The following is a 57,554-nucleotide window of genomic DNA, read 5'->3' on the forward strand; positions in this document are numbered from 1 at the left end:
TTGCCTCGAGCTTCCTTCAGATTCCACGTCACCGTGGACACCCTTGCTTTCAGCTATGTACTTACCGCTACTTGGTCATACTCGGGACTTTCACCCGTTAGAGTTCGCCCATGCTGGGCGAACATAAAAACCGGATACTTAATCGCATCCGGTTTCTAATCATTAGTTTTCTTTTCTAGGAAGAAAGACGATGAGTACGAAGCTTATAATCGCAAAAATGAGTACAGCGATATATACAGATTGTAGTGATACCGTTAATCCATCCTGTAACACGTCTTTAATTCCTTCTGGGAGTGCAGCTCTTTGTTCTTCATTTAGCAGGATATTAGCAGAATCAAGGGTTAAATCCTCTGGTACCTCTTCCCCTTTACTCTGTATGTAAGACTTAATTTGACTATTAAGAATTCCTCCTAATAGCGCAGCACCGATGGTACTACCAAGATTACGCATAAACATATTTGCAGCGGTAGCAACCCCTCTTTGCTGCCAACTAACGGTACTCTGAATAGAAACGATAAAGGATGTTGTGGTTAACCCCATTCCAATTCCAACAAAGAAAGAGGCGACCGCAGCCCAAATGGGACCTGCTTCAGGAGATAGAGTTACAAATAAAATACTACCTACTATCAAGGAGACACCGCCAATTAGAGAAGTTGTTCTATAACCGACTCTTAGTAAAAGCTTACCCGCTACAGTCGCTGCAATTGGCCAGCCAATAGACATGGTCGTTAATGTAAAGCCTGCTACAATAGGTGATCGTTCCATAACCCCTTGAACAAATGCAGGTAAAAAGCTTGAAATCCCAATCAACATAACTCCTGTTGTTAACGAAGTCATATTAGCAATAAAAATGGAGCGCTCTTTCCATATCGTGAAGGGCATCATTGGTTCGGCAGCTTTTCTTTCCTGGAGGACAAAGAACACAAGAGCAATCATGCTTACTAAAAATAAACTAATCGTTGGTAACGAGGTCCATGCCCAATTTACTCCTCCTTCAACGAGAACAACCATTAACGTTGCAATTGAAATGGTTAGTAAAATAGCACCTGGGTAATCAATCTCGTGCTTCTTCTTTTCTACATCTTCATGAAGGTACATCCACAATACAATAATGGCTAGTATTCCTAGCGGGATATTAATCCAGAAGACATACCTCCAGCTAACAAATTCAACTAGTAGCCCACCTAATGCTGGTCCCATTACCGCAGAGATTCCCCAAACGCTAGACAAGTAGCCCTGTATTTTAGCCCTTTCTTCTTTCGTATAAATGTCCCCTACAATGGTACTCGCAATTGGCATAACAGCTCCGGCCCCGAAACCTTGTATAAATCTGAAAATAATTAGCATCGTCATGCTTTCTGCGAAACCACAAAGAATGGAGCCAACTAAAAAGATAATAATTCCAAATGTAATAATTGGTTTTCTTCCAAATAAATCAGATAATTTTCCATATATTAATACAGTCACAGCATTCATTAATAAATAGGCTGAAAACACCCAGCTATATTGCGAAAAGCCTCCGAGATCACCGACAATTGCGGGCATTGCAGTCGCAACAATGGTAGCTTCAATGGCTGCCATAAACATAGCAAGCATGACCGCAGCAAGGACAAATGGTCTTTTCGTCTTTTTTTGTTGTTCTCTTTGTATTTGTTTATGTATAGCCTCTCCCATTTTTGTCACACCTTTGTTTCAAAAATATTCGTAATGCCATTTTTTTGCGTAAAAAAAGGTAGCCCCCGAATGGAGGCATCTTTAGATTTAGATTTTAAAGACAATTACTTATTAAGTCGTCTAATATGCTTATTTAATTGATTTAATACCGTTCTTCTCGTTAGAATACCTTCAAAGACTTTGTCTTCACTTTCAATACAAAGGAATGGATGATCGACAAGTAGTTCTAGACATGCTTTTATGGTAGATTGGATCCCTAACCTAGGAACGTTATGATTCATAACTTCTTCAACCCGTTTTTCCTCTAACTGTTCAAATTCAATTCTTTCTAATCCCAAAATTGAATCCATAATAATGGGTGTGCTTATCAAACCGTGTAACTTATAATGAGGATCTAAAACAGGTATAGCTGTATAACCACTCTTCGTAAGAACTAATAATGCATGTTCTAAGTTATTTTTCACCTGTACATGAGCCACTCTCTCTGAAGGTATCATTAAATCTCGAATATCTATTTCTAAAAATTCGCCACTGTGTAGACTAATCATTGCAGAAAACTCCCCATAAAAATGTTTTCACTCTATCCTATTCTAACACAGTTTTGGAATTGATAAGTTCATTAAAGCTTTATAAAGTTTAGACCAATTATTCCATGGCGAATGCATCATGCTAAGTTTTATCCTTTGCTTGTGTGAATATCTTTGACTTCATAATGACATTTCGAACACAAATAAATGACATTTTGATTTGATTGTGCTGTTAGTACATGGTCCATTCTATCCTCGTACAAACAATTTGGGCACTTAACCGTTGGAATCATACTCTTCACCTCTTATATATATTTATCCAATAAAAGAGTTTCAATGTATGAGGTTGTTTAAGCCTACTTATCCTTCTTTAAGATATCCCGAATTTCCTCTATCGCTTTTCTAGTTTCAATTAATTCTTTCTTAGTATTGATTAAATCGGCTAACATCAACAACATCGTGAAAAACATAATCACCAAAAACAAGTAAAGCATCCAAACACCGCCTCGAAAAGTTCCAATTTTCTTTCCATACAAAAAGTAAAATTAAGGTTATTATACCATTCCCTTCATTTCCCATAAATGGATTAATCCAAAATAAAAAGGAACCGCTAAGGTCCCTATGTAAAAAACTATTGAATTAAATCAAAAATTTCAATGGTTATCATATCAATATTATCAAATTGATATCTTTTTGGTTTTTCCTTTTCATTGTAAACTTCTAACTCGAATGTTTCTGTCTTTGGGTGAAATGTAACCTGACACTTTCTTTCGCCGTTAACTTCAAAAAAGCGTTGAGCTGGCTCGCCCCCACTCCCTTGCTCTTGAAGGTTCTTTAATCTTGTAATAATACCTTGAAGTTGTGACATACTCTCTCTCCTTTCGAAAACAAACCTAAAAGATTACTCATAGGTTTCTCTTTTGACATTTTTCTATCCACACAGAATAAATTCAGAAAATTCAACCCTTTTTCTTTACATGTCAATATTAACAGCATAAAATAATGTCAGGTGTTTATACAAGTAAAAGCTGTAAAAAGGAGTGATTTTTTTTGAAAAAACCTACAAAGCTTGCCGAAAATTTATTTTTAATTGATGGATTTGACTTAAAGCTTGAAGAGCGAACTGGTACATACGTATTGACTGAGAAGGATCTAACCATCATTGAGACAAGTGCAAGCCCGTCAATCCCCTATGTTTTGGAAGGATTAGATCAACTAGGATACTCTCCTGATGATATCAAATATATTATCGTTACACATATTCATTTAGATCATGCGGGTGGAGCTGGGCTACTTCTTGAGAAATGTCCAAACGCCACGGTTATTGTTCACCCTAAAGGAAAACGACATCTTGAAGACCCATCAAGATTAATTGCTGGAGCACGTGCAGTGTACGGCGAGAAATTCGACCTGCTTTTTGATCCAATTCTTCCAATTCCTGAAGATCGTTTATTGGAAAAAATGGATAAAGAACAACTTTCCATTGGTGATAACTGTACATTGACTTTTTATGACAGTCCAGGCCATGCTAATCACCACTTTAGTATTCATCACTCTAGTTTAAATGGTATCTTTACTGGAGATACAGCGGGAATATCTTATCCACAGTTGTATAGAGATGGAATTGAACTCTATTTACCATCAACGTCCCCAAACCAATTTGATCCACAAAAGATGCTAACATCAATTGAATTATTTAAGAGCTTAAATCCCGATTTAATATTCTTTGGCCACTACGGGATGTCGGCGAACCCTCAAGAAGTATTTAAGCAAGTATCGGCTTGGTTGGATGAATTTTTAGAGGCAGCAAAGAAAGGATATGAAGAGGGAGAAACCATTGAACAGAAGGTTAAAAAGACGAATGATTTGCTCGTAAATAGATTAACGGAATACTTATCAACGAAAGGTGTTCCAAAGAATCATGAAGTAAATACCATCCTTGCTCTCGACATGGAAGTAAGTTCTATGGGATTGATTGATTATTTGTACAAGCTAACTAAGAAGTAACATTTACGGAGGAAGAAACATCGTGCAAAAGATTACGATTTTTACTCAACCAGATTGCCCACCATGTGAATTCGCGAAGCGCTTTTTAACTGAAAGTGGGTTTGAATATACTCTAAAGGATATCAAGCAGGATAAAGAGGCAAGAGATGAACTTGTTAATCGCTATCAGTCCTTTTCAACCCCAACTTTTGTCATAAACGATGTAATTATAACAGGGTTTGATATGGATAAGCTTAAAGAAGCTTTAAATATTGATTAAGCAAACAAAAAGGTAGGTGGACTCACCTACCTTAAATATTTATTTATAAGCTATCTTATTCTGAGGAAAGAGTGCGTATAGCCCGTCTACTTCATGTGTAGAAAAGTGGGCTCCTAAGCTAATAAACCCCTCTAATGGACTCATGAATAATTTCAACTGGGAATATGGACTAACAATGTCCTTTACACTAGAAGGTTGGTTAAATTCTATTTTTGCTGTTTGTTCGTTTTGAATGATGGTTTCAGGAATATTGTCGTATAAGTATTCTTGAACTTTCCATTCATCATCTATTTTCTTTAAGAGTAACCCTTCATAGTGATCTTTGTAAGTTACTGGACCCTCTCCATTGGCAGGAAAAAATTCATAAACATATATCTCATTCTCTTGAAAGACGACATTTGTATGATCGGAAAATTTAAAGAAAGGGATATAGTACAAAGCAAAATCGGTTCCAAAAGTTATGAACTTCCCGTCCATTTCAACTAAATTCTCCTCCAAGAAAAGTCCTCTATAATCCTCTGAAAAAAAAGGAGAAAGTATATCATTTATTTCTTCAAGGGTTCTTTCATGCTCGTTAAGTGAAACTTGTGCTTCAAAAGCGTACTCTAAAAATTCGAGTACATCCTCTCTCTTTTCTAAATTCATTTGTGCTTGGGATATAGAAGGAAAAATAAACAAGATTCCGAGAAAAGTTATCAAAATTGCCCTTAGTTTTTGCAATGTATCACTCTCCTTACCTTTTATAAGTACTTACCATTTTATCAACAAATATTTCTTAATATTCACATAATCGTTCGTAAAATAGCGGGACATTATGACATAAAAAATATATTCTTTCTTGTATAACTACCCTTTCTGACAAAGTATGTAACATAAAGTCAGATTTTCGATGAAAAGTCCAACTAAAGTGCTATTAAGAATCCCCTTAAAAATGCTCAAAATAAATAGGCCCTCTGAAAGAGCCTATTACCATGCAATAGCTGCAAAAGTTATGATTAAAGCTACTAGAGCAACCATAATTGCGTAAGTTAAAAATATTGGATTTCTTATATAAGCGTGCTCCTGAACTTTTTCTGGAATACTTGAATCTAATACACCCTTTAAAGCTTTTTGGTTTCTTGCAACAGCAAGAGTGTAGCCCAATGAAAAAACAAGTACACCAATTGAAATAACCATCAATATAAACATATATTGACTCAAAAATATCCTCTCCTTAGGAAAGTTTTATTTATAGTGTTCACCTAAAGGAGAGTTAGATACCTACTTTATTCAACCATTTCTACCAATTAGAGTAATCCTTCTTGATTAAAGAGGAACTCATAAGATAGATCAATGAATAAATAATGTGTTGAATTTAAAGGATAGGAAAAAGTTCGAATGGTGGCACCTGTTTCAATGTCACTGTATAGATCAGACAATATTCCTTTTCTTTCATTCCGCATTCTTACAATATTCTCTAAGAAGTAAGGGCGCCAACTCCAATTTTTCCGAATATATTCAGGCTGCATCATCCATAAGTCTTTGCTTTTAAAGATGTTAGCTGATTCTTGAAAACCATCCTCGTCACATACATACATTCTAAAAGCAATATGATCCATTTCCCTTGCAAGGTTTTGAAGAAGTTCATTATAACCTTGATATTTCTTATATTTGTTTAAAAGTTCTTGTGTTTTCACTTGAAATGTTTCTGTGATTGCATATAGTTTCTCTAGTCTTTTCTTTTCATAATTAATAAATTGATGACACTCTTGTTTTAACTTTTCCTTTAATATATCCCTATCTACAAAGGAAGAACAGGGTCGGTGTAGATAGAACCCTTGATAATACCTCCCGCCGTTTTTCCATGCAAATTGAAGCTGGTAAACCATTTCAATGTTCTCAAATAATAAAGTCGCCCCAATTTTTCTTGCCAACATAGAAAGTGAATACAAAATATCTGTAAAAGAAGAAGCAGTTTGTGTGGATCGCAATGCCTGAAGATCAACTTTTAAGATATCAGGGGAAAGTTGCCCGATTCGATCTAAATGACTACTATCATTCCCTAATTTATCTATAGCTATTTTAATTCCATACGTCCTAAAATAATTCAAGAGATGATCAAGATGTTCAATATCTCCATTGTAATTTCTTTCTGAAATTTCCAAAACTAGTCGATTAAGCGGAATCCCTTGTTCTGAAAACTGTAATAGAAGGTGTAGAAATTCTTCCTCATCATCGTGCATGAGGAGATCCGCATCTCTGTTAATAAATATGAGAACATCTTGCTCAAGTTCCAAACTAAGTTTCAACGCTTTTGTTAAAACAATATTGTCAATTTCAAGTCGGTATTCTTCCGGAATTGCTTGATCTAAAAAGATTGGTCCTAAACTTAAATAGGTGTCACCCTGTTTATATCTACCCAAAATTTCATACCCAATGATACGATGCTCATCGGCGCTGAATATCGGCTGAAAAAAAGGGTGTACATTGTCTAAATCTGTTAAGACATCCAACGCATCCATTTACATCCCCCCTTATGTATGAATTATAATTATACTATATATTCAATATTTATTTATGATAAAAATGTTACCTTTGGCAACATGATACCATCATAAACCCCTTTTGAATACGGGAAAATAACACTAAAGCTAAGGTAGAAAGAAGGTTTTCAACTTGAAAAAACTATCCTTTCTTTTAGCATTTTTTTTATTGTTGGGTTGCAGCCAAAATGAAACGGTTGCTGACGAGCAGAATGAAAGAAGTATAGCCCCTAGCAAGGAAACACAAAACAACAAAGACAGCAATAGCTTTAGTATAAAAAGGAAACCTTTAAATAAAGGTAAAAGTTTAACAAAACAGAGTCTGGGTTCTAAACCAAAATCAACAAGTAAAGCAATCAACAGTCAGAAAGAAAGCACTAAAAGCAAATTACCTCAGAAAAAAGAAAAAGTCCTATTAGATGTGCCTTTAATCAAACAGAATCCTGAGTTAAAATATGGTTGTGAAGTAACTAGCCTTACGATGGTTCTTCAGTACGCTGGAGTTCAAACGGATAAAATGGATTTGTTCGAGGGTGTCAAAAAGGATCGTGACCCCCTTGTAAAATCGAATGGAGACATTTTGAAATGGGGAGATCCTGGTGATGGGTTTGTAGGCGATATGACAGGTAATAACCCAGGTTATGCAGTATTTGATAAACCTATCACAGATTTAGTGAATGAATTTTTACCAGGAAGAGCTATAAATTTAACAAATAGAAGCTTTGATGAAATTTTAAATCACGTTTCTTCAGGATACCCAGTAGTTGTTTGGACCACCGGAGATTACCGGCTACCAGACAGATGGGAATCATGGAAACATGGGAATAAAGTGATTAAAACTCCGCTTGATTTACATGCTGTTGTGTTAGTAGGTTATGACACGGATTATGTTTATTTAAATGATCCTCTTTCAGGAAAAAAACAAGTTAAAGTTTCTAAAGAAAGATTTATCTCCTCTTGGGAAGCCTTAAAGTGTAGAGCAGTTAGTTATATATAATAAAATAACGGCTGAAAATAAATTAAATCAGCCGTTATTTTTCTAGGCTGTTTTCGCTTAGATTGTTGCTATTCTAATATGGTCTCCAGCACGGCTTCTATGCTGCTTTGTGGCATCTTTTCTGCCCAAAATAAAGAAAACAGCACCATAATCCGTTTAAGAGCAGTTCAAAGCACTTAAATAGCAACAAATTTTATGAAAAGAGCCTTTATCAAAAGGAACTACTAGAACGGATTCTGATTTAGCCACTGTCCTCCATCCATAGTAATACAGTCACCATTAATATATGCTGCACCATCCGAGAATAAGAAGAAGGCAAGCTCAGCAATTTCTTCTGGAGTTCCTAGTCGGCCAAGTGGAACACTATCTAATGTTCTTTTTGCTGCTTCATCGGATTCCCATAAACGATCTGCGCCTCCTGTTCTCTCAATTGGCCCTGGTGCGATAGCATTTACACGTATGCCATATTTTCTCCCCCACTCCACAGCAAGAGTTCTAGTCATAGATAATACTCCTGCTTTTGCGGCTGCAGAATGAATAACACCCGCACCTGCATTCCATGCATATGTAGCCACCATATTTATGATGCTTCCCTTAACCCCATTGTCAATCCAGTACTTACCTACTTCACTACTACAGTAGAAAGTTCCATTTAGCACAATGTTAATAACGGAGTTCCACCCGTTTGCTGACAACTTCTCAGCAGGACAAATGAAATTTCCTGCAGCATTATTAACTAGATAATCAATTCTTCCAAAGTGTTGAACCGTCTCATTTACCATATGCTTAACATGTTCTATTTCCCTAACATCCATTTGAACAGTTAATACTTGACCTTCTGCAGTTTCTATTTCGCTTTTCGCTTCCTGAAGTCTTTCTAAATTTCTTCCAGTGATGACTACTTTTGCTCCACCTTCAGCAAAGCGTTTCGCCATGTACTTTCCCATACCACTGGAACCACCAGTGACAATCACAACTTTATCTTTCATAGTAAATGCCCCCTTTTAAAAAATGAATGTTCATTCATATTAATTTTACCACTATTTAGAGAATTTTCGTACAATTTTTCTTTTTCTATCAAACAATCAGGGTTCATAGTCTTTTTACACGATAACTTATCGGTTGGTGGGATATAAAAGATATCTTATAATTAGCTTAGAACTTGCTTTACGATCTATAATAACCTCTAATGAACACCATCTCTGCTAAGCTGAATTCCACATCAGACATTATTCAAAATAAAGGAGTTATAAATAGTGCTTGAGAACTTAAAACACCATTTTAAGGACAAAATGATATATAGTTACGAAACATCGAATCAAGCAACACATTACCGCTGGTTTACAAGCAAGGAAGGTCAGACTTTTGCCATAGATACAACAAGAGTAACATCTCAAGAACTCGAACTTCTATCAAGTCTCTTTCAGGTCACTAGTGAAATTAAATTACTAATGAATGAATCGGAACAGTTTTGGTATTCTTACTTATTTGAACAAAAGGAAGTTAATCAAAACAGCTACGCTGTAGGACATTGGTATAGATGCGTCTTTTTTAGATTTGATAAAGAATTACCAGATCTACATAGCTTTATCGATGTACTAAAAGAAGGGTTCTTTGCAGAAGTAAGTGTCATCTGGAAGAGCTTAAAAGAAGGCATTATTTTAATGGAAAACCCAATAGATAACAAAATAGAAGATACTGTATTTACAGACTTAGTAGAGGCAATTGCTAGCGATTTTTATACGAACCTCTACTTATATATTGGATCGCCTGTACAAGGAACAAACTTAAAGAGGCAATTTACATGGGAATCTAAAGCTGCTGAAACGATAAAAACCTTTCTACCTTCACAAAAGGTTAGCCATTTGCCTGAAGCTATCCCCTTTATCATGATAGAAAATGTACCAGATGTATTAAGAAGGGATTTATCAGTGTCTGTTCAAAACTTGTTAGTTGAGGATAGAGAACTAATTCAAACCATTAGGGTTTATTTAGAATGTGGCCTTAATGCCAGCACTGCATCCAAAAAGCTTTATATACACAGAAATACTCTACAATACCGATTGGAAAAATTCCACGAAAAAACAGGGATTGATGTACGTACTTTTAAAGGCTCTGTTGCAGCATATTTGAGTATTTTAGTGTCTGAGTACTTAAATAATTGATTAATTGTAACAACTGCATAATTATTGATGAGCTTATTTGTGCATGTTAACGTTTACACACTCTGCCCAGAATTTTATGATTAAGAAGAGAAAAACACGATAAATTTAATTGAGGTGTTAACAATGGCAGAACTTAAACTAGAACATATATACAAAATTTATGATAAAAAGGTAACAGCCGTAGAAGACTTTAATCTTCATATCCAAGATAGAGAGTTTATTGTTTTTGTTGGTCCGTCTGGCTGTGGAAAATCGACTACGTTACGTATGATTGCTGGCCTTGAAGAAATTTCTAAAGGTGATTTCTATATTGATGGGACAAGAGTAAATGACGTAGCTCCAAAAGATCGTGATATTGCGATGGTATTCCAAAACTATGCCTTATATCCACACATGAACGTATATGACAACATGGCATTCGGACTTAAGCTTCGAAAATTCAAAAAAGATGAGATTGACCGTCGTGTTCGTGAAGCTGCAAAAATTCTTGGCTTGGAAGAATATTTGACTCGTAAACCAAAAGCTCTTTCTGGCGGGCAGCGTCAACGTGTTGCTTTAGGACGTGCAATCGTACGTGATGCAAAAGTCTTCTTAATGGATGAGCCTTTATCAAACTTAGATGCAAAGCTCCGTGTTCAAATGAGAGCAGAGATTATTAAGCTTCACCAAAGACTAAATACAACGACTATCTATGTAACACATGACCAAACAGAAGCAATGACGATGGCTACAAGAATCGTTGTTATGAAAGATGGCGTCATCCAACAAGTAGGTACACCTAAAGAGGTTTATGATAAGCCGGACAATGTATTCGTAGGTGGATTTATTGGAGCACCTGCAATGAACTTTATTAACGGGAAGCTTGGTGACGGTGTTTTCCAAACAGGAGACATTAAAGTAAAAGTTCCTGAAGGTAAAATGAAGGTTCTTAAGGACTACCTTAACAAAGATATTATTCTCGGAATTCGCCCAGAGGATATTCATGATGAGCCATTGTTCTTAGAATCTTCACCGGACACAAAAGTTACTGTAAAGATTGATGTAGCTGAATTAATGGGTGCTGAAACCATTCTTTATACAGCACTTAACAATCAGAATCTAATTGCTAGAATTGACTCTCGTTCTGACATTAAAAACGGCGAACAATTAGATCTTGCTTTTGATATGAACAAATGCCACTTCTTTGATGCTCAAACTGAATTAAGAATTAAATAAAATAGCAAAAAGAACTAACCCCTCCAGGTTAGTTCTTTTTCGTTTAATTATCCAATAACCGACTAGTAGTCGATTTCCTTACTACTAGACGATGAGGTACAATGACAGATCTTGATACTGATTCTTCTTGTTTGATTTGTCTGATTAATAATTGTGCAGCTGTATAACCTAGCTGATAAATTCCTATATCAATAGTAGTCAATGGTGGAGTAGCTAGTTCAGACATGGAAATATTATTAAACCCTACAATCGAAATTTCTTCTGGAACTTTACATCCTAACTCATATAGTCCCTTTAACACACCTAGGCCAATAATATCGTCCGTAACGATTATAGCTGTAGGACGTTCTGGAAGGCTTAACATAAATGAAATGGCATTATAACCACTCTCTTGTAAGAATTTAGCCTCTGTAATCCAATCAGGGCGACTTTCAATTCCATATTCTTGCAGCGCTTTTTTATAACCATCCTCACGGTCCCGTGATACTAACAAATCCCTTGGTCCACTTACAAAGCCAATTCTCTTATGACCTTGTTCAATTAGATGTACGGTTGCATCATATGAAGCCTTGACATTATCGTTATCTACATAGAAAATGTCCTTTTCCTCTTTTGGTCTACCAATAATAACAAAAGGAAAATTACGTTCCATCAATAGTGGAGTCATTGGCTCTTTCTCTCTTGAAGTTAATAGTATTACTCCATCTACCTTTCCACCAAATACTAGACGGTTAAAAGCTTCCTTTTCTTCGGTTTCTGTACTTCCTGCTGACATCAATAAATCAAACCCTACATAATTTAAATATGCATTTATACCTCTTAATACCTCTGAGAAAAAGGGGTTAAGGAAAACCTCTTCTGCTGATAGTGGTAAAATAAGGCCAATTGTTTTTGTACTCCTGGAAACTAGACTCTTTGCCATTAAGTTAGGGTGGTAACCAAGAGTTTCCATGGCTTGTTCCACCTTCTTAGTTGTTTCTAAACTTATCTTTTGATTTTTAGATATTACTCTAGAAACTGTAGAAGGAGATACCCCAGCTAATTTAGCAACATCCTTTATTGTTATCGCCATGTGATCCTCCGTTTAATTTTACTTTTATATGCTAACGATTGCATTATTCTTTATCATATACAAATATGCCTTCTAAAATAATATTGTACTAAATATTGAATAGTGATGGATAGAGGAAATTAATAAATAAATGAATAAGTTCCAATAAAACCATAAGAATTGCTCATTTGCACCTAATTAGGCAAACGTTTGCAAAAATGACAAGTGTTAACTGTACATCAACAGAAAAATAAACTATTGTAATAGTTTATAATCCTACATTTTAAAAACCCCCTTCATTTTCATCATTTAGTTTGGTAGTATTAATAAGATATTTAATGATAGGTTGGGTCTTAACATGCCAAAAAAGGTTTCAAGAAGGTCATTCCTAAAAAAAGCAGTAGGCAGTGTGATTGCCACCATTGGGCTTAGCTCTGGTGGATATTACTACGCTAGAGAAATTGAACCAAATTTGCTAGACATCGTATTTGAGATGATCAGTCACAACGATATTCCTGAGGGATTCAATGGTTTTAAGATTGTTCAATTCAGTGATACACATTTAGGCTTTCAATATGATCTAACACAACTTGAGAGTTTAGTAGAGAAAATCAATTCTTTAAAACCAGACGTTATCTTTTTTACTGGAGATTTAATTGATGAACCCAATCGTTTCTTAGATGGCGAAAGAATTATTCCGATTCTACAAAGACTTGAAGCTCCATTTGGAAAGTTTGCCGTATATGGAAATCATGATCACGGAGGATACGGATCAGACATTTATCGAAACATTATAGAATTATCTGGTATGAACCTACTGTTAAATGAAGCTGAAGAAATCAAGTTAATTGATAATAGTAGTATTTATGTAGCTGGAATAGACGATGCCATGCTCGGGAGGCCTGATATTCAAGTTGCCATAGAGAACGTGCCAGAACATGCCTTCAAGATATTGCTCTCCCATGCTCCAGATTTAGCAGATGCAGCATCAACATTTGGAATTCAACTCCAACTAAGTGGTCACAGTCACGGAGGCCAAATACAAATTCCTTTATTAGGTGTACTCGTGAAACCTCCATTTGCGGAAAAATATTACGAAGGCTTTTACTCCATAGGGGAAAGGTTAACTTTATACGTTAACAGAGGACTTGGAACGACACGTCTACCGTTTCGTTTTCTATCTAAACCAGAACTTACGGTTTTCACTCTACAATCTAAGAATTAAAAAAGGTAAGAATCACATTGGTTGGATTCTTACCTTTTATATTTTAGAAGCTTTATTAAACAATTTTTTTTTCTTCCAATTCTTCCGCCGAAATTGGCCTTGAGTAAAAATACCCTTGCCCCTTGAAGCATTTAGAGTTGATTAAGAAATCCGCCTGTTCTTTCGTTTCAATTCCCTCAGCAATTACTTCCATCCCGAGACTATTGGCAAGGTGAATAATCGTCGTTGTGATGGCAGCATCTTTTTCATTATTATGTACATCTCGAATAAAAGATTGGTCTATTTTTAATACATCGATTGGAAACTGTTTGATGTAATTTAAAGACGAATAGCCTGTCCCAAAATCGTCAATTGAAATGGCAACTCCTAATTCTTTTAATCCTTTTAAAATCGGTGCTGTTTCAGAAGTATCATGCATAGCACCCTCTGTTATTTCGATTTCAAGTAGTGAAGGCTGGATTTTATACTTTTCTAATGCCATTTTAATCGTTTCTACAAGACTGTATTGAAATTGTTTTGGAGATATATTTATAGCCACTTTTATCTTATTGCCCTCTTGTTTGTTCCAATCCCGAATCTGTTTACATGCTGTCTCAATGACCCAATTCCCAATTGGGATAATTAAGCCTGTATCTTCTGCTAGTGGAATAAAATCAGCAGGTGACACCATTCCGTATTCACTGCTATTCCAACGAAGTAATGCCTCAAAGCTAGTTATCTTACCTGTTTGTAACTCGACTTGAGGTTGATAGTATAGGATTAACTCATTACGATCCAATGCTTTTCTAAGTTGAGTTTCAAGTGAGACTACATTTGTAAATAAAGACTTCATCTCTGTTCTATAGAATTGAAAATGAGCTTTCCCTTTTTCTTTTACTCTATATAGAGCTTCATCAGCATTTTTTATTAGTGCTTCAGCGTTTTTTCCGTCACTTGGATACGTACTTATTCCAATACTCGGAGAGATATAATATTCATCTGAATGCAGGTAAAAGGACTTAGAAAACTTGGATAAAATATCTTGAGCGAGTCGGGTGGCATCTCGGCGATTTCCTTCTAGTAGGATAATAAATTCATCTCCACCCTGTCGATATACCTTGAAGTTTTGCTTCCTGTCCTCTGTTAGACGCTCTCCTACCTTAATTAGTATTTGGTCACCGGCAAGATGACCTAAAGTATCGTTTAAGTACTTAAAACGATCAAGATCAATAGATAGTAATGCAAATGGTTCCTTATTTTCATTCCTTTTTATTTTTTCTTCTAAATCATTTAATAACGCTCTTCTGTTAAACAACCCTGTTAGTTGATCATGAAAAGCCATATATTTAACGGTTTCTGCATTTTTCGCCTGTTCAGAAATATCTCTTGTAATAATGTAAATACCTTTAATCTCATGATCAATAACGATCGGGACGGTTCTTATATGAACCGTAATAAAATGCCCCTTACTATGAACAAACCTACAATCTAATGTTTCCAAAGCTACCCCTGAAATAGTGCTTTCAAAAAGCTCTTTAAACTTAGAATGGTCACCTTCAGCGACCAGGTCATAAATTGATCTATGTGTCATCTGTTTTTCTGAGTATCCTGCTAATTTTTGTCCAGCAGGATTCACCTCAATAATCTTACTATCAAATGAAATAGCAAATATCCCATCAAGATTATGATCTACAATTGACCGATATCGTTGTTCTGTAAGCATTAGGCGCTTTTTCTCATTAATTTCATCAGTTATATCTCTTGTAACAGACACTATATAACGAATAGCATCATTTTCATCTCGGACAGGTGTTAGTACAGATTGACTGTATAAGGTTTCTCCACCTGGCAATTTTAGTTCATCAGAATATGTTTGAACACTATTAGAGCTAAGAACGCTTTCATATGCCTGTTGTAAGGCACTAGCTCGATCGAAAGGGAGTACTTCTTCTATGGTCTTACCAATCATTTGATCCATCGTATTTGTAAAGACTGCACCTGCCTGATTCACAAATAGATAACGGAATTGTGGTCCCTCTTCTACTTTCATGATAAAGACCATGTCTTTTATATGCTTTAATATAATATTAAAGATGATTTTCTCAATCTTACGACCTGTTCTATCGTTTTTCAGTTCTTCAGTTATTAATTCTTTTAACTCCATTTGATCATCCTCATTCCACACTAAGAAGTTATTGTAAAGGATGCAGTAGTAAAAGCTATTCCTAAAATTCGTCATCCTAATATGTAATAAATTAATAGAATTATCTTATAATTCTATTAATTTTAGTATAATAAACCAAATCATTCAATAGATACCTTTATTATCCTCAATAAAAAAACTCAACGTCAAGCATAACGTTGAGTTTTTTACTATATCTTAAATATTCTATCTTCAGATTTTGAATACAATCACTCATTACTCTTCATCTTCTCTGAGTTGGTAAACCTCTTCCATTAGTTGAACTTGGCTACTAAGCATATAGTCACTTCTGTTTATTTTGCCCATCGGAATTTTGTTCACCATATGGTTTAATATTTTCAGTTTTTTTGAACGTTCCTTATTCATTTTCATTATATATAACTAAACGTAATGTATTTAAACCAATATTCATAATGGCCATTTTATTAGGTGAGTTCCTAGTTATGTACTCCCTTTATGCAGTATAGATGGACCTTTTTTACAAAAGGTTCCTTCACTTAAAAAGAATCTATTTGCACATTTGAGAATTTAAGACGATTTGGAGTGATTGTTTTGAAGCATATAGTAAAAAGAGGAGAATCATTAGCGATTATTGCTAAGAACTATAGACGTACATTGCAACAACTATTAACAGCAAATCCAAATATAACAAACCCAAATGTAATTTACGTTGGACAAAGTATAACAATACCTGGATTACCTAATCCAGCTTCCATCCCCTATACCATTGACATATCAGTAAATAACAAGGTGTTAACACTTTTAAGAAATGGAACTGTAGTCAAGAGATACCCAATTGCAGTTGGAAAAATGGTCTCACAAACACCATTTGGAGAATTTGTTATAGTAAATAGAGAGCCTAACCCAGGTGGTCCATATGGAGCTATGTGGCTCACTTTATCTAAATCTGGATATGGCATACATGGAACAAACAATCCTTCCTCTATAGGAAAAGCGGTGTCTTCTGGATGCATCAGAATGCATAATAAAGATGTATTAGAGTTGGCATCTACTGTTCCTAATGGAACTAAAGTAGTCATTCATTCTTAATATTATCTCTGTATCGTGAATTCTTTTACATGGCATCTTCCATTTGGGGATGCCTTTTTTATGTGTTGCAAACTCCCCCCTCACAACTTCTTAATCACCTTTCATTTATATATTTTTCTCATCCCTAATAATAAGAAAAACGACGATATGTATCCGTTTTCACAACTTACTCACCTTTAATATTGACGTTCACAAAACTGTCAAATATTATATTCTAATATACTTTTGTCAGTAACGGCGCGCTTTTAAGAGTATAAATATAGGTGATCACTTATTTTACATTTTTTTCCTTACTTATTTCGTCACAACTTTTTCTGTTTTTCATGTTATCATCATCTACACAGTGGAAATATTACTATACAGTGTTTTAAGCATCGTTTAAAAATACAACTTGTCAGTTTCTTTCTACAAGCTGTTTATATTTCTATTGTTTGTGAATAAATGAACATTCTTGCATTTAGTACTACTTTCTTTGTGAACGTTTGAACAAATTGTTATATCTTTTTTCTAAAAGGAGTGAGATTTTTGAAGTTAAAACTGTTACTTATTTCACTTTTTTCCCTTCCATTTCTAAGTGGTTGTGAAATGATTGTATTTCAACCACAAGGACCTGTAGCTAGAAGTATCACAGAGCTTATAAATTGGTCACTTATTTGGATGGGATTAGTCGTTGTTGTCGTATTTGCGCTATTTGGTTATATTGTTTGGAAATATAGAGAAAAGCCTGAAAATATGGATTATGAGCCACCAGAGGAACACGGAAATACATTGTATGAAGTAATCTGGACAGCAATTCCTATTTTGATTGTAATTGCACTTACTATTCCAACAGTAAAGACTCTTTATGCTTTAGAAGAAGTTCCTGAAGGATATGAGGAAAAAGAACCCATCACGATCCATGTAACTTCTGCCGATTGGAAATGGATTTTTAGTTACCCAGAGCAGGACATTGAAACAGTCAACTATGTTAATATCCCTGCTAATACACCTGTTGACTTTAAGTTAACTTCAGCAAGTACCATGCAATCTTTCTGGGTACCAGCATTAGGTGGTCAGAAATATTCAATGGGTAAGATGGAAACTCAAATGTATCTTGTTGCTGATAACCCAGGATCTTACTGGGGCCGTAACACGAACTTTAACGGTAAAGGTTACACAGAGATGGAATTTGAAGTTTTAGCACAAACACAAGAAGATTTTGATAAATGGGTAAAAGAAGTTCACGAGACAGCTCCTGAGCTAACTGAAGATAAATATGAAGAGTTGTTAAAACCAACTCACTTAGGTCGTATGACCTTTATTGGGACACACTTAGATTGGGTGAACCATGCGGATCCTAACTCTAAAACGTACACTCATCCTGAGTACTATAAAAATCATGGATACCGTGGTAGAACGTTTGAAGAAGAAGATAACTACAGAAACGATGATCAATCTGAAGACATGAACAAGGATTCACATGGTCATGATGATTCAGATTCAGACTCTAATGACGGACACGGAGGTGACCATAATGGACATTAGATGGAATGAGATATTAATTACTGGTGACCCACTAATACTAGGTTCACAGATTGCTATTCTACTAACGATGATTGGTGTTGTAGCAGGTATCACTTACCTTAAGAAGTGGAAATGGTTATGGACAGAATGGATTACAACTGTCGATCATAAACGAATTGGGATCATGTACATTATTGCTGCTGTATTGATGTTCTTCCGTGGAGGAATGGACGGATTATTAATGAAAGCCCAAACGTCTAGACCTGATATGGAATTCCTTAATGCACAGCATTACAATGAGATTTTTACAACTCACGGTGTCATCATGATTTTATTCATGGCAATGCCTTTCTTAATTGGTTTAATGAACGTTGTTGTTCCACTCCAAATTGGAGCAAGAGATGTTGCTTTCCCACAACTAAATGCATTAAGCTTCTGGCTTTTCTTTAGTGGTGCGATGCTATTCAATATATCTTTCGTAATCGGGGGATCTCCTGATGCTGGTTGGACTTCCTATTTCCCGTTAGCAGGTAAAGAATTTAGCCCTGGAATCGGAAATAACTACTACGCGGTAGCTTTACAAATTGCTGGTATCGGTACTTTAATGACTGGTATTAACTTTATCGTTACGATTCTTAAAATGAGAACTAAAGGCATGACATTAATGAGACTGCCGATGTTTACTTGGACAACATTAGTAACGTCTGCCATTATTGTAGCGGCATTCCCAATCTTTACAGTTGCACTTGCATTAATGACATTTGACCGTCTTTACGGTACGCACTTCTTCACTTTATCTGGTGGAGGATCTGATATGCTATGGGCTAACCTGTTCTGGTTATGGGGACACCCTGAAGTATATATTGTAGCACTTCCTGCATTCGGTATTTTCTCTGAAGTCATTGCAACTTTTGCACGTAAAACTCTTTACGGATATAAATCAATGGTATACGCAATTGTAGGTATTGCCGTCTTAAGTATGGTTGTATGGGTTCACCATTTTTACACGATGGGTTCTGGTGCGCTTGTTAACTCATTCTTCTCAATCACAACGATGTTAATTGCAGTACCAACAGGTGTTAAAGTCTTTAACTGGCTATTTACCATGCGTAAAGGTCGAATTAAGTTGACCAATGCAATGCTTTGGTCACTGGCCTTCGTACCATGTTTCACTATTGGTGGTGTAACGGGAGTTATGCTTGCAATGGGTGCAGCTGACTATCAATACCACAACACATTATTCTTAGTAGCACACTTCCACTATGTATTGATCCCTGGAGTAGTATTCGCTGTATTTGCTGGATTATACTACTGGTGGCCAAAAATGTTTGGTTATATGTTAAATGAAAAAATCGGTAAATGGCATTTCTGGTTATTCGTTATCGGTTTTAACGTAACATTCATGCCAATGTTCTTCCTAGGTTTAAATGGTGCAGTAAGACGTGCATACACTTTCTCTGAAGAGTCTGGTTTTGCTCCATTGTTCATGCTATCAGCATTAGGTTCTGTAATCCTAGCTCTTGGATTTGCAGCATTCTGCTACAACATTTACTGGAGCATCCGTTATGCAGATCGTAACATCTCAAGTGACCCTTGGGACGCTAGAACACTCGAGTGGGCAACAGCTTCACCTGTTCAGCACTATAACTTTGCTAAGTTACCAGAAGTTAAAACACTTGATGCTTTCTGGCACATGAAGAAAAGTGGCGAAGGTTTAACGCTAAAGGATAGTGAAATAGAAGAAATTCATATGCCAAGTAATTCAGGACTGCCATTTATTATGTGTGTAGCCTTTGGTATTGCCGGTTTCTTCTTAGTATTTGAATGGCATATCCTTGCTGCAATTGCTGCACTTGGAATCATTGCTGGTTTAATTTATAGATCCTTTGATTACAACGATGGTTATCATATCCACGTTGATGAAATTAAGGAAACTGAAAAGTCATGGAGAAACGTAGAAGGTGAGGTGCACAATCATGTCAGCTAGTGTGAACACTTCTTTACCTCTTGAATATCAACGAGAACAAGATCGTATGAATATACTTGGGTTTTGGATTTTCCTTGGTGCAGAAATTGTACTGTTCGCTACTCTTTTTGGAGTATATGGTGTTCTTTATGAACGCTATGCTGGCGGTCCAACTCACAAGGATATATTTATCATGAAGGATGTAATGATTCAAACTGTACTCCTTCTAACAAGTAGTTTTACAATGGGCGTAGCGATATTTGAAATGCGTAGGAATAATTTAAAAGGATTACTAATCTGGTTTATCCTTACGCTATTGCTTGGTGCTGGTTTCTTATACATGGAGATTAATGAATTCATTCATTATATCCATGCTGGTGCAACGATGCAAACAAGTGCCTTCCTTTCTAGCCTCTTTGTATTACTAGGAACACACGGTGCTCACGTCACATTCGGTATTTTCTGGGCGACCTTTGTTATCGTCCAGTTGTTAAAACGAGGCTTAACGCCTGTTACAGCCCGTAAAACATTCATTATTGGATTGTATTGGCACTTCCTAGACGTTGTTTGGATCTTTATCTTTACTTTCGTGTATCTGAAAGGGATGATTTCGTAATGGAAAAGAAAATGAACAGTTTCCCAATCAGTCATGTCTTTGGATTTATTGCATCCCTTGCACTCACATTTGCAGCTGCATGGGTTGCACTTAAAACGCAAATGTCTTTCAGTGTAATCATGTGGATTATCGGATCCATGGCTATTTTACAGGCTGGTCTTCAGTTGTTCATGTTCATGCATATGACTGAAGGTGAAGACGGAAAAACAAATATTATTAATATCGGTTATGGCGTGTTTTGTGCAGTTGTTATTGTCGTAGGTTCAATCTGGGTATTGTCATCCGGACACGCTAGTCACTAAAAAATGTAATGCCCCCATTATATATAAAAAATCCGGCTTCTATCGAGGCCGGATTTTTTTCTATATTCTCTCTTTTGGAGCTACATCACCCATAACATTAATAAATAATCCAAATCCAAAAATCATCATAGAAGATGCTACAAAACTAATACCAATGTGTAATAGATAATCTCCTGTGATACCGCTTACAAAGAAACTGCTTAAAAAAACCAATACCCCTAAGATTAAACCGAAAGTTGTAACCTTTTTAATAAAAAGCAACAAACTTAAAGAATTTTTCTCCATAAAATTCATCCCCTTTATAGAATATTCTAATAAAGTTCACAAATTTGTCAAACTTTTTTTGGTAAAGGAATTGCTTATGATCATTTTATGCTCCTTAATGCTCATTAGGGTGTTTTTAAATTTATTTGACTAAAGCAATAGGCACAAGTCTATTGAAAATGTGTTTAACAACGACAATATGCTCTATTCAGGTAAAATGCAACTGATTTCGAATTAGGCATGTTTCTTTCCTAATAAAAAAAGGTTATAATAGTGTATATAAAACTGAAAGGAGCCAAAAATTTGAATCAGGACAAGAAAGACTCTCCTCAACTGAACCCAACGGTTGAAAACCTCTCACAAGCAATCTTCACTGTGAATCGTCATGCCAAGACTGCTCCGAATCCAAAATTTCTATATAAATTAAAGCATGATGCTTTACTTAAGCTGATAAGGGAAGGTAAAGCTAAAAAAGTCGGTCTCCATTTCTCGAAAAATCCAAAATTTAGCCAACAGCAATCTGATGTATTAGTTGTATGTGGGAACTACTCATTTCATTTACCACCGTCAAAAAGTGACTTTGATGAGTTGCCTCACCTAGGTAAACTAGACAACCAAGTTCGAAATCCAAAGGCTCAATTATCACTAAATACAGCCAAGAACTTACTCGTTACCTATACAGGAAATAAGGAAGAGAAAACGTTCCCTACCCGCAAAAAACGGAGTTACGAGAAGCCTGTATTTAAAAAACTAGGTCAAAGTTATTTTTAAAAATTAGCCATACAAAAAGAAGCTGAGATACTTCAGCTTCTTTTTCTTTTTATCTATGAAGAAAATAGTTTACCTTTTCTTTGAGCTTATAAAAATGATCAGGTGGTGATTCGGTCGATTCGATAAGTTGATTAGCCACTGAAGAGTAGTACCATAGCTGCTTTTCTTTCCCGCGTTTAAAATGGTTCCATATGCTTTCGCCATCTCTCTCATACGCTTCAATCATACTTGAGATATTATCCAACTTGTCAGCACAGATCAATGACTTTATATCAATGTGGGCTGTTGCGATTGAATCGATGGTATGTTGTTTTCTTTCTTCCCACGTTAAATTTTTGTTTTCGGTATTGCCTTCAACAATAACGGCTACATGGTTTCCAAACTGTTCTCTAATATCCTCAATTCTCACATCTGTATCTTCTACACTATCATGTAAGTATCCAGCAGCAATTAACTCTTCATTACTACCTACAGATTTTAAGATATTCGCAACTCCTTCTAAATGAACAAAGTAAGGTTCAGATGTGGCTTTCCTTGTTTGCCCGTCATGAGCTTTTTTAGCAAAGGCTTTTGCCTTCTCAACAAGTTCCAAAATGACACCTCCTTTTCACGTAAATTTAGAGTATGTACTTATCAATTAGAAGAACTAATTCTGCAATTTCTGGCTTACTTACCTGTGCGTTAGCTCCCACCATTTGACCTTTATGTCTAAGGTCATCTGTTATTAAAGATGAGAAAATAATAACTGGCAATTTAGTCAGGTCTTTATTTTCTTTAATACGTTTTGTTAAGTGATGACCATCCATTTGTGGCATTTCGATATCTGTAATCACTAACTGTACCTCGTCAACTACATTTTTACCTGAAGTTGCTAAATTTTCTAAATAGCTCAAAGCATCTTGTCCATTTTCAAAAAATTCCACTGTTTGGAATCCTGCCTCGGCCAATGTATCATGTAATAACTTACGAAGTAATGGTGAATCTTCTGCTACTACCAGTCTTTTCGAAGAACGCTCACGTTTCCCTAGCTTCTTAACTTGCTGAACATTAATACCCGACTCAGGATTAATTTCAACGACGATTTTCTCAAAATCTAATAATAATATCATTTCCCCATGAAGCTTTATAACACCGATGATTTGGCTATCTGCACCTTGATACATATCTGAAGGTTTCTCAATTTGCCCCCAAGAAATACGATGGATTTGGGTTACAGTATGTACGTGAAACACTACTTTTTGCTTATTAAATTCGGCAACAATAAACTTATCATGTTGGGGGTTCGTTGACGGCGGAAAACCTAGTGCAGTTGCAACATTTACGACTGGCAGCACTTCACCACGTAGTTCAATGATTCCCTCAACATTTTGATGAGCATGAGGGACTTTTATAATAGGAACAGGATTAATGATCTCTTTTACTTTAATGACATTAATTCCGAATTTATTATTACCAATACTAAACTCAACAATTTCTAACTCATTGGTTCCGCTTTCCAACAAAATACCTTTATTTTGATCCATTCTCGTTTCGCCCTTCCCTTTTTACAAATAAGAAAATATATAATCTACTATACCATGAAAGAATATTAATTCTTTAAACAATTTTAAAAGTTTTAGGAAAAAATTGTGACTGAATACCTACTGTAAAATAACTAGACTTTTAAGTATAACCTTCATTATAAAATAAAAAACAAGCCCTTTAAGCTTGTTTTTTAAATTCTTCTATTTAATCACTTTCTCAACTTTCCTTTTATGATAATGATCATGCTCTATAAAATCTACTATGTATTGTCTAATAGAAATAGAATGATTTCCAATAAAAAACGCTGTATCTAGCTCCTCATCTTCCCAACTATTGATTTTGTTTTTTAATTCTATTCTTACTTGTAACAACTCATCAATAAGTTGATCCCTAGTAATTCCACTCTCTGCATACTTCTCAGCAGCATTATTAAACTCTTGGAAGTCAGGATATGGTTCTAGTTGTGCACCACTTTTAAAATGAGGGTATCGCTTTTCAAAGGAATGTTTATCCCAAAAGAGGAGATGTCCAATTACTGCAGCTACGGACCATTTACCTATATCAATAGGAGCAAACCATTTCTCATCTTCAAGCTCTATTAATGAGTTAAACCATTCGTTTAATTCTTCGTACTGAGCTATAATCTCTTGTTTTAGCATTGTCTAGAGTCCCCCTATTCAATTTCTATATATATTCAACACTTATACTCTTTTACCCTTTATAATCACTAACATAAAATTATTTACAATTAATTAACAAAGTTTCCCATGAGTGTATAGTACAATAGTAATAGATGTTGTTGCGAGGTAAGCTTGGAGTTTTAAAGGAGAGGGTTAGATGATTAGCTATATAGGAGATATTGCTGAGTCAGTACCTTGGGTGAGTCCCTATCAGAAAAGCTCAGAACTTTACGACATATTCGAAAAAGAACCTCTGTTAGAAGGGATCGTAGTGATAGCTAATGATCATAAACCATTAGGATTAGTGATGAAAACTAAATTCTATCACAAGTTATCCTCAAAGTATGGTTTTGATATATATATGGGTCGCAGTGTTGATTTATTAATGACCAAAAACCCTCTAATAGTAGATTATTATCTGCCTATAACTGAAGTTAGTAAAATCGCCATGGAACGAGAACAAGATGAGTTATATGACTACATCATCATAGAAAAGAATCGACAATACTTTGGCGCGGTTAATATTAAAAATCTGCTTATAAAGATAGCAGAAGAACAGGTCCTCATCGCACGAAACACAAATCCACTAACAGGGTTACCTGGAAATACACTTATTAAAGAAAAATTAGAGGAAGCTCTTTCATTACCACAGTTTAGTATTTTATATGCAGATTTAGATCATTTTAAGGCTTATAATGATGTCTATGGTTTTGCTAAGGGAGATGACGTCATTAGAGAGACCGCCAATATCCTAAATAAATACGTATTGCTTAAACAAAAGGAAAAATCCTTTGTTGGACATATTGGAGGGGATGACTTTATTGCCATACTTCCTAACTATGAATACGAACCAATCTGTGAATCCATTGTATTAGAATTTGAAAAAATCATCACTGAATTTTATGAAAAGCAAGACATTGATAATGGATATGTTATAGTTCAGAATAGAAAGGGCTCTATTGAAGAAACCCCAATATGTTCCATATCAATTGCAGTAATAAGCAATGAGCGTAAACCCTATCATTCAGTTAATGAAATCAGTGAAGATGCAAGTCGACTTAAGAAGATTTGTAAATTAAATAGCAGAAGTTGTTACATATCAGAACAATTACATATCAAAAAAGACTGTACTCTATGTTAAATACCATAGGATACAGTCTTTTTTTCATAATTTATCACAACTAGTCGTGTTTAACTACCACTGTTCCAGCAATTAAATCATGCAGTGCCTGTTTCTTCTCCGTAAATGCTGCGATAATATACCCAATTAATAGAATGGCAGATAAGAACGTTTGTGCAGCATATCGCCCTAGACCACGCCAAAAAGAAATTCGATTTCCTTTTGTATCTATTACTTTTAACTTAAGGAGTTTTTTCCCGATAGTTGCTTGCCATCTAGATGAATGAAAACCAGCAAAGTATACAAGAGCGATGATTAAATTTAAAGTAGCGCTGACAAACATAGCACCCAAGTAAGAGAATAAATAGGCCATAGCCTCTTCTTCTGATAAAGTCTCTAAGTAGGCTGGGTCACTCATATATGCATCAAATGCACCACTTGCCCCGAAAAAGAGGATAAAAACGACAAACGATAAAATGGCTAATGGTATTCCTATAATAATGGAATCAATTAAATACGCAGCAAAACGTATCCAAAACCCACCGTATTCTACCCTTTCCTGAATATGCTCATGTTCAAAGTTTGACTCCACTTCATAAACCTCCTGAAATATATAATTCTCCATAAATTATATCACTAATCAAACTATTTATGTTACTCCTGTTATATGTAGTTATATCCGTTACTCAATCCCTTTTGAATATTGCCTTTAGAAGAAAAAAGAAAAAATGGTGACACCGATATATGATAATTTTGTGAATTGTATCACAAACACCTAGACCTTCTTTCATTTAAGGAATACAATACAAACGTAAACAGCTAAAGCTTTTGCTAAATCAAATAAAGAGGTGCTTTTAAAAATGAAAGGGACAGCGATTCTTTATCAAAAAGACCAAAAAGTAACGATTATTGAAGACGTTGATCGCTCAGTTTTTGATGAAATAAAGGAACAATGTGGTTGCGATCATTGCAATTGCAAACTTGAAAACAAAATTGTGGATTTCGGTACTGTCTCCCCTGTTCTATGGCATGAAGACGAAGTAGATTGGGACTACGGATATTAATATAAGGAATATGATTACAATTTTTTCGATAGCTACACTTTAGAGGGTATGGTTTCCTTGTCCGCTAGAGATACGAGAAATTGATTTAACCCTTTGGAAGTTCCAAAGGGTTTTTTATATGGTGATTTCGACATTTACTCTTTACAAGGGACAATCGTAACCGGACATGGAGCTAAATGTAATACACTATATGTAACACTTCCTAAAGCATTGCTTAATACAGGACTCATCCCTCTAGAACCCATAATGATGGAGTGGGCAGAATTTTCTTTAGCTGCTTTTGTAATTTCTAATGAAGGCAAGCCAAGTTTGATGACTTTTTCATATTTACAATTTGATTCTTTCAGGTCGTTTTCAGCCTTTTGAAGGATTTCTTCCCCTCGCTGGGCGTAAAACTTGTCAAGCTCCTCTTTAGAAATATTACCTACTCTTTGGTACTCTTCATATTGTGGTCTTTGAACATTAATTAAGAGGATGCTATCCCTTTCTTTTAGTGAGCTTATCGCGAATTGTACTGCTTGTTTTGAAGATGATGAACCATCGAATGGAACTAATACCTTATGACTCAATTTACTTCCTCCTCCCTTTACGTTCAAGGTACCTCTTTTGTCCTTTATTGACAAGCCGTTTTACATAGATTTCATAAAAGATTACTTTTTTACAAGGAATATTTAAATTTAGGATTTACGTGATAAAATAAAGGAACGTACTAGGAGGATGATGATGTTGGAACATCTAATAAACAATCAAGTAAAGCAACTAGAGATATCAGGTATTCGCAAGTTTTTTAATATGGTTGCAGGAACAAAAGATATGATTTCCTTTACCATTGGACAACCTGATTTCCCAACTCCTGACCATGTAAAAGAGGCAGGAAAACGAGCAATCGATAACAATTTCACTTCTTATACACATAATGCTGGGACAATCGAACTTCGTAAAGCGGCTGCAGATTTTGTTCTAGATAAATATAAGCTGACATATGACCCTGAAAATGAAGTGATTATTACTACTGGTGCTAGTGAAGCAATTGATATCACTTTCCGTACCATTTTAGAGGAAGGAACAGAAGTTATTTTGCCGGGCCCAATATATCCCGGTTATGAGCCCATTATTCGTATGTGTGGGGCAACGCCTGTGCATGCTGACACACGAGATAACGAGTTTAGACTGACTGCTTCTATTATTAAAAAATACATAACAGATAAGACAAGATGTATTGTTATCCCCTATCCATCCAACCCAACTGGAGCTAGTTTAACAAGGGAAGAAATTATAGATATCGTTGATCTTCTAAAAGATAAAGAAATATTTATTCTAGCAGATGAAATCTATAGTGAGCTCGTTTATGATCAAGCTCATGTTTCCATTGGTACATTTTTAAGAGAGAAAACGATTGTTATTAATGGATTATCCAAATCTCATTCTATGACAGGTTGGAGAATTGGGATGCTGTTTGCGCCTCAATATTTAGCACAGCATATATTAAAAGTGCATCAGTACAATGTTTCCTGTGCAACTTCAATTTCACAAATGGCTGCATACGAAGCGTTGACTGCAGGGAAAGATGATGCAGTTTCTATGAAAGAGGAGTACATAATTAGAAGAGATTACGTATATAATCGACTCTGTCAAATGGGGTTTGATATTGTTAAGCCCGATGGAGCCTTCTATTTCTTTGTAAAAATGCCTTCAGGCTACACATCTTCTTTTGATTTTGCCATAAAACTTGTAGAACAAGCGGGCGTTGCAGTTGTTCCCGGAAGCGCCTTTTCTGAGTTTGGGGAAGGTTATTTTAGGCTCTCTTTTGCCTACTCCATGGAAACGCTTAGTGAAGGGCTAGATAGAATGGCAAAGTTCTTAAGCAAATAAATGATAAAAGTGCAAGCATCTCGCTTGCACTTTTCCCTTTATAGACCACCTTCATATTTACCATCGTTTTTAGGTGCTTTTTCCTTTTTTGCTTTATCTTTATGAATTTGATTGGTAACATGACTACCGACTTCATGTGCAAATTCTTGGTTAATGACTGCTGAATCAAAACCCTTTTTGTTTTTTTGCTGTGGATCATTCTTTTTTGTACGCTTCGCCATTCAATAGTCCTCCTTAGATAATTTCTTCGATTATTGTTCGATTTTTGTTAACTCTTTATGCAACATAAGAATTCAAATTGCATGTTTCCCAAAATCTTTTAAAAAAAGTAAGAAACCTATCAACCTTTCCCAAGCGAGTATCGTCTAAAGGGAAACAACTTCTTAGAAAGGAGGCTAACAGATGAATAAACATGAAACCATTGCGAAATTAATGAATGATTACGGCACTTCTGTTCTCCATCTCACATATTCTTATGTTCGTAATCGACAAACTTCCGAAGACCTAACTCAGGAGATTTTTATCAAATGTTTTGAAAAACTTGATTCATTTAAAGGGAATTCCTCCATCCAAACATGGTTATACAGAATTGCTGTTAATCATTGTAAGGATTACGTAAAAAGCTGGAACTATCGAAAGGTTTACATTACAGATTATATTTCTTCCTTTTTAAGAGAAAATCAATCGGGGGCAGAAGAACAATTCCTAAAGCGATCAGAGAAAAATGAACTAATAGATGCTGTCTTCAAGCTTCCAATCAAATATAGAGAGATCATTTTCTTATATTACTTCCATGAATGTTCGCAAAAAGAAATTAGTGAAATATACCAACTGAATATTAACACAGTAAAATCTAGACTATCTAAAGGAAAAGAGTTGTTAAGAAAATCTTTAGTAGAAAGGGGTGTTGAATATGGAGAAGAAATTCAAAGAGATGAAAAATCAAATGCTTGAAGGAGAATTATCCGGGTTTGAATTTACTAGTAGAATGGAAAGCAATGTTTATAGAAAGATAAGCTCACCTAATCAAAGTAAGAAAAAGAAAGTTAAAAGATTTGCTCCACTTATTTTGACAGCAGCCCTTATTACTTTATTTTTCACAGGGATGTATGAGTTTGTCATTAAAGATAATATAAACACTCAGCAAGGGAGTCCCGATAAAAAAGAAGAAAAACCAATCATGTCTTCACCTTCTTACGTACCAGAAGGCTATGAATTTGAGCATGTTAAAACCTCTGGTTCAAATGATACTCCTATTTATGAACATGTTTTTAAACATAAAGAAAATCCCGATGCCTTCTACATCTATAGAATGCAAAAGCAAAAACCTGATTTAGATATGACAAAAGGAAATAATATTCCATTAACCGTGACCTTATTAGGGAGTGTCTTCAAGATTTCCTCTACTCATACAATTCTTTTGTGGGAGGATGAAGGCTACTATCAAATGGTGGAACAACAAGGTGATTTATCTGATTTAGATTTCATTAAAATAGCTGATAGCATTTTAAAGGACAAAGGCTATACCTCTTATCTGGAAAATAACATAGAGCAGCTTGAGGATGAGCAAAAAAATTCTCAAAATGAGCAAACGATCCCAGACCTTTCTGCAACCGAAGCCATAGATCTACTAGACAGATATGAAGAATCTTTAAATAAGATGTATGACGATATAGACCCTAACATTTTCATGAAATTTAAAAGCTATGAGAGTCTGACTGACCTACTACCTCTTTTTACCGACTTTATGGATCCTGAGCTAGTGGAGAATGTATTGAAGGTCAAAACCGAAGTGAAATCTGATGGGCTGTATGCCATTGCTATGGATGGTCCACTTTTATTTGATTCAGATCAACCTTATCAATTTGAAAAGAATGATGATCATTCATACACATTAGTGCAACAAACAGAAGATGAACTACGTGGAAAAGCTACACTTCGTGTAACATTTAGTTTTATCGATGGTAATTGGAAGATAACGGATATGAACCCGTATCACTAAAAAACGGTCTCTTGAATGAGACCGTTTCTACTATTTTTCAAGGTTCCAATATTTATAAAGGGCCTGAGTTCCACTATTCTCTTCTCCGTTTTCGGCTAATTTATTATATAAGGAAATAGCTAATGACAACCCAGGTGTTTCCATATCCATATTTTTAGCTTCTTCTAATGCAATGTTCATATCCTTGATTAAGTGCTTGATATAAAAACCTGGTTCAAAATTCCCTTGTATCATTCTTGGAGCCAAATTAGACAAAGCCCAGCTTCCAGCAGCACCTGAAGATATGCTCTTCAACACTGTTTCAGGATCAAGCCCTGACTTTTCAGCGTAAACAATAGCCTCACATACCCCGATCATACTAGACGAAATGACGATTTGATTACACATTTTTGTATGTTGTCCTGATCCAGCTTTTCCTTGGTAGACGATATTTGTGCCAAGGATATTAAAAATCGGTTCAACAGCCAAAAAGTCCTCATGGTCCCCACCTACCATGATGGATAGTTTCCCATCTCTTGCACCGATATCTCCACCTGATACAGGTGCATCTAAAGCGTGGACCTTTCTTTCCTTCCCAGCTTCATAGATTTTTATAGCTAATGAAGGAGTAGAAGTAGTCATGTCAATTAAGTATGTATTTTCTCCGCAACTTTCTATTAAGCCATTCTCCCCTAAGTACACTTCTTCTACATCAGAAGGATATCCGACGATGGAGATAATGACATTAGCCTTTTCTGCAATCGTCTTAGGAGAATCTGCCCAATTAGCTCCCTCCTGCAATAGGTCCTCTGCTTTTTCTTTTGACCGTGTATAAACCACAACAGGATAGCCCGCACGTAATAAATTGCGCGCCATACTTTTCCCCATAACGCCTGTTCCTATAAATCCTACAACTGTATTTTCTGGTGAAATCATCTTTATCGCTCCTGTCTATTTTTAATATTCTAGCTGGCTAGAATTTGAAAATTAATCCTTTATAGCTTAGATTTCTTGTTAAACTCTTCCCATTCTTCCCTTAACAATCCCATCCTAATGGAATCATAATATTCGCCATTGTAAAAGCGACATTTCCTCAATCTAGCTTCCATAGTCATTCCAAGCTTTTCGCCAACCTTTACCATACGGAAGTTACCTGACCATGTCGTGAATCCTACTCTGACTAATGGCAAAGTTTGAAATAAATGAGTGATCCATAGACTCAATGCACGAGTACCATATCCCCCACTCCAATATTGGGGATCATAAATACCAATCCCCATTTCTAACCAATTGGATGGTTTATGCTCCCAGTAGTAACTTACTGTTCCGATTAGTTTATCGTTTATTAAAATGGCCCAAAAATCATCCTGATTAATGAATTGATCACTTTTAGACAAATATTCTTCGTACGACAAAGCTTTATGCTCAAAATATGGTGCATCCCACTTCTTCCATTCCGGCGACTCCTCTTTATACGTTAGTTCCCATAAACGTGGGAGGTCATCTTCAGTAACAGGTCTTAGCGTTAATTTTCCATTTCTATATGCCAAAGAAATCCCTCCATCTTTAAATCTATCAAATTACCTTTTAGGTGGTTTAAAAAAGGATTAGTTTGATATAATTTTATCATTATTTTTACTATTTGGATAATTTTATGATGTAGGTCTTCTGTGAACAAATAGGATTCAAAGTTCACCAAATAAAAAAAGCTGAGCCAAAATATCTCTAATTTGGATCAGCTTTTTGTTCATTTAAAGTTGTGAAGCAAAATTCGTTAAAAATCCTCTTCCTATAACCTCTTGGTCATTAAAAACCTCAACAGAGATGGATTCTTCATTTGTAATCATCTTTTTTAATTCAAACGTATGTAAATCTTTTTTTAATGGAATTGGATTCATAAAGAACAAATCTGCCTTATCCTTGTTCACTTCAATATATTCTCCATTGTGAACAAAATCCTCGCCGTATATGATTTCTGTTGACCCCAGTGCAGAAGCTAGTTTCTCATTATGTATGATTAGCCTTACCTTATACATTTTTTCATCTGTAAACATTTTCTCATTAATCTTAAATTGAAATTGAAGTTCATTATTCTTTGTTAAAATGGCTCCGGCATGCTGGTTTATAATAGATTGTTCTGATCCTATACCGCAACCAGTAAGTGAAAAAAGAAAAACAAATACTATAGACTTTTTTAGAATATGAAACAGCATGTCTACAATCCCCCCTACTGCTACCATATCCGTTTTTCTAAACCATTAAACGTAAAAATAGGAAAAAATTAAAAAGCTTGGCGAGTGCCAAGCTTTCTAACTTTCATTTGATGGAAACTAAATTGATTTCACCATACCACCATCGACTAAAAATGCACTACCAGTCATATACGCATTAGCATCTGAAGCTAAAAAGACAACTACGTTAGCAAATTCCTCAGGTGTACCATATCGCTTAAGCGGGATTGTTGCTTTTACCTTTTCTTCTACTTCTTGTCTCGTAATACCTTGCTTCTCAGCATTTATGCTGTCTAGATGCTTTACCCTGTCAGTTGCAATTCTTCCCGGAGCAACGGTATTAACTAAAATACCATAATCAGCAAGCTCTTGGGCAATTGTCTTTGAGAGGCCAATGATGCCCGTTCTAAAGGTATTTGATAAAATTAGCCCTGGAATTGGTTCTTTAATCGAAGAAGAAGCGATATTAATGATTTTTCCGCCTTGCTTTTTCAAGTATGGGAGCGATTCCTTAATTAATCGGATATAGGATAAGAGGTTAAGTTCAAACGCTTGTTGCCACTGCTCCTCTGTAATTGATTCAAAAGTACCCGCTGGTGGACCACCCGCATTATTTATAAGTATATCTATGGACCCGTATGTATGAACAGTACCATTCACTAAATTAGTTATGTCACTTCGATTCGTAATATCAGCCGTTATGTATGACACATTCCCCTTACCTAATGCCGTAAGCTCTTCGTGCACCTTTTTTAATTTGTCCTCATCTCTACCTGAAATGACGACATTTGCTCCTTCTTTTAATAACCCCTCCGCAATGGCCCTTCCTAACCCTTGGCTAGATGCAACTACTAATGCTGTTTTTCCATTTAAATTATATTCCATTTTTTAAAACCTCCTATGAAAGAACTGTACTAATATTATACAGAAAATTCTTAATTAATACCTTAAAGAGCTTCAGAAAATCACAAATAGAATCTGAATATCAATTTCTATATTACTTTTTCATTTCAATGTATTCTCCCTTAGCTTATGGAAAAAAATATATTGAGAAGGAGGATTTTTCATGACGAGTATGTTCGAAGTTCTAAAGGATTATTTGCAAATGAATTTAGATCATGAACCAAAAAACCCGCTTCACGTCGGAGAGGTTATGAGTTGCTGGTTGTATTTAACCTTAATGGATGAAGCAACCATATATATTCAAATTGGTTTAAATACAACAACGGATGATGACGTCATCAAAATATTAAAAGAAAGCTTATCTCAATGTGATACACAAGGGCAAAGGTTTAAGGAATTTATGAAGAAAGAAGGAATTCATTTACCTCGTACAAGTGAACAACGCCCTGATTCAAACCCTAACGGAGTACCATTGGGAACAAAACTAACAGATGATGAAATCACAAACGGTTTAAGTATAAAAACAGTTGCAGCTGTCATGCATTGTGCGGCATCGGCAAGCCAAAGTATAAGAAATGATGTTGGGGCACTATTCATGCAATGCATGATTGAGAAAATGAAATTTGGCACTTCACTTAAAGACTTAATGAGAAAGCGAAGTTGGATTAAAGTTCCTCCTTATTACTATCCACCGGGAATGCCTAAACCATAATTAGGCAGATTCCGGTTTTTTCTTTTTGGTGTACTGTTATTTCAATTACAGTTACAAAAATTAAAAATGGTTCCTTTTTTCATAGGAACCATCAATTTATATAAATTTGTAACCGAGGGGCAATATTATCGTAAAACTTTATTTGTAAATGAGCTTTGAATCGTATAAACTTCATTTCTTTGTTTATCTTTAATTTCCTTGTATCTATCATGAAATAAAAAACTTACAACCAATCCAACCATTTTTCATCTTCCCTTCTTTGTCATATCCTTATTTTAGAAAAAATGTATACTTATATGAACAATCATTAGATGGTACTTTTTTCAGCCTTTAGACTGAGATCCTTATTGAACTGACGGAGTAGAATAGTTTTATTGACTCTATACCCCGTTCTTTATTTAAAAAACCTTACTAGGGGCAAGCGTTAGCGCAGAACTCTGTTTGTGAATGAACTTTGAATTTCATAAATTTCATTTCTTTGTTTGTCTTTAATCTCTAAGTATCTATCATGAAATAGAAAGCTAATTACCAAAGCAATCATCTTTCATCTTCCTTTCTTTAACTTGACTTTGTATCTTTATTTTAGGAAAAATTTTGTTTTTCCATAACAATCCATGGAAGGTATTTACTTCATTCTTTAGACTGATATGGGCATTCTTCTAATGGTGGAGGATGAATTGTTTGACCATCCATGCTAATCATTTTACAATCAAAGAAAACGATGAACGGAGGGTAACAGAATGGCCTTACATAAGGAGATTTACGTATTTGATGGTGATAAACCGAAAAAGGCAGTAATTAGAAATTACCACAAAGAAGATTTCAATGAGCTTATAAGGATTCAACGCGAAGCTTTCCCGCCTCCTTTCCCGTCTGAACTCCTCTGGAATAACGAACAATTAACAAACCATATCACCCTCTTTCCAGAAGGAGCCATTTGTATCGAGGTAGAAGGCAAAGTATGTGGATCCATGACGGGTTTGATCGTTAACCATAATCCTGAGCATCCTAACCATACCTGGTCTGATATCACAGATGATGGATACATAAGAAAACATGACGATAAAGGAAATACACTTTATGTAGTAGACATTTGTGTTAGTCCGCCATATAGGAAGTTAGGACTCGGTAAATGGCTTATGCAATCTATGTACGAAACGGTTGTTTCCTTAGACTTAGACCGTTTACTAGGCGGAGGAAGAATGCCTGGTTATCATCTGCATGCAAAGGATTTATCTGCTGGGGAATATGTAGACCGATTAATGAAGGGGGAACTTCGAGACCCTGTTATTACTTTCTTATTACGTTGCGGGAGAACACCTGTTATACCAGTAGAAAATTATTTAGAGGACGAGGAATCCTTAAATTATGGCCTATTAATGGAATGGAAGAATCCATTTAAAAATAGATTATAGTTCTTAACAATTTCGCTAACATAAAAAATAAACGGGTATAATTTCTCCTAACGGGTTCGGTTTTGAGGTGCAAACTCAACAATGAAAATAACACAAAGCGTGGTCAAATGACCACGCTTTTAACTTTATAATTAGTAAGTTTTATTGTTTATTGAATGGTTATACCATTTGGCATTTCGCCAACATTTAAAGTGGCAATTACTTCATTCTTGTCATTATCAATAACACTAACTGTATTGTCATACATATTTGTCACATATACGAATTTATTATCTTCGCTCGTCACAATACCGTGAGCACCTTTACCTACTTCGATCGTAGCGACAACTTTTTTGTTTTCTAAATCCACTTTGGTAATACTATTTGATGGATTTTCAGAAGTTCCTTGGTTTGCAACCCACACAAATTTATCATCGGATTGAATATAAACTTGAGCTGGACCTTCACCAACAGCAACCTTTTCTACTTTTTCAGTAGCAATGTCAACGATAGATAGCAAATTTTCGCTATTTAAAGTTGTAACAAGAGTTTTTCCATCTGTTGTAACTCCTGTTGTAACTGGTACATTACCTACTACTATTTTTTTCGTTTCTTTCATTTCTTCTAAATCAATGACACTAACGGTGTTTTCATTCATATTTGCTATATATGCGAATTTACTATCTGATGAAATCCTAAAACCATGTGGTCCATTACCTGTTGCAATTGTGTGAATAACTTTATAAGTTTTCATGTCAATAACAGATACATTATTATCTCCGTTATTCGTTACAAGTGCATATTGATTATTTTCTGTGAAGACAATATGTGCAGGATGTGAACCTACTTCTACTTCTTCAATCAATTCATTTGTTTCAGCATCATAAAAGGCTGCTTTACCATCATTATTTTCTTCGCTTGTACCGTGTTCACCGTGAGAAGTATCTTCATTAGTTTCTCCCTTTGTATCGTGACTTTCATCATTGGAACCGTGGTCAGCATGGGTTTCTTCCTCGGAATTTTCTTCATGTTCCTCATGTGTTCCTGAAGGTACAATAGTAGCACCAATAATCTTATCATCAGGCGAAATTTGTACATTGTGTACAGTTCCTTTGACTTTAAATGTTTCGATAACTTTGTTTGTTAAAGCATCAATCTTCGAAATACTCCCCTCGTTTGCTGTGAAGTAAAAAGAAGAGTTAGCGTCTACTTGTTCGTTTTGTACAGGGGCACCGACTTCTTTTTGATTTTGTTGATTTGAAGTGTTTCCACAAGCTGCTAAAAACATACTTGTTGCTAAAGAAATGGATAATATAGCAAACTTTTTCATATTTATAACCTCCAATATATTGTTTTGTACCAAAAAATATTACTCTGTATTTTTGCAGAAACCTTAAAGTTTTTGTGTCTGTAATGTTACAATACCGTGCAGTAAATGTGCAGGGACTTTATTAGTTTTTTGTCTATTAAAGTGCAAAAAGGCAACAACCACTAATTTGGAAGTTGCCTTTTATAGTTTAACGCATATAAATTATATCTTTAAAAGTAAAAATTTTATCAGTCAGACCTAAACGTTGGGCTGGTGTTTTTCTATTTCCTTCTTGCCATTTTTCGTTTTAAAAGTCGAACAGAAATTTAATTTTTTCTCCTTTCTAAAATAGCAATCATATTAACGTATGAATTAACACCAATTTTTCATGTGACAATAAAAATTGTCATTCCATTAAACAGTAAGCCAATTATGGTGCTATTTTATAATCCAATTCACCACAAACGGTAATATAACAACAAAAATAAAAAGACGAAATCAATGCGATTTCGCCTTCTAAATATACTGCTAATTATATTGTTTGCACCTCAAAACCGAACCCGTTAAATTTCTCCCGTTTATTTTTTTTCATATATATTTATCAGTGAATCCATCAGTTCAATTTGGATATCATATTGCTTATAAATATTCTCAAATGTTAACTCTGTAATAGCATCTACTTCCATATACTTCCTTTTAACCTCAATTCCCTCTTTATGCCTCCTTAATTCTTTGATCAGTAGTTCTTTCTGAGCTCTTAAGGCTTCAAGTACATCTTCTTTAAGAGCACTATGAATGAAACTAAGTCCTGTATAAAGTTCACTTGGCAAACTAACGGAGGAAGATTTTAGTGATTGTAAAAGTAACTTTTGAAACTCTTCCTCTCCTTTAGAGGTTATCTTATAAATAGCCTTTATTCGGTGGCCTGTTTGCTCCACTTTGTCGACCTCAACAAGTTCTTCTTTTTCCATCTTTTTTAATGCATGGTAGATAGATCCTGGTAGGATACCCGCCCATCGATCGGCCTCACTTACCTGTAGAATCTGCTGAATCTCATATCCTGACATAGATTTTGATCGAAGTATTCCTAATACCATTAGTCGCGTCATTACGTTATCTCCTCAACATAAAATACTCAATGTTGAATAGTATGTTATCATAAAAGATCAATCACGTAAATCCTCTTATGTTGAATATTTTTTTACACGGTTTATAGTTTTTACCCCATGAGGATCCCACTTGAAGGTAGGTACAGCTAGTAGCATCGAGCCAATTAAATACAAGCAAGGGATTAAAAATGCTAGAAAAAGATCTCCATGACTTTCAGTTAAGGTTCCTCTTAATCCTTGAACGTAATACTCAAATGGTAAGAGCTTACCTACAATACTCACCCATTGCGGAGCATTTGTTAAAGGATAGAAAGCTTGACTCATAAATATCATAGGCAATTGCAAAAGGTTTGAATACATATTGATTTGTCCTTCATTTTGAGCAAGATTAGCAATTAAAAAGCCAATGGCTGTAAAGCATAGGGATCCAACTGCTATTAAGATCGCGGAAATAAAAATAGCTCCTGCCCCAACTTCGATACCAAGAAATAGAATCCCACCAACCCATACTAGCATATTTAAAATCGTACCTATTAGAGTTCTCGCTAAAGTCATAATAAAAATAAATGAGAGAATTGGCATTGGAGTTAGCTTTAATAGTTTGTATACCCCTCTGTTTCTTTGAAGATGAACTTGAAAAGCAATTCCTTGCATTCCCCAAAAAATTGTACTGATTGCTGTTACTCCTGATACTATTCTTATTGGCATATCTCCACCCTCAAAATATAATCCTAAACCGACCATTAAAACGATTGGAAACAAGAGTGAATAAAACAGCGTTATTTTATCTCTTAGAGATGTAATAATCATAGACCTAAATATAATTGACATCATGCATATTTCTCCTTTTTTTATCTACTTTTTATATGACGAAGCCCCATTTCTAACTGTTATGGCTTTTCCATTTAGCATTCAATTGGATGAAAAGAATGGTCTGTCAGTTTTAAGTATAGTTGCTCTAAATCGTTTACTCTGTGTTCTTTACATAATTGAACGGGATTCCCCTCTGTTATCACCCTTCCATCATCAATCATTACTACTCTTGTAGCTAGCTTTACTACTTCGTCCATGTCATGTGTAGTAAAAACAATCGTTTTTCCTTCTAAAAAAAGTTGATTGATTAGGTTGTGGGTAGATATTCTCGATCTTGGGTCTAATGCAGCTGTAGGCTCATCTAAAAATACTAATTCTGGGTCATGAACAAGAGCTGTTGCAATAGCTAATCTTTTTTGTTGGCCACCGGAAAGCTTAGAAGCTTCCGTGTCCTTTGCATCTACTATTTGGCACTTAACAAGTAATTCCCTAGCTTCTTCCTTCGTTAATTTCTTCTTATAAAACGCAGAAAATAGCCTCAAATTCTCTAAAGCTGTTAGTCCCGGAAAGAAAGGGACTGATTGTAATTGAACTCCTATATGCTCCTTATAGCTACTAGACCAGTGAACAACTTCTCCTTCATCATAACTTCTTAATCCTACTAGAATTTCTAATGTAGTTGTTTTCCCGGCTCCATTAGGACCTATGACGGCTATTTTCTCATTTTTATCCACTTTAAAATTAACATCCTTAACCACCGATCGAGATCCATACTTTTTGGCGATTTGTTTTGCTTGAATATAAAACATATTTATAACCTCCTAATATCACTCAATATTAAATAGTCAACATTGAGTAATTAAATTTAACTAAATAATACAATGTTAGTAAGATTTTGTAAATCAGAAGTTTGTAAATATTTTTCGACAAAGATTTAACAAAAAAAAAGACCAACTAATAAAAGTTGATCTTTTAAGGGGGGAATGAATAAGCTTAAGCTTTCCAACCTAAGTGTTATTAAACTAATACCCCTTTTTTAAAAATGTAAACTTACATTTGTGTAGCCGCTTGAACTGCTTGAATGACTTCTTCAGTTGTTCTCATTTGAAGAACTTCAGCAGCCAACTTTTCCATATCCGCTTTGTTTAATTGACGAATTTGAGAACGAGCTTTCAAAATGGATGTAGCACTCATGGAGAACTCATCTAATCCTAATCCTATGAGTAAAGGGATAGCTGTTTCATCTCCTGCCATTTCTCCGCACATACCTGCCCATTTACCTTCTTTATGAGCAGCATCAATGACCATTTTTACCAGTCGAAGAATAGCTGGGTTATATGGTTGGTATAGATAAGAGACTCTTTCGTTCATGCGGTCTGCTGCCATTGTATATTGAATCAAATCATTGGTTCCAATACTGAAAAAGTCTACTTCTTTTGCAAAAAGATCCGCGATAACAGCTGTGGAAGGAATCTCAACCATGATTCCAATTTCAATATCGTCAGACACTGCTACTCCTTCTTGAAGAAGCTTCTGCTTTTCCTCTTCTAGCGTAGCTTTTGCTTGACGGAATTCATCAATCGTTGCAATCATTGGGAACATGATTTTTAAATTCCCAAAAGTACTTGCTCTTAGTAAAGCACGCAATTGAGTTCTGAACATTCCTTGCTCTTCTAAGCATAAACGAATTGCACGGAAGCCTAAGAAAGGATTCATTTCTTTTGGTAGGTTAAGATATGGTAATTCTTTATCTCCACCGATATCTAATGTACGAACGACGACCGGCTTACCTTTCATTCCTTCTAGAACTGCTTTATAAGATTCAAACTGCTCTTCCTCAGTAGGTAGCTGATCTCTTCCCATATATAAGAATTCCGTACGGTATAGACCAACACCTTCTCCACCATTATTAATAACGCCTTCTAAATCCTGAGGCGTTCCAATATTAGCAGCAAGTTCTACATGATGGTTATCAGCAGTGAATGATTCCTCATTAACAAGCTTAGCCCACTCAGCTTTTTGTGCCTCATAAGCAGCATTTTCATTTCTATATCTCTCAACGATGTCTTCTGTTGGGTTGATATGAACTTCACCTTTTAAACCGTCTACAATAACTAAATCCCCAGTATTAATATCTTTTGTTGCCGATTTTGTTCCTACAACGGCAGGGATTTCCATGGAACGCGCCATGATTGCTGAGTGAGACGTTCTTCCACCAATGTCTGTAGTAAATCCTTTAACAAATTGGCGATTAAGTTGAGCTGTATCAGAAGGAGTTAAATCCTCAGCGATAACAACGACTTCCTCAGAGATCATACTTGGGTTAGCTAATTGAACTCCAAGAAGATGGGAAAGTACACGCTTCGTAACATCACGAATGTCAGCTGCACGTTCTTTCATGTATTCATTATCCATAGATTCGAACATCGTGATAAACATGTCTGCTGTTTCTTTTAATGCGAATTCTGCATTTACACTAGAAGATTTAATATTGTCTTCTATCGGATTTAGTAATTCTGGGTCACTTAGAACAAGAAGATGAGCTTCAAAAATAGCTGCCTTATCCTCGCCAAGTTCCACTTTTGCTTTATCCCTAATAGCTTCTAGTTCAGATTTAGATTTGTTAATCGCTGCCTGAAAACGGTCTACTTCTGCACCAACGTCAGAAACAGTTTTCTTTTCGAAAGATAAATTTGGCTCTACTAAGCGAAATGCTTTAGCAATCGCTATTCCACTTGAAGCTGCAATACCGTTTAGCAAATTCATTATTCAGCTAACCCTTCTTTAGTTAATGTCTCTTCAAGACTCTTAAGAGCTTCTTGTTCATCGCTACCTTCAGCAATAATCTTGATGTCAGCACCTTGGCCTACACCCAGTGACATTACACCCATAATTGATTTTAAATTCACTTTTTTCTCCTTGTATTCAAGGTGAATATCAGAATCAAATTTACCTGCAGCTTGTACTAACAATGTTGCTGGACGAGCATGGATTCCTGTATCAGCAATAACTTTGAATTGTTTTTCTACCATAATAATCATACTCCTTTTTCTAATAAGAATTCCCAATTAAGATGTTAATTTATTTCTGGTTGCCTAATAACTTATTATTGCATACTCATATAATCAACTAATTTAAGTTAAAGATACCGTGTTCCTTTTTATTAATTTTTCCATTAATTGTGTTTTCATGTAGGTTGTTTAAATTAAATCAGTTGAAATTCACATGATTCCCTACATATATGTAGTCAGTAAAAAGGGCCACATAGCAACTTTGACCAAGTCATCAGACACATGACATCTCAGAAAAAAGAATAGCATTTTCGGACCCTCAAGACAACGAAAAACCCTTATATTTAAAGGATTTTTCACACTTTTTTTAGTTAAACGCTTTCATTTTCCAGTCTTTGTTTAACCTTACCAAATTGTAGTGTATTGAAACCAATTCTCATTTTTGCTACGGTTCCTTTTAGCGCTGTCGAATGATCTTCCTCTAAGCCTGTGTAGACATTGGCAAGATCTGTTACTGACCTTGCCAACATCTCAATTACATTTCTTAAATCGGTTTCATTAAAAGTTGTTTGGTCCTCCATTAATACTTCCAAAATATCTTGGGACAAGCACTTTACCCTTAGCGCCTTCTCAATCTCAGGTCTCATACGATCCCTCCGCATTTATATTTACATGAAATATATGCAGAAACATTCGGATGCATGATTTTCCACTGACTTGTTATAAAATAAATCTAAACTTGTAACTAGCAGGTTAGTTTGCTCTATTTTTAAAGATAGTCCTTAGAGTCTCTCTTTTTTCGGCTTTAGAGACTCCCTTCCACCTTTTAATAGGCTTCTCTATTTCACCGTTTTCCATTAACTCTTTTTGCAGGTTCTTTAATTCTCTTTTCTTTAGTTTAATTTCATGTTTAAACTCATCGTCTGCTAGGAGGTGTTCTTCCCCACCATACCTGACTTTTTCATAAGAATCATTAATCTTCTCAAAGTTTTCTAACCCAAGTCTCGTCATCCAGTCTTCAAAAGACTCGTAATATTTTCGACCAAGCTTTAGCTTGTCAGCATATTTCTCAAATTCAAATATTTCTTTTCTAATAGGGTGTGAAGGTGGTTTTTGCTTCCCTCTAAACCCAAATGACTTGTTGATAGAAATATCGGACTCTGTAGATGAATAAAAGGAGTCAGTTTTTGTTGTTCTTGTTGTATGAATCGCTTTCTTTTTCTTATAAAAATAAATGAATAGGAAAATGAGTCCTATGAAAAACAAAGCAGAAATGATATATGCAGGATCAATAAGAGAAGTAGTTGTATCCCTTACTGCCTCCTGTTGAGGAAGAGGTTCCATTTGATTTTCTTGCTGAGTTTTTTCATCTTCATATTCAATTACTAGATTATCTGCCCATATTAACAATGGGGAAGCTAAGGTTCCAACAAAATAAGCAATGCCCTCAAACACTCTAAGAAAAATCCATCGAAAGATGTTTAAGCCTCCAGCAATTAATACAGAAATGATAGATAGGATCCCAATTACTGAGATAAACGAACGAGTATAACCCTGTTTTTCCTCTGTACCAGTTTCTATTGTGAGCAATCGAATGATAAAACCACCTGTTATAGAAAATACAAGCTGAAACAATAATAAAAACAGAATTTGGTTGCTATATGTATGTCCAGAAGAAATCGTAAATAACAATCCGATGACACCCATAGCAAATGTGACTAAAATCCATTTTCCTTCGCTTTCCCTTTCAGGGTCATTGTAATGTGTGAGCGTCCTTATAAAAATTAATACTCCCAAAAGCACCAATAGTGATATCGGTAAAAAAGAAAAACCAACGCTAAAAAATATGGGTAGAATCACCACTAGAAATATAATCTTCCCTTTTTCTTTAAACTTGTGAAGTAACAAGGTAAACGATAGAGAAGCAAAGAACGTAAGAATCGTATACGCAGCCAAGGGAGCCGGCTTATGCATGGAAAAAAATAATACAACGAATAGAACTCCCCCAAATAAAATCTCTATTCCTTGAAGATATGTGACTTTAAGTAATCTAATCATCTTCCTAACTCACCCCTTCACTTGCTTTTATGTGGAGCGGCTGAAGATTGGCATATTGATCAAACAGCTCAATCTGTAACAAGGATGTTCCCTTTTTCCGAATAGGAATTATCTGATCAGTGAAGGAACCAGACTTTACTCCTCCGTGGATAAAATAAGGTTGTACAGATAAGTGTCTATTATAGAAGGAGAGCATTTTATCATAGGGATAAATATAAGAATGCTGACCAATGACGGCTAAGGTTTCTAGCACTTTTTGAAGATGCTTATTTCCCGTTCCTTGAGGTATATAATAAAAGGGTGTTGAACCAGCAACTCTCATATTAATACTTAATGAGAAAGGAATATCATTTTTAATTGAAAAATAAGCTAACTCTGCAGCGCTACTTAATAAGGGTTCTAACTGACTAGTAATGGAATACCCATCCGAAATATTTAATGATAAGTGATACCCTCTTTCCGCTAAACGGTTATATACCTTAGTTTGTAACGTTTGCTTCCGTGCACTCGCCTTCCAGTGAATCCGGTTAAAGCTGTCTGAAAAAAGATAATCCCTTGTTCCAGAAGGCGCTAGCAAATCTTCAAAAAGGGAATGATTCACAACCGATTCGCCATTTTGTTTCGATAAGAAATGTTGAATATTTTTAATTGGTATAGTCTTAGGGTATACAAGTACTTCTTGCTTCACAAAATGTTTGTACTCTAAAATCGTTTCACCGAAGCCAAAGAAATGAGGCAGAGTGATTTCAATCTTTCTAATCTTTGAAACCCCTCTTTTTTTAGCTTCATAGGGGATTTGAATCTCTCTTTTATTTCCTCGATTGATGGAAAAAGGCATGGTCAATTCGTAATTGGCTAACACATTGTCTACATCTCCCTTTATAGGAGCTAAACAATCATCAAAAACAATTCTGACCTCTCCTCGCATAATCGGTAGACCACTATTTTCAAATATAAGCTGCCATTCTCCACGTTCCCCAATAAAGTATCTGTTAATGATTTTCTTATTATTAAGTTTTAACCCTTCACCGACATTTTTCAAATAAAGATTGTTGGCATAAAAAAGCACAAAATATAAAACTGCTATTAGAAACACAAACCAAACAGTTGTAAAAAAGCCAACTAATAAAAGAAGGAAAGCGATCAATGAAGTGACGGTGAAGCCTCTGTCCTCAACAATATGTTTCTTCCATTCCATTCCTTACACTCCTGCTTCAACCGGAACAGGTACTGAGTTAATTAATTCTTCAATTACACGTTCCGCCGATTTGGTTAATGAAGCTTCTGTTGATAGGAAGATTCTGTGACTAAGAACGTAAGGAGCCATTAGTTTGATGTCATTCGGAACAACGAACGTTCTGCCTGTTAATAATGCCTTTCCTTGGGCAGCCTTCATTAAAGCCAAAGTTCCCCTTGGACTTACACCTAATTCTATATCTGAGTGCTCTCTTGTCTTCCTTACGATTTCTAACAAATAATCTTCAACTTCATTTGAGTAAGTAATTTTCTTCAGTTCATCTTTCATCACCTTAATATCATCCTGATTTAACACAGGGCGAACATCGACAGCTTGTCCTCCACTTCGGTGCATATGAATCATTTGTTTCTCTTCTTCAAATGTAGGATAGTCCATTTCCATCTTTATGAAAAATCGATCCATTTGTGCAATTGGTAATGGAAAAGTGCCTTGTTGAGACTCCACAGGGTTTTGTGTAGCAATTACCATAAAAGGATCCTCAAGGGATATTGTGTGCCCATCAATCGTTACCTGTCTCTCCTCCATTACTTCTAGTAAGCTTGATTGCGTTCTAGGTGTTGCACGATTCACCTCATCAGCTAGAACGATATTTGCCAAAATCGGACCTGGCCTGAATTCAAACTCCTGCTCTTTTGGATTAAAGAATTGAATTCCTGTTACATCACTTGGAAGTACATCTGGTGTAAATTGAATTCTCGAAAAGCTACCATTGATCATTCGTGCAAAAGTCTTTGCTAACATAGTCTTCCCTGTCCCCGGCACACTCTCTAATAATATATGGCCATTATATAAAAGCGCGATGGCTAAAATCTCTACCTCTTCTTCCTTTCCTACCATTACTTTGCTCATTTCTTCTTTAAGGTTTTTTAACTTGTTTAAGAATTCCATTTCTTCCCCCTGGTAATACATTATTTCTCTAATATTTCAATTGTAAGAAAATTGCCATAAAAAGTCCATTTTTAGCTCAACAACCATTTTCAAAAAAGTGATTGATTATTATCACAATAGCATATATATTTTACTAAAGAATGGCAGGTAATATTTACTTATGACCTTTCTTATTTTAATAGACAGAAGCCCTATACTATATTTGAAGTCCGATATTTTTTAAGCTTTTGCAAAACTTGGTCTTTTATTTTCTTAAAAAATACCTTTATGCTCGGCCAACACTGAAAACAATGTTCATTAATATAGCCAAGTTTTTAAAGAATTTATTAAACTAGGTGATTCTAAATGGTGATGTATAAACGAGAGGAACCCTTTCGCTTTCAATTTCAAAATCCTATCCCAGGTACGTTTAAATTATTAAGTATTAATGGAGTTAGCGGACAGTCAAAGGCTGGCTCAGTTCAAGTATTAGACGTGAGTCCTAATGGTCTTAAGTTCAAGTCAACACTTGACCTTCCAATTGAACGAACAAAATTTTTAATGGAAGTGTCCTTTTTACTTAATGACGAACTAGTACGCGTTTTAGGTGAACCAAAATGGAAAAAACGAGAAGGCACCTCATTTGTCTATGGGTTTGTTGGAATTGATGATGAGGAAACAAAGAAAGAAATTATTGAACGATTAAAACAATATGCTAAAAAGATAAGTACTGATTTGAAAAACAAAAATAAATGATTGTACACAATTGAAAAAGAAGCTGTCCACGGGTAAATTCCAGTGTGACAGCTTCTTTTTCTTATGTTCTTAGATTTTTCAACACATTCCACGCAAAAACTAATACAGCAAGAGTTGTAATCGTTCCACCGATCGCAGTTCCGGGAACAAGTGCTGAATTTCCAGTAATAATCATAAGTGCAAGAGAGATCATCATAATTGGAAGACCGATATTATGAAGCCAAAAATGCCATTTCCCTAACTTGCTAGTCTCTAAGCTTGGAAATAGGTGGTACAGGATCCCTGCGAGTGTTAATGCAGTCCATCCAAGTAAATTGATGTGAACATGCACGGGTGTTAATACATATGAATGAGAAATAGACATATAAAACCCAATCAATACCCCAATCGCAAAGTACACCGCAGAAATCTTAATTAGCTTAATCCCCATCTTATCTCCTCCCCCTAAAATACTATGACATCGATACAATTGTATGAATTTTTAAACAATTTAGACCTAGGGACATAAACATGAACTTGTTTTTAACAGAAAATTTACACCCGGTCCATCCAATGATAATAAAAATCCCGTAAGATGAAGAAAACATCGGGGGAGGAGCTAATTTTCAAACTATGATAGCATGCTTACTTTTTGTTTCAATTGTATTTATGGTTAATATACTTTTACTAAGAAAAAAAGATTAGTGTTCATAGATCATCTTTTTTGTCATTCCTCCATCTAATGTAATGTTTTCACCTGTGATAAAGTCATTGCCCTCAGCGCATAGATAAAGACAGCATCTTGCGACGTCTTCGGGCTTCCCAACTCTTCCTGATAAATGTTGCTCATGATCAACTTCCCTTAAGTCATTGTAATGGTTTGTTTCTATCCATCCAGGACTAATACAGTTCACCCGAATACGTTTTTCAGAAAGAGTCATGGCAAGCGCATGGGTAATAGAAACGATTCCACCCTTCGTAGCTGAGTATGCTTCACTGTTTTTTTCCGACATGAAGGCTCGTGTTGAGGCGATATTTACAATAGAGCCACTAGGTGGCATAAATTTAGCAGCCTCCCTTGTACAAAGGAAAACACTTCTTAAATTTGTATGAATGATTTCATCCCACTCACGAACGGTCATCTCGAAAAAGTCGTGAAATTTTGATATTCCTGCGTTATTTATTAACACATCGACTTTCTTATATTCTCTTATCGTCTCTGCAACTAGATTCTTTATTTCTGTTTCACTTTGGACATCTGTTTTAATAAAAGTGCATGGATATCCCTTTTCAATTAACTTACTCTCTAATTCCTTCCCTTTATCCGAGTCAACATCAGCAATAACTACATTTGCTCCATTTTGAGCAAATGCTTCAATAATTGCTTTCCCAATACCATTTGCCCCACCAGTAACCACCACGGTTTTTCCTTTGTATGTGAACATGATTTACGTTCTCCTTTTCATAAAAGTTGGTTCTCCAATATAATAGAAGATATTTATATTATAGTAAGATTAAACAAAAAAACACTTGCATATATACAAGTGTTTTAAACAGATATTTCTAACTTAAGATCAGAGTTCTTTGTTGACGCCTGTTGATGAAGGTTCAATAAATGATCTAGCTCTATACTTTTCGTTAACGTTTGTAAACTTGAGAGACCGGTTTGATGCGCTGAATCTATCATCTCTTTTCGTTTCCATTCAATTAAATGAACTAACTTTTCTGTTGGATGGAAAGTACTCATTAATGTCACCTCTCAATTTATAGTTATGTATATTTTACTATTAATTCCATGGAAAATATAGTTCTTTATGCATAAAAATAAATTTTTTGTAAATACTTTTGTCATTTTATGAACTTTCTTTTGAATTTGCATAATAAATACATAGCAATTAACCTTTCTTAAATAAAAAAACAGGTGGTTATTCTGAAACTTCAGAAGAGCCACCTATTTCAACTCGATAGTATTTTACATGCTAACTTCTTGGGTTTTCTAAATATTGATATATTACGCCCCCACCCCGTTGGGCAATTCCTCTAAAATGTTTGAAGTCTTCACGTTTAACAATTACTTCTCTTACAACCAGAAACTCTTCTTTATTAACGTGATATTCGGAAATCGTTCCATTTCTAAGCTTTTCTAACAATTCAATTACTAGTTCTTCGTTCATTTCTATCGCCTACTTCCATAGTTAAAAAATTTCACAAATTTCATAAGGAGAACAATTTTAATAGACTTTGCTGTTCAACTTCTAGTTGTGGGTCACATAAAAATTAGAACGTCCTTGGTTGTCCACTACTGCTCTTAGATACAAGTCAAATACCAAATACACAAAAAAATAGTAACATAATTTTTATACTGAAGAAAGCAAGTGCCATACTGCAATTAGGTCCTATATTTTCTGTGAATATCTTAAAGCCTTTTTGCTTCCTCTTACTTACGATTAAAATATGATATTCAGATTAACGACTATACAAATATTTTAAATAATCTGAAAGTAAATCACTAAACCATAGTGGTTACAGTAATTTTCACTTCAAAACCCTTATAAAGTTTCAAGAAAATTTCAAAATTTTTCAAAAAAACATAATAAATTTCTTTACGAATCCGAAAAATTAGTGCAAAATGGTTTATAAAATAGCCAAAAAGGGAAAGGGAGAGAGGCTAATTGAAAAAAGCAGAAGTTGGAAACATTATAGAATTTAGAGAAGGCTTGCGCGGAGTAGTTGAAAAAGTGAACGAAAATTCAGTAATTGTTGACTTAACATACATGGATAATTACCGTGATCTAGAATTAGATCAAAGAACCGTTGTGAATCATAAGAACTACAAAGTGATTAAGGAATCAGCTATATAAAAATGAAAGCGTATTAATAAAGCAGCCAAGTATGGCTGCTTTATTCTTTTGTATAAACTTTTGTATAATCATATTAACAAAACGATTGTTAAATGAATTCATTCTAGTTTGACTTCTATTACCACTGACATGATCCTACAAAGGGAAATTATACCTAACTGTTACATAATGAGTGAATTTTTCAGTTCAGTTTGCATAAAAGTAATCTTTTCCCTTACAAATAGATCAGATTTTCTGTTACAATAATGCTTGGTTTGTCAGAAAGGAGTTTTTATTTATGCTAAAACGTCTTACCGATGTAAGACTTATTGCCGGTTTCTTTTTTGCACATCTGCTCTATTTCTTAACATTTCAGGATAAAAACGTATTTTGGTATATCTTTACCGCTTCGATGCTATTTTTAATTACCTATGCCATCTTAAACGAAGAAATTGACGATGAGGCACCATTTCTAACGTATGTATCATATGGAGCATTATCCGGTATTTCTCTTTTCGTTTTATTTTGGGTTGGGAATTCAATGTTAGATCTTCTTAATCTTCCTTTTTCTAAGCAAATAGATAGTTTATATAACCGCTTATCTCCGTCAGTACTATGGCACTACATAGTTCTGTTATTAGTGATTATTCCAGGTGAAGAAATTTTTTGGAGAGGCTTTATTCAGAAAAGATTAAGCAGCTATGTAAATGGATGGACAAGCATTGTTATTTCTGCATTATTGTACGCATCTGTACATTTGTACTCAGGAACATTCATGCTACCATTTGCAGCTTTGATTGCCGGTCTATTATGGGGCTGGTTGTACACTTGGAAGAAGAGCATCCCACTTTTAATTGTTTCTCATTTAATTTTTGACTTATTTCTTTTTGTCATTTTCCCGTTTAGTTAATCTATCAAAAACTTTTTTGAAATCTTGTAACCCTTTTAATTCCTTTACGTCTAAATAGATGGAAATGCTTGTATGTTATGGGAGGAAATTCGAATGTTTGGATTAAAAAAATTCTTACTACTTACTGGACTAGTAATGCTCATTTTAACTGGGTGCGGTTCAAAAGTTGATGAAACCGATTCTGCCAACGGTTCCGGTACTGATACAGAACAAAATGAGGAGTCTACTGAAAACAATAGTGAAGATAATACAGAAGAGACATCTGATCAAGAAAACAATCAAGATGAAGTAATCCGAATTCTAGAAGACAACATCGAGTATTCGGTAAATGGTGAGCTGAAAGAAGAGACTGCATTCCTGAAATATGGAGATAATCAAGGATACTCTATGTATGTTCTACCAGACTATGAACTAACAGCTGAGGAACCACACAAAGATGTATTAATGTACAAAGAAAATGACCAAATCTTCATGAGAATTGAGCTTTTACCGCAAGAGGTAGAGTGGAATTCTATTGAAGAAACAACAAAGGCTCAGTTGAATGCCGTTAGCAGTGAAATAAAAACTGTTGAATCGCCTGATTCTGACTTTTTTAAAGAAAGCACCGTCCTTGAAGCAGCCGGTAGTGGCGATGTAGTAACAAGCTATTTAGTAAAGAGCAGTGAAAACCCTATAAAACTAACTGTATTTTCTAAGGAAAATGAAGACCACCAAGACGCTTTCCTTAAAATGGCAGAGACTATTCTAAAAGAAAATAATCAGTAAAAATAAAAGACTCAGGGTTCCTGAGTCTTTCATTTTTACTTTATACTATTTTTCAAAAAGTCTCTTTCCATTTAAAGGTTCAGCAGAAATTAAGGGGTCTCTCTCCCCTCTCCATTTTTTTACGTATTGTTCTCTGGATGAAATGGTTTCATCCAAAGCAGAACGATAAAGATGATACTTACATACCCAAAGAGTGGATATAAATAAGCCAAAAGAGTTCCATAATCGATTAAGCTGATAAAATAGCAGATGATGAAGATTGCTGAAACTGTCACCATGCTCGGAACCGTAATATATTTTCTAATCTGCCGCTCTACCCCAAAAATATTGCCAATAACTGATGTGAAAACCTCTCCATATATGATAATGACGAATATCCAGTAAAATCCTGTAGCTAAGTTCTTCATAATAACAGCCATCGGAATCTCATAAAACTCAATATTTGGTAGCATGACCAGTGTTGCATGACTTGCTATTAGAATAATGGTTAACGCAAGGCCTCCAATTATTCCGCCCCATTTTACTGTTTGATCATCTTTGATTTCTGCTGCGACAGGAACAAGTACCGCCTGAGCTAGTCCTAGGTTGAAAGCAGTATATGAAAATGGAGCAACAACTGATTTCCAACCGTCCTCAGCATATGGAATGTATAAAAGTTGGTTCATGAAATTTGGCAATTGAATGGATAAGATCAATAATAAAAAGCTAAAACAGATCATCATTGGAACCACGAATGTATTTACAGCAAACAGCCCTTTTATACCAACAAACATTACTATGATAGAAAGACCAATGGTTATCAAGACACCGATATTTTTAGTTAAACCGAGTTGTTCTTCAAATATTGCACCAGCTCCTGACAGCATCACTGCACAAACTCCTAGGAGCATAAAAAGCATTAAAATATTTATGCCTGTTGCAAAAAACTTTCCAAACAAATACTCATTAAACTCTTCATATGATTTTGCTCCAATTTGTGCAGAAATTCTCATCATTTTTGAGCCTAAAAAAATCAACATATATCCGCTCATTAAAATTCCTACAAGCCCGATAAATCCAAATCGGGAGAAGAATTCTACTATTTCTTTACCTGTAGCAAACCCAGCACCCACAACAGTCCCCACATAGACCGCTGCAACTTGAAAGGCTGCTCCCCAATTCACTTTCACAAAATCCCCTCCTTCCTTTTCAATATATGAGCAGAAGGACAAACAATGACGAGCTTTTTTAAATGTATGGAAAATTTTGAGGAGGTTTATTTTCCCATAAGCAAAATAGTTGAAAGTCAAAAAAGGTCAAAGTATAATAAAAATCAGAAAAGGTCAAATATAGTCAAAGTCAAACACTATTTATATAGGAACTTTCATAAACAGATTACTTTTTTAAATTAGAACTCTAGAGGAGGTCATTTCATTGCTTTGTCAAAAATGCCAACAAACAAATGCCAATGTACAAGTAAGAATGAATATTAACGGAACAGAAAATCAGATTCACCTTTGCCATAGTTGCTACCAAACAGAACGTAAAAAAATTGGCTCCGCATTTGGTCCATCTATGTCTGGGTTACCAAACTTCAAAGACAATGGAAATCCAATTGAAGAACTATTTAATGGATTAGCCTCAACACAACATTCAAACAATCATGAAAATCAGGCTTCTCCCCCTTCTGGAGGCTCAGGAGGCTTCATTGACCAATTCGGTCGTAATTTAACTCAGATGGCTAAAGCTGGCCTGATTGACCCAGTCATTGGACGTGAGGAAGAAGTAAATCGAGTTATCGAAATTTTAAATAGACGCAATAAAAATAACCCTGTATTAATTGGGGAACCAGGTGTTGGAAAAACTGCTGTTGCAGAAGACTTAGCAGCGAAAATTGCAGAGGGTAAAGTTCCTAATAAACTTAAAAATAAAGAAGTCTATTTATTAGACGTAGCCTCCCTTGTTGCCAGTACAGGAATTCGTGGTCAATTTGAGGAGAGAATGAAGCAGCTTATTTCTGAACTACAGACTCGTAAAAACATCATCTTGTTTATTGATGAAATCCATCTACTTGTAGGAGCAGGATCTGCAGAAGGTTCTATGGATGCAGGGAATATTTTAAAACCCGCCTTAGCAAGAGGCGAATTACAGGTCGTTGGTGCCACAACACTTAAGGAATATCGAGGTATCGAAAAAGACGCAGCTCTTGAACGTAGATTCCAACCTGTTCATGTCCATGAACCATCAGTAAATGAAGCGGTAGCCATCTTAAAAGGGCTACAAGAAAAATATGAACAATTCCATGATGTGACATTTTCAGACGAAGCCATTGAAGCGTGCGTAACTTTATCACATCGCTATATTCAAGATCGTTTCCTACCTGATAAAGCTATCGATTTAATGGATGAAGCTGGCTCAAAGGTAAATCTTACTTCAAGCTATCATTCAACAGAACAGATTGAAAAGAGATTAGCTGAAATCTCAAAAGAAAAAGAAGCAGTTCTAAAAGATGAGTTATATGAGAAAGCGGCAGCACTTCGTAAAGAGGAAAAGGAATTAGAAGACGCCTTAAATCATAAAAACATTGAACGCCCTGTGGTTGATGTCGCACAGATTCAACAAATTATTGAAAAGAAAACAGGGATTCCAGTAGGAAAGCTCCAAGAAGATGAGCAAGTAAAAATGCAAAATCTACATTCAAATATAGCTAATAAGGTGATTGGTCAAGAAGCTGCTGTCGAAAAAGTTTCGAAAGCGATTAGAAGAAGTAGAGCAGGGCTTAAATCTAAACACCGCCCAATTGGTTCCTTTATGTTTGTTGGGCCTACAGGGGTTGGTAAGACAGAGTTATCTAAGACACTAGCTGAAGAATTATTCGGATCAAAAGATGCGATGGTTCGCCTAGACATGAGTGAATATATGGAAAAACACAGCATTTCCAAAATCATAGGTTCTCCTCCAGGTTACGTAGGTCACGAAGAGGCAGGTCAGTTAACTGAAAAAGTTAGACGTAACCCTTACAGCATTATTCTTCTAGATGAAATTGAAAAAGCTCACCCAGATGTACAACACATGTTCTTGCAAATCCTTGAGGATGGACGACTTACTGATAGCCAAGGTAGAACCGTAAGCTTTAAAGAAACTGTGATTATTATGACCTCTAATGCTGGTGTTGGACATAAACAAATAAATGTTGGGTTTGACAAAAATCATGATGAAACTTCAAGTATTGTTGATTCTTTAGGTTCATATTTCAAACCTGAATTCCTAAATCGTTTTGATAGCATTATTGAGTTCAAAGGTTTAGACCGTAAACATCTAATTCAAATTGTTAACCTAATGTTAGAAGAGCTTAATGACATGTTGAATGAACAAAATATGAATCTAACAGTGTCGGACGGAGTAAAAGAAAAGCTAGCTGAACTTGGTTACAACCCGTCATTTGGTGCCCGACCACTGCGTCGAGTAATCCAAGAACAGCTTGAAGACAAAATTGCGGACTTCATTCTTGATGAACCAGAAATCACAAATCTAAGCGCAACTTTAAACGAAGGGATTATTGTTATAGAGAAAGCATAACCTCTTATAATCCCCATAATAAAGAGGAATGCCGTAACAATGGCATTCCTCTTCCAATTTGGATTAACCAGTAATGCAAAAATTATAAAATCATAACCAAAATAACAACCGCTAATACAATTCGATAAATGGCAAACGGCAATAGTTTTATTTTGCTAATAAGCGCTAAAAAGAATTTTATTGATATAATCGCCACAATAAATGCACTAATGAACCCTACAATAAAGAATGGCAAAACATCGATTGAAAAGTACTCCCAGTTTTTGAAAAGAGACAATGAGCTTGCACCCAACATAATTGGTACAGCCATAATAAAGGTAAAGTCAGCTGCAGCTCTATGACTCATTCCAAGAATGACCCCACCGGAAATGGTCGATCCTGAACGAGAAAATCCCGGCCATAAAGATAAACATTGAAAGAGCCCCATTAAGAAGGCTTGCTTTAATGTGATTTCATCGACTGTTTCGGACTTTACCTTCGCCTCTTTTTTAGAGATATAATCCGCTATGATCATTAGGATAGCACCAGCGATTAAACCTACTACAACAGTATGGACAGAAAATAAATGTTCATCAATATAATCTTCAAATAATACACCCAAAATCCCTGCTGGAATTAGCCCAACAATGACTTGCTTTAATTCAAGTTTCGTTTTCGTGGATTCTTCTTTTCTCCTACTTAATCCTAGAAGGTCTATAAACCTATCTTTAAACAAAATCACTACCGCTAAGATAGATCCTAGTTGAATCACGACTTTAAATGTATTAGCAACCTCTTGTGAAAATAACTCTTTAGATTTAAGAAGCATATCATCGACAATGATCATATGACCGGTTGATGATACAGGAGCAAATTCAGTTAATCCTTCTACTACCCCTAGAATAAAAGCAACAATTAATTCCCACAAATCATATTTTCCTCTCTTTTGTGAACTTTCGGAGTCATTTTTCAGACCAATATGTCTATCATACTTCCTACCGATCATGATTGAAAAGAGAAATAATATGGAATGCTATATTTTTTTTATTGTTTCACCTTTAGATAATTACTCCTCTATGAATTATGGAAAAGCTAGCTCATTAAGAGCCATTCTTTGTAGGACAAGTGCAATATGTGGCCTAGTTATCTAGAAGATAGAAAAAGCGCAGCCATAATGGCTACGCTCTTATACTTATAATGCTTTGTCGTCAACTGAGTTCAACCAAGCTTCAATTTCGCCAACTACAGATTCAACACAGCCTTTTTCAAATGGAGAAATAAGGTTTGCTGATTTAACTAACTCTGTAAAAGGCATACTACCTCCGAGCTTACAAAGGTTCAAGTAATCAGTCCAAGCCTCTTCATGATTCTCTCTTGACTTCTTCCAGAACTGGAATGCACAGATTTGAGCTAACGTATAGTCAATATAATAGAATGGACTGTTATATATATGACCTTGACGCTGCCAGAAGCCACCGTTCTCTAAGTATTCGTTTCCATCATAATCTTTATGAGGCAAATACTTTTTCTCAATGTTTCTCCATGCTTGTTTTCGTTCGGCAGGTGTTGCAGTAGGGTTTTCATATACCCAATGCTGGAACTCATCTACAGAAACTCCGTATGGTAAAAATAATAACGCAGAACTTAAGTGGGAGAATTTGTATTTTTCCGTATCCTCTTTAAAAAATAATTCCATCCAAGGCCAAGTAAAGAATTCCATACTCATAGAATGAATTTCCGCCGCCTCATACGTAGGCCAGTTATACTCAGGGATCTCAAAATGACTACTAGAATATACTTGGAAAGCATGACCAGCTTCATGTGTTAAAACATCAATGTCTCCCGACGTTCCATTAAAGTTAGAGAAAATAAACGGAGATTTATAGTTTTCGATATAGGTGCAATATCCGCCGCCTGCTTTTCCTTTTTTCGCTACTAAGTCCATCAAATTGTTTTCATTCATGAACTTAAAGAAATCACCTGTTTCTTTAGAAAGCTCATCGTACATTTTTTGACCATTATCAATGATCCACTCCGGACTTCCTTTAGGTACCGCATTACCTGTTTTGTAATTAAAGCCTTCATCATAATATTTAAGCTCATCTACTCCGATTCTTTCACGCTGGCGTTCTTTTAATTTTGTAGCGATTGGTACGATAAAATCTTTAACTTGATTACGGAAGTTAGCCACCATTTCCGCATTGTAATCTGTTCGGTACATACGGAAGTACGCTAACTCAACAAAATTTTCGTATCCTAACGTTTTAGCAATTTCAGTTCTAACTTTGACCAGTTCATCGTAAATACGATCTAGGTCCTGCTCATTTTCTGATAGGAATCCAAATCTAGCTTCACTTGCATTCTTCCTCATGTCACGGTCCTTTGATTCAGTAAAAGGCTCCATTTGTGCAAGTGTACGTTCTTCTCCCTCAAACATGATCTTAGCTGAAGCCATTAATTTTGTGTACTCAGAGCTAAGCTTGTTTTCTTTTTGTAATAGAGGGACTATTTCTGGTGAGAACACCTTAAGTTGTGCCTCTGCTAATGCAAATAGTTGATTTCCCC

Annotated in this window: 62 protein-coding genes (1 of these 62 running past the window's edge); 24 read left to right on the top strand and 38 right to left on the bottom strand. The window is 35.3% G+C overall.

What is annotated here, in order from left to right; all coding sequences use genetic code 11:
- Positions 1-162: 162 nt before the first annotated feature.
- From ACFYKX_RS23330 to ACFYKX_RS23345, 4 genes are all read right to left on the bottom strand, one after another.
- Positions 163-1,674, bottom strand: a complete 1,512-nt coding sequence (locus ACFYKX_RS23330) for an MDR family MFS transporter (protein WP_389364090.1) — start codon at positions 1,672-1,674, stop codon at positions 163-165.
- A 104-nt stretch (positions 1,675-1,778) separates the two neighbouring features.
- Positions 1,779-2,222: a cyclic-di-AMP-binding protein CbpB gene (gene cbpB, locus ACFYKX_RS23335; protein WP_389364092.1), complete on the bottom strand. Its 444-nt coding sequence runs from the start codon at positions 2,220-2,222 to the stop codon at positions 1,779-1,781.
- 335 nt (positions 2,223-2,557) lie between these two features.
- The gene (locus ACFYKX_RS23340; protein WP_389364094.1) at positions 2,558-2,695 is read right to left on the bottom strand and encodes a hypothetical protein; all 138 of its coding nucleotides are present in this window, start codon (positions 2,693-2,695) and stop codon (positions 2,558-2,560) included.
- 137 nt (positions 2,696-2,832) lie between these two features.
- Entirely contained in the window at positions 2,833-3,069 is a 237-nt protein-coding gene (locus tag ACFYKX_RS23345) for a YkuJ family protein (RefSeq protein WP_389364096.1), read from the bottom strand.
- 182 nt (positions 3,070-3,251) lie between these two features.
- On the opposite strand from ACFYKX_RS23345, the gene ACFYKX_RS23350 reads away from it, so the two are divergent.
- On the top strand, positions 3,252-4,208 hold the full coding sequence (locus ACFYKX_RS23350) for an MBL fold metallo-hydrolase (protein WP_389364098.1): 957 nt from the start codon (positions 3,252-3,254) through the stop codon (positions 4,206-4,208).
- 22 nt (positions 4,209-4,230) lie between these two features.
- Positions 4,231-4,467, top strand: coding sequence for a glutaredoxin family protein (locus tag ACFYKX_RS23355; RefSeq protein ID WP_389364100.1), 237 nt, complete (start codon positions 4,231-4,233; stop codon positions 4,465-4,467).
- 39 nt (positions 4,468-4,506) lie between these two features.
- Here ACFYKX_RS23355 and ACFYKX_RS23360 read toward each other — a convergent pair whose 3' ends face one another.
- The 3 genes from ACFYKX_RS23360 to ACFYKX_RS23370 form a co-directional block, all read right to left on the bottom strand.
- The gene (locus ACFYKX_RS23360) at positions 4,507-5,187 is read right to left on the bottom strand and encodes a DUF3993 domain-containing protein (protein WP_389364101.1); all 681 of its coding nucleotides are present in this window, start codon (positions 5,185-5,187) and stop codon (positions 4,507-4,509) included.
- Between the two features lie 246 nt (positions 5,188-5,433).
- Entirely contained in the window at positions 5,434-5,667 is a 234-nt protein-coding gene (locus ACFYKX_RS23365) for a hypothetical protein (RefSeq protein ID WP_389364103.1), read from the bottom strand.
- 86 nt (positions 5,668-5,753) lie between these two features.
- Positions 5,754-6,968: an EAL domain-containing protein gene (locus ACFYKX_RS23370; protein WP_389364105.1), complete on the bottom strand. Its 1,215-nt coding sequence runs from the start codon at positions 6,966-6,968 to the stop codon at positions 5,754-5,756.
- Between the two features lie 154 nt (positions 6,969-7,122).
- Between ACFYKX_RS23370 and ACFYKX_RS23375 the strand changes: the two genes are divergently transcribed.
- A complete protein-coding gene (locus tag ACFYKX_RS23375; RefSeq protein WP_449257607.1) occupies positions 7,123-7,986 on the top strand; it encodes a C39 family peptidase in 864 nt (287 codons plus the stop codon).
- A gap of 224 nt (positions 7,987-8,210) precedes the next feature.
- Here ACFYKX_RS23375 and fadH read toward each other — a convergent pair whose 3' ends face one another.
- Positions 8,211-8,975: a 2,4-dienoyl-CoA reductase gene (gene fadH, locus ACFYKX_RS23380; RefSeq protein WP_389364107.1), complete on the bottom strand. Its 765-nt coding sequence runs from the start codon at positions 8,973-8,975 to the stop codon at positions 8,211-8,213.
- 267 nt (positions 8,976-9,242) lie between these two features.
- Between fadH and ACFYKX_RS23385 the strand changes: the two genes are divergently transcribed.
- Both ACFYKX_RS23385 and ACFYKX_RS23390 read left to right on the top strand, forming a co-directional pair.
- The gene (locus ACFYKX_RS23385; RefSeq protein WP_389364109.1) at positions 9,243-10,151 is read left to right on the top strand and encodes a PucR family transcriptional regulator; all 909 of its coding nucleotides are present in this window, start codon (positions 9,243-9,245) and stop codon (positions 10,149-10,151) included.
- A 123-nt stretch (positions 10,152-10,274) separates the two neighbouring features.
- Positions 10,275-11,366, top strand: coding sequence for an ABC transporter ATP-binding protein (locus ACFYKX_RS23390; protein WP_389364110.1), 1,092 nt, complete (start codon positions 10,275-10,277; stop codon positions 11,364-11,366).
- Between the two features lie 43 nt (positions 11,367-11,409).
- On the opposite strand, the gene ACFYKX_RS23395 is transcribed toward ACFYKX_RS23390, so the two are convergent.
- Positions 11,410-12,438: a LacI family DNA-binding transcriptional regulator gene (locus tag ACFYKX_RS23395; RefSeq protein ID WP_389364112.1), complete on the bottom strand. Its 1,029-nt coding sequence runs from the start codon at positions 12,436-12,438 to the stop codon at positions 11,410-11,412.
- Between the two features lie 337 nt (positions 12,439-12,775).
- Between ACFYKX_RS23395 and ACFYKX_RS23400 the strand changes: the two genes are divergently transcribed.
- Entirely contained in the window at positions 12,776-13,642 is an 867-nt protein-coding gene (locus ACFYKX_RS23400; protein WP_389364114.1) for a metallophosphoesterase, read from the top strand.
- A gap of 55 nt (positions 13,643-13,697) precedes the next feature.
- Here the strand turns inward: ACFYKX_RS23400 and ACFYKX_RS23405 are convergent, their stop codons facing one another.
- Entirely contained in the window at positions 13,698-15,785 is a 2,088-nt protein-coding gene (locus ACFYKX_RS23405; protein ID WP_389364116.1) for a putative bifunctional diguanylate cyclase/phosphodiesterase, read from the bottom strand.
- Positions 15,786-16,376: 591 nt separating this feature from the next.
- Here ACFYKX_RS23405 and ACFYKX_RS23410 point away from each other — a divergent pair.
- The 5 genes from ACFYKX_RS23410 (at position 16,377) to qoxD (ending at position 21,261) form a co-directional block, all read left to right on the top strand.
- Complete coding sequence (locus ACFYKX_RS23410) at positions 16,377-16,874, top strand: L,D-transpeptidase family protein (protein ID WP_389364117.1); 498 nt, start codon at positions 16,377-16,379, stop codon at positions 16,872-16,874.
- A 585-nt stretch (positions 16,875-17,459) separates the two neighbouring features.
- Positions 17,460-18,398, top strand: coding sequence for a cytochrome aa3 quinol oxidase subunit II (qoxA, locus tag ACFYKX_RS23415; protein WP_389364291.1), 939 nt, complete (start codon positions 17,460-17,462; stop codon positions 18,396-18,398).
- The gene (qoxB, locus tag ACFYKX_RS23420; RefSeq protein WP_389364118.1) at positions 18,388-20,364 is read left to right on the top strand and encodes a cytochrome aa3 quinol oxidase subunit I; all 1,977 of its coding nucleotides are present in this window, start codon (positions 18,388-18,390) and stop codon (positions 20,362-20,364) included. Before qoxA ends, qoxB begins: the two co-directional genes overlap by 11 nt.
- Positions 20,354-20,959, top strand: coding sequence for a cytochrome aa3 quinol oxidase subunit III (gene qoxC / locus ACFYKX_RS23425; RefSeq protein ID WP_389364120.1), 606 nt, complete (start codon positions 20,354-20,356; stop codon positions 20,957-20,959). The genes qoxB and qoxC overlap by 11 nt, the downstream gene beginning before the upstream one ends.
- Positions 20,959-21,261 (top strand): cytochrome aa3 quinol oxidase subunit IV, encoded by a 303-nt coding sequence (gene qoxD, locus ACFYKX_RS23430; RefSeq protein WP_389364121.1) that lies wholly within the window; start codon positions 20,959-20,961, stop codon positions 21,259-21,261. The genes qoxC and qoxD overlap by 1 nt, the downstream gene beginning before the upstream one ends.
- Before the next feature lie 60 nt (positions 21,262-21,321).
- Here the strand turns inward: qoxD and ACFYKX_RS23435 are convergent, their stop codons facing one another.
- Positions 21,322-21,546 (bottom strand): hypothetical protein, encoded by a 225-nt coding sequence (locus ACFYKX_RS23435; protein WP_389364123.1) that lies wholly within the window; start codon positions 21,544-21,546, stop codon positions 21,322-21,324.
- 282 nt (positions 21,547-21,828) lie between these two features.
- Here ACFYKX_RS23435 and ACFYKX_RS23440 point away from each other — a divergent pair, with 282 nt between their 5' ends.
- Positions 21,829-22,296 carry a YkyB family protein gene (locus ACFYKX_RS23440; protein WP_389364124.1) on the top strand — a complete coding sequence of 156 codons (468 nt, stop codon included), beginning with the start codon at positions 21,829-21,831 and terminating at the stop codon, positions 22,294-22,296.
- A 49-nt stretch (positions 22,297-22,345) separates the two neighbouring features.
- On the opposite strand, the gene ACFYKX_RS23445 is transcribed toward ACFYKX_RS23440, so the two are convergent.
- The 3 genes from ACFYKX_RS23445 to ACFYKX_RS23455 form a co-directional block, all read right to left on the bottom strand.
- A complete protein-coding gene (locus ACFYKX_RS23445; protein ID WP_389364126.1) occupies positions 22,346-22,888 on the bottom strand; it encodes an HD domain-containing protein in 543 nt (180 codons plus the stop codon).
- Between the two features lie 25 nt (positions 22,889-22,913).
- Positions 22,914-23,819 carry a chemotaxis protein gene (locus tag ACFYKX_RS23450; RefSeq protein ID WP_389364128.1) on the bottom strand — a complete coding sequence of 302 codons (906 nt, stop codon included), beginning with the start codon at positions 23,817-23,819 and terminating at the stop codon, positions 22,914-22,916.
- Positions 23,820-24,020: 201 nt separating this feature from the next.
- A complete protein-coding gene (locus ACFYKX_RS23455) occupies positions 24,021-24,479 on the bottom strand; it encodes a DinB family protein (protein WP_389364130.1) in 459 nt (152 codons plus the stop codon).
- Between the two features lie 178 nt (positions 24,480-24,657).
- Between ACFYKX_RS23455 and ACFYKX_RS23460 the strand changes: the two genes are divergently transcribed.
- Complete coding sequence (locus ACFYKX_RS23460) at positions 24,658-25,641, top strand: GGDEF domain-containing protein (RefSeq protein WP_389364132.1); 984 nt, start codon at positions 24,658-24,660, stop codon at positions 25,639-25,641.
- Positions 25,642-25,681: 40 nt separating this feature from the next.
- Here ACFYKX_RS23460 and ACFYKX_RS23465 read toward each other — a convergent pair whose 3' ends face one another.
- Positions 25,682-26,212: an RDD family protein gene (locus ACFYKX_RS23465; RefSeq protein ID WP_389364134.1), complete on the bottom strand. Its 531-nt coding sequence runs from the start codon at positions 26,210-26,212 to the stop codon at positions 25,682-25,684.
- A 268-nt stretch (positions 26,213-26,480) separates the two neighbouring features.
- On the opposite strand from ACFYKX_RS23465, the gene ACFYKX_RS23470 reads away from it, so the two are divergent.
- Positions 26,481-26,684 (top strand): hypothetical protein, encoded by a 204-nt coding sequence (locus tag ACFYKX_RS23470; RefSeq protein WP_389364136.1) that lies wholly within the window; start codon positions 26,481-26,483, stop codon positions 26,682-26,684.
- Between the two features lie 134 nt (positions 26,685-26,818).
- Here ACFYKX_RS23470 and ACFYKX_RS23475 read toward each other — a convergent pair whose 3' ends face one another.
- Entirely contained in the window at positions 26,819-27,253 is a 435-nt protein-coding gene (locus tag ACFYKX_RS23475; RefSeq protein ID WP_389364138.1) for a universal stress protein, read from the bottom strand.
- A 157-nt stretch (positions 27,254-27,410) separates the two neighbouring features.
- On the opposite strand from ACFYKX_RS23475, the gene ACFYKX_RS23480 reads away from it, so the two are divergent.
- Positions 27,411-28,556 carry an aminotransferase A gene (locus ACFYKX_RS23480; RefSeq protein WP_389364293.1) on the top strand — a complete coding sequence of 382 codons (1,146 nt, stop codon included), beginning with the start codon at positions 27,411-27,413 and terminating at the stop codon, positions 28,554-28,556.
- Positions 28,557-28,594: 38 nt separating this feature from the next.
- Here ACFYKX_RS23480 and ACFYKX_RS23485 read toward each other — a convergent pair whose 3' ends face one another.
- On the bottom strand, positions 28,595-28,777 hold the full coding sequence (locus ACFYKX_RS23485; protein WP_389364140.1) for a hypothetical protein: 183 nt from the start codon (positions 28,775-28,777) through the stop codon (positions 28,595-28,597).
- 181 nt (positions 28,778-28,958) lie between these two features.
- Here ACFYKX_RS23485 and ACFYKX_RS23490 point away from each other — a divergent pair, with 181 nt between their 5' ends.
- Positions 28,959-29,510 (top strand): sigma-70 family RNA polymerase sigma factor, encoded by a 552-nt coding sequence (locus ACFYKX_RS23490; protein WP_389364141.1) that lies wholly within the window; start codon positions 28,959-28,961, stop codon positions 29,508-29,510.
- Positions 29,470-30,558 carry a DUF4367 domain-containing protein gene (locus ACFYKX_RS23495; protein WP_389364143.1) on the top strand — a complete coding sequence of 363 codons (1,089 nt, stop codon included), beginning with the start codon at positions 29,470-29,472 and terminating at the stop codon, positions 30,556-30,558. The genes ACFYKX_RS23490 and ACFYKX_RS23495 overlap by 41 nt, the downstream gene beginning before the upstream one ends.
- 30 nt (positions 30,559-30,588) lie before the next feature.
- Here the strand turns inward: ACFYKX_RS23495 and ACFYKX_RS23500 are convergent, their stop codons facing one another.
- The 4 genes from ACFYKX_RS23500 to ACFYKX_RS23515 all read right to left on the bottom strand — a co-directional run bounded on the left by ACFYKX_RS23500 (position 30,589) and on the right by ACFYKX_RS23515 (position 33,653).
- A complete protein-coding gene (locus ACFYKX_RS23500) occupies positions 30,589-31,473 on the bottom strand; it encodes an NAD(P)-dependent oxidoreductase (protein WP_389364145.1) in 885 nt (294 codons plus the stop codon).
- 59 nt (positions 31,474-31,532) lie between these two features.
- On the bottom strand, positions 31,533-32,087 hold the full coding sequence (locus ACFYKX_RS23505; protein WP_389364147.1) for a GNAT family N-acetyltransferase: 555 nt from the start codon (positions 32,085-32,087) through the stop codon (positions 31,533-31,535).
- A gap of 201 nt (positions 32,088-32,288) precedes the next feature.
- Positions 32,289-32,750 (bottom strand): hypothetical protein, encoded by a 462-nt coding sequence (locus ACFYKX_RS23510; protein ID WP_389364149.1) that lies wholly within the window; start codon positions 32,748-32,750, stop codon positions 32,289-32,291.
- Between the two features lie 117 nt (positions 32,751-32,867).
- Positions 32,868-33,653, bottom strand: coding sequence for an SDR family oxidoreductase (locus ACFYKX_RS23515; protein WP_389364150.1), 786 nt, complete (start codon positions 33,651-33,653; stop codon positions 32,868-32,870).
- Between the two features lie 181 nt (positions 33,654-33,834).
- On the opposite strand from ACFYKX_RS23515, the gene ACFYKX_RS23520 reads away from it, so the two are divergent.
- Both ACFYKX_RS23520 and ACFYKX_RS23525 read left to right on the top strand, forming a co-directional pair.
- A complete protein-coding gene (locus ACFYKX_RS23520) occupies positions 33,835-34,383 on the top strand; it encodes a DUF3231 family protein (protein ID WP_389364152.1) in 549 nt (182 codons plus the stop codon).
- A gap of 740 nt (positions 34,384-35,123) precedes the next feature.
- On the top strand, positions 35,124-35,798 hold the full coding sequence (locus ACFYKX_RS23525; protein ID WP_389364154.1) for a GNAT family N-acetyltransferase: 675 nt from the start codon (positions 35,124-35,126) through the stop codon (positions 35,796-35,798).
- 148 nt (positions 35,799-35,946) lie between these two features.
- Here the strand turns inward: ACFYKX_RS23525 and ACFYKX_RS23530 are convergent, their stop codons facing one another.
- The 10 genes from ACFYKX_RS23530 to ACFYKX_RS23575 form a co-directional block, all read right to left on the bottom strand.
- A complete protein-coding gene (locus tag ACFYKX_RS23530) occupies positions 35,947-37,107 on the bottom strand; it encodes a YVTN family beta-propeller repeat protein (protein ID WP_389364156.1) in 1,161 nt (386 codons plus the stop codon).
- Between the two features lie 557 nt (positions 37,108-37,664).
- Complete coding sequence (locus tag ACFYKX_RS23535; protein WP_389364158.1) at positions 37,665-38,195, bottom strand: PadR family transcriptional regulator; 531 nt, start codon at positions 38,193-38,195, stop codon at positions 37,665-37,667.
- 75 nt (positions 38,196-38,270) lie between these two features.
- Positions 38,271-39,029 carry an ABC transporter permease gene (locus ACFYKX_RS23540; RefSeq protein ID WP_389364159.1) on the bottom strand — a complete coding sequence of 253 codons (759 nt, stop codon included), beginning with the start codon at positions 39,027-39,029 and terminating at the stop codon, positions 38,271-38,273.
- 71 nt (positions 39,030-39,100) lie between these two features.
- Entirely contained in the window at positions 39,101-39,817 is a 717-nt protein-coding gene (locus ACFYKX_RS23545; protein WP_389364161.1) for an ABC transporter ATP-binding protein, read from the bottom strand.
- 241 nt (positions 39,818-40,058) lie between these two features.
- Positions 40,059-41,774, bottom strand: coding sequence for a phosphoenolpyruvate--protein phosphotransferase (ptsP, locus tag ACFYKX_RS23550; RefSeq protein ID WP_389364163.1), 1,716 nt, complete (start codon positions 41,772-41,774; stop codon positions 40,059-40,061).
- Positions 41,774-42,040, bottom strand: a complete 267-nt coding sequence (locus tag ACFYKX_RS23555; RefSeq protein WP_389364295.1) for a phosphocarrier protein HPr — start codon at positions 42,038-42,040, stop codon at positions 41,774-41,776. Before ACFYKX_RS23555 ends, ptsP begins: the two co-directional genes overlap by 1 nt.
- A gap of 350 nt (positions 42,041-42,390) precedes the next feature.
- On the bottom strand, positions 42,391-42,666 hold the full coding sequence (locus ACFYKX_RS23560; RefSeq protein ID WP_389364165.1) for a hypothetical protein: 276 nt from the start codon (positions 42,664-42,666) through the stop codon (positions 42,391-42,393).
- 106 nt (positions 42,667-42,772) lie between these two features.
- A complete protein-coding gene (locus ACFYKX_RS23565) occupies positions 42,773-44,077 on the bottom strand; it encodes a hypothetical protein (protein WP_389364167.1) in 1,305 nt (434 codons plus the stop codon).
- A 4-nt stretch (positions 44,078-44,081) separates the two neighbouring features.
- The gene (locus tag ACFYKX_RS23570; RefSeq protein WP_389364169.1) at positions 44,082-45,275 is read right to left on the bottom strand and encodes a DUF58 domain-containing protein; all 1,194 of its coding nucleotides are present in this window, start codon (positions 45,273-45,275) and stop codon (positions 44,082-44,084) included.
- A 3-nt stretch (positions 45,276-45,278) separates the two neighbouring features.
- On the bottom strand, positions 45,279-46,223 hold the full coding sequence (locus ACFYKX_RS23575) for an AAA family ATPase (protein ID WP_389364171.1): 945 nt from the start codon (positions 46,221-46,223) through the stop codon (positions 45,279-45,281).
- A 345-nt stretch (positions 46,224-46,568) separates the two neighbouring features.
- Here ACFYKX_RS23575 and ACFYKX_RS23580 point away from each other — a divergent pair, with 345 nt between their 5' ends.
- Positions 46,569-46,958 carry a PilZ domain-containing protein gene (locus ACFYKX_RS23580; protein WP_389364173.1) on the top strand — a complete coding sequence of 130 codons (390 nt, stop codon included), beginning with the start codon at positions 46,569-46,571 and terminating at the stop codon, positions 46,956-46,958.
- A 61-nt stretch (positions 46,959-47,019) separates the two neighbouring features.
- Here the strand turns inward: ACFYKX_RS23580 and ACFYKX_RS23585 are convergent, their stop codons facing one another.
- From ACFYKX_RS23585 to ACFYKX_RS23600, 4 genes are all read right to left on the bottom strand, one after another.
- Positions 47,020-47,388: a cytochrome-c oxidase gene (locus ACFYKX_RS23585; protein WP_389364175.1), complete on the bottom strand. Its 369-nt coding sequence runs from the start codon at positions 47,386-47,388 to the stop codon at positions 47,020-47,022.
- Positions 47,389-47,638: 250 nt separating this feature from the next.
- Positions 47,639-48,382, bottom strand: coding sequence for a glucose 1-dehydrogenase (locus tag ACFYKX_RS23590; RefSeq protein WP_389364177.1), 744 nt, complete (start codon positions 48,380-48,382; stop codon positions 47,639-47,641).
- A gap of 104 nt (positions 48,383-48,486) precedes the next feature.
- Positions 48,487-48,684, bottom strand: a complete 198-nt coding sequence (locus ACFYKX_RS23595; protein WP_389364178.1) for a Spo0E family sporulation regulatory protein-aspartic acid phosphatase — start codon at positions 48,682-48,684, stop codon at positions 48,487-48,489.
- Positions 48,685-48,916: 232 nt separating this feature from the next.
- Positions 48,917-49,111 carry a hypothetical protein gene (locus tag ACFYKX_RS23600; protein WP_389364180.1) on the bottom strand — a complete coding sequence of 65 codons (195 nt, stop codon included), beginning with the start codon at positions 49,109-49,111 and terminating at the stop codon, positions 48,917-48,919.
- Positions 49,112-49,609: 498 nt separating this feature from the next.
- On the opposite strand from ACFYKX_RS23600, the gene ACFYKX_RS23605 reads away from it, so the two are divergent.
- The 3 genes from ACFYKX_RS23605 to ACFYKX_RS23615 all read left to right on the top strand — a co-directional run bounded on the left by ACFYKX_RS23605 (position 49,610) and on the right by ACFYKX_RS23615 (position 51,452).
- Complete coding sequence (locus ACFYKX_RS23605; RefSeq protein ID WP_389364182.1) at positions 49,610-49,798, top strand: YkvS family protein; 189 nt, start codon at positions 49,610-49,612, stop codon at positions 49,796-49,798.
- A 277-nt stretch (positions 49,799-50,075) separates the two neighbouring features.
- Entirely contained in the window at positions 50,076-50,687 is a 612-nt protein-coding gene (locus tag ACFYKX_RS23610; RefSeq protein ID WP_389364184.1) for a CPBP family intramembrane glutamic endopeptidase, read from the top strand.
- 93 nt (positions 50,688-50,780) lie between these two features.
- The gene (locus ACFYKX_RS23615; RefSeq protein ID WP_389364186.1) at positions 50,781-51,452 is read left to right on the top strand and encodes a hypothetical protein; all 672 of its coding nucleotides are present in this window, start codon (positions 50,781-50,783) and stop codon (positions 51,450-51,452) included.
- Between the two features lie 119 nt (positions 51,453-51,571).
- Here the strand turns inward: ACFYKX_RS23615 and ACFYKX_RS23620 are convergent, their stop codons facing one another.
- Positions 51,572-52,621: a YkvI family membrane protein gene (locus tag ACFYKX_RS23620; RefSeq protein ID WP_389364188.1), complete on the bottom strand. Its 1,050-nt coding sequence runs from the start codon at positions 52,619-52,621 to the stop codon at positions 51,572-51,574.
- A gap of 244 nt (positions 52,622-52,865) precedes the next feature.
- On the opposite strand from ACFYKX_RS23620, the gene ACFYKX_RS23625 reads away from it, so the two are divergent.
- Positions 52,866-55,010, top strand: coding sequence for an ATP-dependent Clp protease ATP-binding subunit (locus ACFYKX_RS23625; RefSeq protein WP_389364189.1), 2,145 nt, complete (start codon positions 52,866-52,868; stop codon positions 55,008-55,010).
- An 82-nt stretch (positions 55,011-55,092) separates the two neighbouring features.
- Here the strand turns inward: ACFYKX_RS23625 and ACFYKX_RS23630 are convergent, their stop codons facing one another.
- Both ACFYKX_RS23630 and ACFYKX_RS23635 read right to left on the bottom strand, forming a co-directional pair.
- Positions 55,093-55,917: an undecaprenyl-diphosphate phosphatase gene (locus ACFYKX_RS23630; protein ID WP_389364191.1), complete on the bottom strand. Its 825-nt coding sequence runs from the start codon at positions 55,915-55,917 to the stop codon at positions 55,093-55,095.
- Positions 55,918-56,181: 264 nt separating this feature from the next.
- Positions 56,182-57,554 carry the 3' portion of a M3 family oligoendopeptidase gene (locus ACFYKX_RS23635; protein WP_389364193.1) on the bottom strand. Its footprint extends 322 nt past the window's final position, so the window shows 1,373 of its 1,695 coding nt (coding positions 323-1,695); its start codon lies beyond the right edge, outside the window — the gene reads right to left on this strand; its stop codon occupies positions 56,182-56,184.

The sequence above is a fragment of the Cytobacillus spartinae genome (assembly GCF_042865285.1).
Classification (GTDB): domain Bacteria; phylum Bacillota; class Bacilli; order Bacillales; family Cytobacillaceae; genus Robertmurraya_A; species Robertmurraya_A spartinae.

Excerpts from the sequence above, each read along its gene's own strand:
- ACFYKX_RS23330 (WP_389364090.1), bottom strand. The coding sequence starts at position 1,674 with ATGGGAGAGGCTATACATAAACAAATACAAAGAGAACAACAAAAAAAG.
- cbpB (WP_389364092.1), bottom strand. The coding sequence starts at position 2,222 with ATGATTAGTCTACACAGTGGCGAATTTTTAGAAATAGATATTCGAGAT.
- ACFYKX_RS23340 (WP_389364094.1), bottom strand. The coding sequence starts at position 2,695 with ATGCTTTACTTGTTTTTGGTGATTATGTTTTTCACGATGTTGTTGATG.
- ACFYKX_RS23345 (WP_389364096.1), bottom strand. The coding sequence starts at position 3,069 with ATGTCACAACTTCAAGGTATTATTACAAGATTAAAGAACCTTCAAGAG.
- ACFYKX_RS23370 (WP_389364105.1), bottom strand. The coding sequence starts at position 6,968 with ATGGATGCGTTGGATGTCTTAACAGATTTAGACAATGTACACCCTTTT.
- fadH (WP_389364107.1), bottom strand. The coding sequence starts at position 8,975 with ATGAAAGATAAAGTTGTGATTGTCACTGGTGGTTCCAGTGGTATGGGA.
- ACFYKX_RS23390 (WP_389364110.1), top strand. The coding sequence starts at position 10,275 with ATGGCAGAACTTAAACTAGAACATATATACAAAATTTATGATAAAAAG.
- ACFYKX_RS23395 (WP_389364112.1), bottom strand. The coding sequence starts at position 12,438 with ATGGCGATAACAATAAAGGATGTTGCTAAATTAGCTGGGGTATCTCCT.
- ACFYKX_RS23400 (WP_389364114.1), top strand. The coding sequence starts at position 12,776 with ATGCCAAAAAAGGTTTCAAGAAGGTCATTCCTAAAAAAAGCAGTAGGC.
- ACFYKX_RS23405 (WP_389364116.1), bottom strand. The coding sequence starts at position 15,785 with ATGGAGTTAAAAGAATTAATAACTGAAGAACTGAAAAACGATAGAACA.
- qoxA (WP_389364291.1), top strand. The coding sequence starts at position 17,460 with ATGATTGTATTTCAACCACAAGGACCTGTAGCTAGAAGTATCACAGAG.
- qoxB (WP_389364118.1), top strand. The coding sequence starts at position 18,388 with ATGGACATTAGATGGAATGAGATATTAATTACTGGTGACCCACTAATA.
- qoxC (WP_389364120.1), top strand. The coding sequence starts at position 20,354 with ATGTCAGCTAGTGTGAACACTTCTTTACCTCTTGAATATCAACGAGAA.
- qoxD (WP_389364121.1), top strand. The coding sequence starts at position 20,959 with ATGGAAAAGAAAATGAACAGTTTCCCAATCAGTCATGTCTTTGGATTT.
- ACFYKX_RS23435 (WP_389364123.1), bottom strand. The coding sequence starts at position 21,546 with ATGGAGAAAAATTCTTTAAGTTTGTTGCTTTTTATTAAAAAGGTTACA.
- ACFYKX_RS23450 (WP_389364128.1), bottom strand. The coding sequence starts at position 23,819 with ATGGATCAAAATAAAGGTATTTTGTTGGAAAGCGGAACCAATGAGTTA.
- ACFYKX_RS23455 (WP_389364130.1), bottom strand. The coding sequence starts at position 24,479 with ATGCTAAAACAAGAGATTATAGCTCAGTACGAAGAATTAAACGAATGG.
- ACFYKX_RS23460 (WP_389364132.1), top strand. The coding sequence starts at position 24,658 with ATGATTAGCTATATAGGAGATATTGCTGAGTCAGTACCTTGGGTGAGT.
- ACFYKX_RS23470 (WP_389364136.1), top strand. The coding sequence starts at position 26,481 with ATGAAAGGGACAGCGATTCTTTATCAAAAAGACCAAAAAGTAACGATT.
- ACFYKX_RS23485 (WP_389364140.1), bottom strand. The coding sequence starts at position 28,777 with ATGGCGAAGCGTACAAAAAAGAATGATCCACAGCAAAAAAACAAAAAG.
- ACFYKX_RS23490 (WP_389364141.1), top strand. The coding sequence starts at position 28,959 with ATGAATAAACATGAAACCATTGCGAAATTAATGAATGATTACGGCACT.
- ACFYKX_RS23495 (WP_389364143.1), top strand. The coding sequence starts at position 29,470 with ATGGAGAAGAAATTCAAAGAGATGAAAAATCAAATGCTTGAAGGAGAA.
- ACFYKX_RS23500 (WP_389364145.1), bottom strand. The coding sequence starts at position 31,473 with ATGATTTCACCAGAAAATACAGTTGTAGGATTTATAGGAACAGGCGTT.
- ACFYKX_RS23510 (WP_389364149.1), bottom strand. The coding sequence starts at position 32,750 with ATGCTGTTTCATATTCTAAAAAAGTCTATAGTATTTGTTTTTCTTTTT.
- ACFYKX_RS23515 (WP_389364150.1), bottom strand. The coding sequence starts at position 33,653 with ATGGAATATAATTTAAATGGAAAAACAGCATTAGTAGTTGCATCTAGC.
- ACFYKX_RS23520 (WP_389364152.1), top strand. The coding sequence starts at position 33,835 with ATGACGAGTATGTTCGAAGTTCTAAAGGATTATTTGCAAATGAATTTA.
- ACFYKX_RS23525 (WP_389364154.1), top strand. The coding sequence starts at position 35,124 with ATGGCCTTACATAAGGAGATTTACGTATTTGATGGTGATAAACCGAAA.
- ACFYKX_RS23530 (WP_389364156.1), bottom strand. The coding sequence starts at position 37,107 with ATGAAAAAGTTTGCTATATTATCCATTTCTTTAGCAACAAGTATGTTT.
- ACFYKX_RS23535 (WP_389364158.1), bottom strand. The coding sequence starts at position 38,195 with ATGACGCGACTAATGGTATTAGGAATACTTCGATCAAAATCTATGTCA.
- ACFYKX_RS23540 (WP_389364159.1), bottom strand. The coding sequence starts at position 39,029 with ATGATGTCAATTATATTTAGGTCTATGATTATTACATCTCTAAGAGAT.
- ACFYKX_RS23545 (WP_389364161.1), bottom strand. The coding sequence starts at position 39,817 with ATGTTTTATATTCAAGCAAAACAAATCGCCAAAAAGTATGGATCTCGA.
- ptsP (WP_389364163.1), bottom strand. The coding sequence starts at position 41,774 with ATGAATTTGCTAAACGGTATTGCAGCTTCAAGTGGAATAGCGATTGCT.
- ACFYKX_RS23555 (WP_389364295.1), bottom strand. The coding sequence starts at position 42,040 with ATGGTAGAAAAACAATTCAAAGTTATTGCTGATACAGGAATCCATGCT.
- ACFYKX_RS23560 (WP_389364165.1), bottom strand. The coding sequence starts at position 42,666 with ATGAGACCTGAGATTGAGAAGGCGCTAAGGGTAAAGTGCTTGTCCCAA.
- ACFYKX_RS23565 (WP_389364167.1), bottom strand. The coding sequence starts at position 44,077 with ATGATTAGATTACTTAAAGTCACATATCTTCAAGGAATAGAGATTTTA.
- ACFYKX_RS23570 (WP_389364169.1), bottom strand. The coding sequence starts at position 45,275 with ATGGAATGGAAGAAACATATTGTTGAGGACAGAGGCTTCACCGTCACT.
- ACFYKX_RS23575 (WP_389364171.1), bottom strand. The coding sequence starts at position 46,223 with ATGGAATTCTTAAACAAGTTAAAAAACCTTAAAGAAGAAATGAGCAAA.
- ACFYKX_RS23580 (WP_389364173.1), top strand. The coding sequence starts at position 46,569 with ATGGTGATGTATAAACGAGAGGAACCCTTTCGCTTTCAATTTCAAAAT.
- ACFYKX_RS23585 (WP_389364175.1), bottom strand. The coding sequence starts at position 47,388 with ATGGGGATTAAGCTAATTAAGATTTCTGCGGTGTACTTTGCGATTGGG.
- ACFYKX_RS23590 (WP_389364177.1), bottom strand. The coding sequence starts at position 48,382 with ATGTTCACATACAAAGGAAAAACCGTGGTGGTTACTGGTGGGGCAAAT.
- ACFYKX_RS23595 (WP_389364178.1), bottom strand. The coding sequence starts at position 48,684 with ATGAGTACTTTCCATCCAACAGAAAAGTTAGTTCATTTAATTGAATGG.
- ACFYKX_RS23600 (WP_389364180.1), bottom strand. The coding sequence starts at position 49,111 with ATGAACGAAGAACTAGTAATTGAATTGTTAGAAAAGCTTAGAAATGGA.
- ACFYKX_RS23610 (WP_389364184.1), top strand. The coding sequence starts at position 50,076 with ATGCTAAAACGTCTTACCGATGTAAGACTTATTGCCGGTTTCTTTTTT.
- ACFYKX_RS23615 (WP_389364186.1), top strand. The coding sequence starts at position 50,781 with ATGTTTGGATTAAAAAAATTCTTACTACTTACTGGACTAGTAATGCTC.